This is a genomic window from Mycolicibacterium frederiksbergense, assembly GCF_012223425.1.
Classification (GTDB): domain Bacteria; phylum Actinomycetota; class Actinomycetes; order Mycobacteriales; family Mycobacteriaceae; genus Mycobacterium; species Mycobacterium frederiksbergense.
Map to the genome: position 1 here is coordinate 1941539 of NZ_CP038799.1, position 55642 is coordinate 1997180.

Sequence of the window (55642 nt, forward strand, 5' to 3'; positions counted from 1 at the left end):
CATCGACATCCACGGTGGCGGCTTCGTGCTGCGCAACACCCATGAGGATGCCCATATCTGCCGCTTCCTGGCCTCCGATATCGGCTGTGTGGTGCTGGCTATCGACTATCACGCCGCACCGCAGGTGACTTTCCCTGTGGCAGAGGAGGAATGCATCGATGTGCTGCAGTGGGCACTCGACCATGCCGACCAACAGGGCTGGGACGCCGAACGGGTCAGCGTCGGCGGGGCCAGCGCCGGCGCCAAGCTCAGCATGAACCTCGTGCAGTACGCACACGACACCGCGATCGCGCTGCGGGCGGCGGTGCTGTCCTACGCAGTCGCCGACTGCACGCGCACCGACCGCACCTCGCCCAAGGCCAACGCGGCGATTTCGCCGACGCTGCAGAAGCTTTCGGCCCGCCTCTATTTCGTGGATCCGGCCAGCCACGACAGCCCGGTCGCATCGCCGTATCACGACACCGAGCTGCCGAAGAAGATGCCGCCCACCCTGATCCAGACGGGTGATCTCGACACGCTGGGGCCCGAGATGGTGGAGATCGCCGGCCGCCTGCGGGACGCCGGCGTCGATGTCACCCACACCGCCTACCCGGTCGATCACGCCTTCAACACCCAGGGAAATCGCGAGATCATGGACACCTCGATCCGGGAGATCGGCACCTTCCTGCTGGAGCGGCTCACGTGAAGCCGCCCGAGGTGCGGGACGGCCCGGCCGTCGAACATGTGGTCGCCGCGTTGCGGGAGCGGATGTACGGCGCCATCTCATGTCTGGCCACACTCGCCGCGCTGGCCCGCTATACGAGCGTGGACACGAACGCGTGGTTCCGGGTGGTCGACGTGGCAGTCGCCGCGGGCGGCCTGTGGGCGGCGGCGCTGCTGGCCGAGTTCATCGCCCGGCTCAGTGTGGAGGGAAAGGCCCCACGCGGCCGTGCGGCCTGGGCGATGCTCGCGTCCTCCGGCCAGATCCTGCAGGCCGCGGCGGCGCCCGTGTTGATCCTGGCACTGGCCGGTTTCGGCGTGCTCGAGACTCCCACCGCGGTGTGGATCGCCATGTGGTTCCTGGTCGCGGAGATGGGACTCATCGCCTTCGCCGCGGTGCACCGGGCCGGGCTGGTGTGGTGGCAGCAGGTGTTGGCGGTGCTGCTACTGGCCGGCGCCGGTGCCGCGGTCGTGGCGGTCAAGATGATTGCCCATCACTGATCACCGGTCTGAACCGGCCGCTCCTGCGCACTCCACTGCGACCACGACCCGGGGAACAGCGCCGCGTCGACGCCGGCGGCCGACAACGCGGCCACCAGCACCGCGGCGGTGACACCCGACCCGCAGTACACCCCGACCTGCTCGGAGCCACCGAACGACCAGGCCAGGGCCGACAGCTCATCCTCGGACAGCAGGGTCCCGTCGGCGGTCAGCACCGAGGTGCTGGGCAGGTTCTTAGCGCCGGGGATGTGGCCGGCCACCGGATCGACGGGTTCAACCTCGCCGCGAAACCGTTCGGGGGCGCGGGCGTCGAGCAGGTTCGGGTGTTCGGCGGCCTCCTCAGCGGTCAGTGTCGGCAGAGCGCCGGCGTAGAGATCGTGCCGTTCGACGACGATGTCCCCGGGAGGTGCCGTCACCGCTCCGGTCTGCATCGCGCCCCCGGCGGCCCGCCACGCGGACAGCCCGCCGTCGAGGATGCGCACATCGGTGATGCCCGCGGCGCGCAGCACCCACCAGGCGCGGGCGGACCCGGCTCGGTTCCAGTCGTCATAGACCACCACCGGCACGCCGCGGCGCAGACCCCAGCCCCGGGCGGCCTCCTGCAGATGCGTCCCGGATGGCAGCGGATGCCTGCCGCGATCGGGCACACCGTGGTCGCTGAGTTCATCCTCCAGCCCGACGTACACCGCCCCGGGCAGGTGCCCGGCTTCGTACGCGTCACGCCCGTCGGGAGCACCCAGCTGCCACCGGACATCGAGGATGGTCGTCGGGTCGCCGGCATCGAGGCGCTGGGCGAGCTCGGTCACCGATATGAAGACATCACCGCGTGCAGTCACCCGGCGAGGGTCTCAGATCCGGCCAAGATGCGGAATAGCCGGCGCCGGCCGTGCTGTTATTGGCGCTATGACTGACAACCCCGAGCTGAGCCCCACCGACTGGGTACGCGAGCAGACCAAACGCATCATCGAGAACGGCACCACCGACGGGGTCGAGGTGCTGGACCGTCCGATCGTGCTGTTCACCACGACCGGCGCCAAGTCCGGGAAGAAGCGTTATGTGCCGCTGATGCGCGTCGAGGAGAACGGCAAGTACGCCATGGTCGCCTCCAAGGGCGGCGATCCGCAGCATCCGTCCTGGTACCACAACGTCAAGGCCCATCCCCAGGTCACCGCGCAGGACGGCGACAAGGTCGTCGAGTTGACCGCCCGCGAGATCGAGGGCGCCGAGCGCGAACACTGGTGGAAGCTCGCTGTTGAGGCCTACCCGCCGTACGCGGAGTACCAGACCAAGACCGACCGGCTGATCCCGGTTTTCGTGCTGGAGTAGCCGGCGCCTAGTTGGTCGTCGGCGGTGGTGGTGCGAACGGCGTGTACCACCACCATTGGGCGCGTTCGCCTTTTGGCCCAGGGCAGGGTGGCACATCTGGTGGTGGTGTGGTGGGTGGTCTGGCCAGCGAGCTGTCGGTCATTGGCTCGCCGTCGCTGTCGGTGACTTTGAGGTTCTCGGCGGGCCCGGTCAGGGTGATGACACCTTTGTGGTGCAGGCGGTGGTGAAATGGGCACAGCAGCACCAGGTTGGACAGCTCGGTGGGTCCGCCGTCCTCCCAGTGCACCAAATGATGGGCATGCAGCCCGCGGGTGGCCCCGCAACCCGGGACGACACAGGTCTGGTCGCGGTGCTCCAGGGCGCGGCGGAGCCGCCGGTTGATGGTGCGGGTGGCCCGCCCGACACCGATGGGGCGGCCGTGGCGTTCGAGCCACACCTCGCACGTCGCATCACACGTGAGGTAGCGGCGATCGTCTGCGGACAGGGCGGGGCCCAGATGCAGGGCCGCGACCCGTTTCTCGAGGTCGAGGTGCAGGACCACGGTGGTGTGCTGGCCGTGCGGACGGGCCGCCACGTCGGCGTCCCAGCCGGCCTCGATCAGACTCATGAACGCATCCACCGCGTCGGGGAACGGCGGGGCCTGCCCGGACACCGTGGTCTCGGCGTCGCCGTCGCGGGCCCAGCCGTCCTCGGGGTCGATGCTGTCTGCCGTGTCGTGGTCGCGTTTCCAGTCCGCGACCAGCTTGTCGCGGTGGGATTGCAGGCCGGCCTCGAATTTCGCGGCCTCCACCTTGGGCAGGGTGATCCGCCACGTCGTGGAATCGTCGTTCTCGATCTTGGTGATCTTGCGCTTGGGTTCGGGCTCGGGGTCGGGGCGGGGTTCCTGTTTGACCGCGGTGCGCAACTGGGACACGGTGGCGACTTTGACGAGCTCGGCGTAGTGCTCATCGCAGCCCTGCCCGCCACCTTCGGCGATGACTCCGAGCTGATCGAGTGACACCCGGCCGTCCCGCAAGCCCTGGGTGCAGCGGGGAAGGTCGTCGATGCGGTGGGCGACGGCGACCATGGTCTCGGCGCGGCGCGGGCTGACCCCCGTCTTCCACGCCACCAATGCCTCGATGGACCGGCAGCCGGTCGCCCCCCACAACGAGTTCCCGTCATCGGTGCCCCTGCCATCGATCTCGGCGACGATCTCCACCAACCGCCCATCGATCGCATTGCGCTGCCCGGTCAACTCCGCCATCTCCTCGAACAACACCTCCAACCGCGACACCCGAGGTGCGTGTGCGGCGAAAGGTGTTGTCGGCGGCGGCATACCACGATTATCGCAGAGGGGTCCGACAAAAAATCCGCTCACATACGGCTGACGTCGACCACCGCCGCGGTGAAGTCAGCTGGCGCCTCCTGGGGCACGTTGTGCCCGATACCGTCGAGGATCCGGTGCTCGTACGGTCCGGTGTACTGCCCGCGATAGCCGTGGCCGTCCTTGGCCGGGCCATCGAAGTCACTGCTGAAGGTAATGGTGGGCACTTCGATCGTGGGTCGGCCCGCGAGCCGCTGTTCGTCGGCGTCGTAACGGTTTTCACCGGGCGCCAGGCTCTGGCGCCACCGGTAGTTGTGCACGACGATCTCGGCGTGATCGGGGTTGTCGAAGGCGGCGGCGCTCAGCTCGTAGGTGGAGTTGGTGAACTGCCACAGCGGTGAGGCGTTCTGCCAGATGAGCCGGTTGAAGTCCCTGGTGTTGCGCCGGTACCCGAGTTCGCCTCGCGGAGTGGCGAAATAGTACTGGTACCACCAACCGTATTCGGCCTGCGGTGACAACGGTTCGAGGTTCGCCGCGAGGTTGACGACGATGTAGCCACTGACCGCCACCAGCCCGCTCACGCGTTGCGGCCACAGTGCGGCAACCACATTGGCTGTCCGGCCGCCCCAATCGTACCCACCGAGGATGGCGCTGGGAATGTTCAGCGCGTCCATCAGATCGATCACGTCGTGACCGATCGCTGCCTGCTGCCCGTTGCGGACGGTCTCGCTGGACAGGAACCGGGTGGACCCGAATCCGCGGGTGAACGGGACGATCACCCGAAAGCCCTGGGCCGCAAGGTCAGCGGTGACGTCGGCGTAGCTGTGAATATCGTAGGGCCAGCCGTGCAGCAGGATGACCGGCCGCCCACCGGCCGGTCCCGCCTCGACATAACCGACGTCGAGCAGGCCGGCCTTGATCTGTCGGACCGGGCCGAGGGTGTGGGTGGGCGCGGGCGGCGCCACCGGAGGCGCTCCGGTGGCGTGCGGCGCGGTTGTGCACCCGGCGAGGGTCAGCGCACCCGCCGCCGCGGTGGTGATGCGGGCGAAGTTCCGTCTACTGATGTCCACCCGATCATCACACCCCCGGCAGCCCATCAAGTCCAACGATTGCTTTCGATACCTGTCATCACTGCTATCGATACGCTGGTCGGATGGAGCTACGACAACTCGAGTACTTCGTCGCGGTGGCGGCCGAGATGAGCTTCTCCCGCGCCGCGACGCGCGCCCATGTCGTGCAGTCCGCACTGTCGACCTCCGTGGCCAAGCTCGAGCGCGAGCTCGAGGTGCAGTTGTTCGACCGGTCCCGGCAGCAGATCAGCCTGACCGCCGCCGGTGAACGGTTCCGCAGCCACGCCCTGGACGTGCTGCACACCGCCAGGGCCGCCGCAGAATCGGTCCAGGAGTTCCGCGGAACCCTCTCGGGTACTGTCGAATTCGGCTCGCTCATTGCCTTCGGTCCGCTGGATGTCGCGGCCGCTCTCGGACAGTTCCATCGCGAGAACCCGCATGTCCGGCTCCGCCTGCACCTGAGTCAGAGCGGTGCGTCGGCCTACCTGTCCGCGCTCACCGAAGGCTCACTGGATCTGGCGCTGGTGTCGGTGCCGGAGCGCCTTCCACCGAGTCTGGACATGCGATTGCTGTTCGAGGAGCCGATGGTCTACGTGTGCCGGGCACAGGATATGCCGACTGCCGCCACTCCGGTCGATCTCACAGATCTCGCGACCGCCGAGCTGGTCGGCTTCCCACCGAATTTCGGCCTGCGCCGGCTGATGGACGATGCGTTCCACGCCGTCGGTGTGCAATCGCGCACCCCGTACGAGGTGCCCGCCGGATTCGCGGCGATCGCCGAACTGGTGCGCAACGGCCTGGGCACCACGTTCATGCCGGCCTCGGAGGCCGACCGATTCCCCGACCTGCGCTCCTACCCATTGGCACAACAGGTGACGTGGCAGGTCTATCTGGCCTCACCGCCGGCGGTGCGAATGACGCCGGCCGGCACCCGGCTGGCGGACACGCTACTGGCGGCCGCCGCGGCTACCCCAGCGCAACGCCGAGTTCCTGGGCGAAGACCTTGATCATGTGTTGCACCGCAATCTCGTTGCGGCCGATGACCATGTGATCGTGCTGGCCGTGCCGGACGCCCTGGCCACACTGCGGCAGCATCGCGAAATCCTCATCACGGACCGCGGCGTGCACCCCCTCGTAGACGGTGTCGTAGAGCGCGCGCATATCGTCATCGGTCGCAGGGATGCGTCCCATCCAGCTGTGCCGGACGGTGCAGCGGGTGGGGTCCCCCTCGGGCAGTATGTCGATGATCTCCACGCCGACCGGGCTGTTGCCAAGGATGAGGTTGGGATACACCCAGTAGATGACGCCCATGTTGGCCGACGGATCGAGCGATGCAGCCGGATCGACCCCTGTTTTCCCCGTCGCTCCGCTCGCCCCGGTGTCCGCCTCCCCCGTCGCTCCGCTCGCCCCGGTGTCCGCCTTCCCCGTCGCTCCGGTGGCGAGGTTCTTGATCCAGCTGAACGGAAATCCGATGCGGTGGTGCTTGCCGAACTCGTCGTAGACACCCGTATTGGGCAGGGTGTTCTGGCCGATGAGACTCTCACCGTGCACGAAGGGGAAGTGGTACCCCTCGGCGAACGCCTCCAAGGCTCCCTTCCAGGACACCTCCGAGGAGAACTCCCGTTCGGTGTGATAGCCGTAGGAGCGGTAATCCCACAGTGCGAGTTCATCTTTCAGTGGCCCCAGGTGCGCATCCAGATCGATGGTGGCGTCGGCGGTGAGCACGGCCCAGATGAATCCGTAGCGTTCCTCGGACGGCAGTTCGACCAGGCCATAGTCCTTGACGTCCATCGAGTCGAAGCCGGACTTGCCCGGCACCATGAACAGTTCGCCGGTGTTCTTGTACGTCCACGCGTGGTACGGACAGACGAATCTGGCGGCATTACCGGCGCCACAGGCAGGCATGGCACCCCGGTGGCGGCAGTAGTTCAGCAGGACGTGACTCTTGCCGGCCCGGTCCCGGGTGACCAGGAGCGAATCGCCGAGGACCGTGCGGACCACATAATCGTTGCGCTCCGGGATCTGCGCGGACGGCACGATCGCCAGCGGCACCCTGCGCAGGATCTGTGATTCCTCGATCTCGGTGATCTTCGGATCACGGTAGTAGTGCAGCGGCACCTTGAGTTCGCGGTCGGCCATATCCGTGGTGCCGTCCAGGGCGTGGCGCAGCGCACGGCGGGTCAACTCTTCGTCGGTGCTCTTCACTGGGCTGGTGATCACATTCAGACCATACATTCATCATTGATTGTGTTGTCAAGACTTCGACGGAGATCGTGCGACGATCGACCCATGCGCAGGCACGGCTGGTCGGGCGATATCCCGATCGACGACGACGAAGCGGTGAACCGCATCATCGCCGCGAGTCGCGCCGCCATCGACACCCGCGGAACGGTGAGCGTGTCGGAGGTGGCCCAGACGCTGGGTGTCACCCGGCAGACCATCTACCGCTACTTCCCGACCCAGGAGACCCTGCTCGCCGCCACCGCAGTCTCCTCGGTGGCGTCCTTCCTCGACCGGCTGGCCGACCGGCTGGGCTCGATCACCGACCCGACCGAGGCCGTTGTCGAAGGACTGGCCTACACGTTCGAGCAGCTTCCGCACGACAGGTACCTGAGCCTGGTGCTGCAGCCCGGGAAGGCGAGCGCGTTCACCGCGGGGGTCACTTCGGATCTGGCGATCGGCTTCGGCCGGTCGATCCTGGAGCGCTTCGACATTGATTGGGCCGCAGCGGGTTTCGTCGACGACACACTCGAAGAACTGGTCGAGTTCATGCTGCGAACCCTGCAGTCCTTCATCCTCGATCCGGGCCGCCCGGCGCGCACCGGCCGCGATCTGCGGGCCTTCCTGAACTCCTGGATCGCCCCCGCGGTCCGCGCCCACGCGAGCGAGCGCACATGGTGAGCATCCGAGAGGTCGCCGCGGCGGCGGCCGTGTCGGTCGGCACGGTGTCCAATGTGCTCAATTCACCCGACAAGGTGTCCCCGGCCACCGTCGCGCGGGTACAGGCCGCCATCGACGAACTCGGGTTCGTCCGCAACGACGCCGCCCGCCAACTCAAGGCCGGCCGGTCCCGCTGCGTCGGTCTGGTCGTCCTGGACGTCGGCAACCCGTTCTTCACCGATATCGCCCGCGGCGCCGGGGCCCGGGCCACCGAACACAATCTGACCCTGCTGTTGGGCACCTCCGATGACGACCCGCAGCGGGAGCGCTCCTACATCGACGCATTCGACGAGCAGCGGGTGTTCGGATTGCTGGTGTCCCCCGTCGGCGACGACTTCGACCGCCTCGACGCGCTGCGCCGGCGCGGCACTCCCGTCGTCCTCGTCGACCGTGACGGGTCGGGCACCGATTTCGACTCGGTCGCGGTCGACGATATTGCCGGAGGCACGCTGGCCGCGGAGCATCTGGCCGGGATAGGGCGGCGGCGGATCGCCTTCGTCGGTGGGCCCCCCGAACTGCGCCAGGTCCGCGACCGCCTGCAGGGTGCCCGAAACGCCTTGCAGCAGGTCCCGGATGCCGAACTGGAGGTCATCTCGACACCGGCACTGACGGTGCTGGCCGGCCGCGCGGTGGGTGAGCAGATCCGCGACCGACCGGCATCGAGCCGGCCCGACGGGATCTTCTGCGCCAACGATCTGGTGGCCATCGGCGTGCTCCAGGCACTTGCCCTGATGGGCGATGTGACGGTGCCCGGACACATCGCGCTGGTGGGCTACGACGATATCGAGTTCGCCCGCTCCGCCGTGGTGCCGTTGACCTCGGTGCGCCAGCCCAGTATCGAAATCGGCAGCACTGCAATCGATCTGCTGATCAAGGCGACCGACAATGCCGGACGCCATCCTCGTCATGTCCTGTTCCAGCCCGAGCTGGTGACCCGGCTCTCGACACGGGCGTGAACCGGGCACAACGGGGCGCTTGACGCGTCGGCGGTCACGTCCTATTGCTGCCCCCATCACAAATTGAAACGTTTCAATCAGGGAGTGGCGAATGGACGACATCCAACGCGTGTGCTTTGTGATGCACCTGAAGCCCGACCGCGTCGACGACTACCTCGAGGCGCACACCGAGGTCTGGCCCGAGATGCTCGACGCACTGCGTGCCGCCGGCTGGCGCAACTACTCGTTGTTCCTGCGCCCGGACGAGGGCATGGTGGTGGGCTATCTGGAGACCGACGATTTCGCCCGCGCCACCGCCGAGATGAGCCGGACCGCGATCAACGACACGTGGCAGGAGCAGATGGCTCAGTACTTCCGCACCGAGGCCCACCCCGACAGCAGCCTCGAGCTGCTCACCGAGTACTTCCATCTGGCTTGATCATCCCCTTCTGCACAGGACTAGGACACCCATGAAAATCGGAGCGCGCTCCACCACCGGCTGGCGGGCGACCATCTCGGTCGCCATGTCGAACTACATCGAGGCCGGATCGATCATCGCGATCGCCACCAGCCTCGGGTTCTGGCAGGCCGAGTTCGGCATCAGCAACTTCGCCGTCGGACTGCTGGCGGCCCTGAGCGCCAACGCTTTCGGTGCCGCCATCGGTGCCGCGATCGGCGGGCCGCTCTGCGACCGCTTCGGCCGCAAGGCCATCTACACCTACGACCTGGTGGTGTACATGGCGGGCGTGCTGCTGGCCGCGTTCGCGATGAACTTCACCATGCTGCTGGCGGCGTTCATCATCACCGGTATCGCCGTCGGCGCCGGAGTGCCCGCCTCCTGGACCTATATCGCCGAGCAGGCGCCGTCGGGCGAGCGCGCCAAGCACGTGGGCACCGCCCAGCTGGCCTGGTCGGTCGGGCCGTTCATCGGCTTCGCGCTCGCCGCCGCGCTGGCCCCGCTGGAACTGCTCGGGTCGCGCATCATCTTCGTGCACCTGTTCGTCGTCGCCGCGATCGTCTGGTGGATCCGGCAGGGCCTGGCCGAATCGCAGATCTGGAAAGAGGAAGCCGTCGACGAGAGCCGCGAGCTGCAGTCCTCGGTGGGCGCACGGGGTGTGCGCGGCCTGTTCTCCCGCAAGGTCAACATCACCGCCCTGTTGTTCCTCGGCGGCATCTACCTGTTCTGGAACACCGTGGCGGGCCAGGCCGGTATCTTCATGCCGCGCGTCTATGACACCGCCGGCCTGCACAGCCCCGTGCAGCAGAACCTGCTGCAGGTGCTGGTGTGGGGTTGCACCGTGGCCGCCACCTACTTCGGATTCATGCGCTATGCCGACCGGGTCTCTCAGCGCGCCCTCTACATCTTCGGTGCCGCACTCGGGATCGTCGGCTGGATCGTGCTGGTTGCCTTCACCGACAGCGGCATCTCCACCATGCTGATCTTCGCTGTGCTGTGGGGTATTTCGGCGGGCATCGGCTGCCAGGCCTTCTACAGCCTGTGGGCCAGCGAGCTGTTCGCCACCCCGTACCGGGCCAGCGCCCAGGGCATCATGTTCTTCGTGGTGCGCACCGCCACCGGCCTGCTCAGCTACTTCTTCCCCACCATGCTCGCCGCGACCGGCCTGACCACCGTCGGCATCCTGTTGGTCGGACTGCTGACCGTCGCCCTGATCATCGGCGCCGTCTGGGCGCCCAAGACACAGGGTAAGTCGTTGCAGCAGATCGAGTCCGAGCGCTACGGGGCACCTGTCAGCGCGCCGGCACAAGCTCCCTACACCGCAGTCTGAGGAACCCGCAGATGACTACCGCACTGGATAATCTCGCCATCGAACTGCCTTCCTGGGCATTCGGGAACTCCGGCACCCGTTTCAAGGTGTTCGGCACCCCGGGCACCCCGCGCACCATCGAGGAGAAGCTCGCCGACGCTGCCACCGTGCACCGGCTGACTGGGTTGGCACCGTCCGTGGCCCTGCACATTCCATGGGACACCGTCGACGACTACGCCGCACTCGGACGCTACGCCGGCGACCTCGGGGTCCGGTTGGGCACCATCAACTCCAACACCTTCCAGGACGACGACTACAAGTTCGGCAGCCTCACCCACACCGACAAGGCTGTGCGGCAGAAGGCCATCGACCACCACCTGGGCTGCATCGAGGTGATGAACGAAACCGGTTCCCGCGACCTGAAGATCTGGCTGGCCGATGGCACCAACTACCCCGGCCAGGGCGACATCCGCGGCCGCCAGGACCGGCTGGCCGAATCGCTGGCCGCCATCTACCAGCACATCGGCGCCGACCAGCGGCTGGTGCTGGAGTACAAGTTCTTCGAACCCGCCATGTACGCCACCGATGTGCCGGATTGGGGCACCTCCTATGCCCATGTCACGGCGCTCGGCGAACGGGCCAAGGTCTGCCTGGACACCGGACACCACGCGCCGGGCACCAATATCGAGTTCATCGTCGCCCAACTGTTGCGGTTGGGAAAGCTCGGCTCCTTCGACTTCAACTCGCGGTTCTACGCCGACGATGACCTGATCGTGGGCGCGGCCGATCCGTTCCAGCTGTTCCGGATCATGTTCGAGGTGATCCGCGGCGGCGGGTTGGAATCCGGATCGGATCTCGCCCTCATGCTCGACCAGTGTCACAACGTCGAAGAGAAGATCCCCGGCCAGATCCGCTCGGTGCTCAACGTCCAGGAGATGACGGCGCGGGCCGGGCTGGTGGACACCGAGGCACTGACCGCTGCCCAGGAAACCGGAGATGTACTGGGCGCCAACGAGATCTTCATGAACGCGTTCTACACCGACGTCCGTCCCATGCTCGCCGAGCGCCGCGCCGCCCAGGGCCTCCCCGCGGACCCGATGGCCGCTTTTCGCGACAGCGGCTACCAGGACACCATCAACGCCGAGCGGGTCGGCGGAACTCAATCCTCGTGGGGAGCATAGGTATGGCCAACAACACCACCGTCGCCGATCTGATCGCACGCTCCAATGCGCTCGGTTCGGACCCGAAGAACACCAACTACGCGGGCGGCAACACCTCGGCCAAGGGCACCGATACCGACCCGGTGACCGGTGAGAACGTCGACCTGTTGTGGGTCAAGGGATCCGGTGGCGACCTGGGTACCCTCACCGAGAACGGACTGGCCGTGCTGCGGCTGGACCGCATGCGCGCCCTCGTCGACGTCTACCCCGGCGTGGACCGTGAGGACGAGATGGTCGCGGCGTTCGACTACTGCCTGCACGGTAAGGGCGGCGCCGCACCGTCGATCGACACCGCGATGCACGGGCTGGTCGATGCCGCACACGTCGACCACCTGCACCCCGACTCCGGTATCGCCATCGCCACCGCGGCCGACGGAGAAGCGCTGACGAGCAAGATCTTCGGTGACCGGGTGGCGTGGGTGCCGTGGCGCCGTCCGGGATTCCAGCTGGGCCTGGACATCGCCGAGATCAAGAAGGCCAACCCGCAGGCAATCGGCTGCATCCTCGGCGGGCACGGCATCACCGCCTGGGGCGAAACCTCGGACGAGGCCAAGGCCAACTCGCTGGAGATCATCCGCGCCGCCGAGGAGTACATCCGCGCCAACGGTGCGGAGCAGCCCTTCGGCGCGCCGCTGGACGGGTACGCCGCACTGGCGGAGCCGCAGCGACGCGCCAAGGCCGCCGCGCTGGCCCCGTTCATCCGTGGCCTGGCCTCCGCGGACCGCCCCCAGGTCGGACATTTCACCGATGTCGCCCCGGTACTCGAATTCCTCGGCGCCACCGAGCATCCCCGACTGGCCGGGCTCGGTACCAGCTGCCCCGACCACTTCCTGCGCACCAAGGTCAAGCCGCTGGTGCTCGACCTGCCCGCCGGCGCCGGCATCGAGGAAAGCAAGGCACGCCTGACCGAACTGCATGAGCAGTACCGCGCCGACTACCAGTCCTACTACGAGCGCTACGCCACCGCCGACAGTCCCGCGATGCGGGGCGCCGACCCGGCGATCGTGCTGATCCCCGGCGTCGGAATGTTCAGCTACGGCAAGGACAAGCAGACCGCGCGGGTCGCCGGCGAGTTCTACCTCAACGCCATCAATGTGATGCGCGGCGCCGAGGCAATCTCCAGCTACGCGCCCATCGACGAGTCGGAGAAGTTCCGCATCGAGTACTGGGCACTGGAAGAGGCAAAGCTGGCCCGCATGCCCAAGCCGAGGCCCCTGGCCACCCGCATCGCGCTGGTGACCGGCGCCGCGTCGGGGATCGGCAAGGCCATCGCCACCCGACTCGCGGCCGAGGGCGCCTGCGTGGTCATCGCCGATCTGGACGCCGGCAAAGCCGCCGAGACCGCGGCCGAGATCGGCAATGCCGATGTCGCCATCGGTATCGCTGCGGACGTCACCGACGAGGACGCGGTACAGGCCGCCATCGACGCCAGCTCATTGGCCTTCGGCGGTATCGACATCGTGGTCAACAACGCCGGGCTGTCACTGTCGAAGTCGTTGTTGGACACCACCGCAGCGGACTGGGATCTGCAGCACAACGTGATGGCCCGCGGCTCCTTCCTGGTCTCCAAGGCCGCCGCGCGCGCCCTGATCGACCAGAAGCTGGGCGGTGACATCATCTACATCTCCTCGAAGAACTCGGTGTTCGCCGGACCGAACAACATCGCCTACTCGGCCACCAAGGCCGACCAGGCCCATCAGGTTCGGCTGCTCGCCGCCGAACTCGGCGAGCACGGGGTGAAGGTCAACGGCATCAACCCCGACGGCGTGGTGCGCGGTTCGGGAATCTTCGCCGGCGGCTGGGGCGCCAAGCGCGCCGCGGTGTACGGAGTGCCCGAGGAGGAGCTCGGCGCCTACTACGCCCAGCGCACCCTGCTCAAACGCGAAGTGCTGCCAGAGAATATCGCCAACGCCGCGTTCGCGCTGTGCACCAGCGACTTCTCGCACACCACGGGGCTGCACGTACCGGTCGACGCCGGCGTCGCCGCAGCCTTCCTCAGGTGATGCGGTCCGGTCAGGTCGCCGCCATCGACCTGGGCGCGACCAGCGGCCGGGTGATGCTCGCGGACATCGGGCCGGGCCGGCTGAAATTGGAACAGGTCGCCCGCTTCGCCAATGATCCGGTGCACCTGTGGAACGGCCGTCGCACCGCCCTGCACTGGGATGTCCCGGGGCTGTTCCGGGAAGCTTGTGCCGGACTGGCCGAAGCGGGAAGGCGGTCGGACAACCTGGTCGCCGTCGGCATCGATTCGTGGGCCGTCGACTACGGCCTGCTACGGGGCGGTGCGCTGGCCTCGCTGCCCTACCACTACCGCGATTCCCGCACCGACGGCGGCGTGTGTGCGGTGCACCGCACGATCGACCCCGCCGAGTTGTACGCCCGCAACGGCCTGCAGTTCCTCCCCTTCACCACGATCTATCAGCTGGCCGCCGAAAAGGCCGGTGGTCAGCTCGATCTCGCGGATCGTGCACTTCTGATACCCGATCTGATCGGGTATTGGCTCACCGGCCGCCAGGTCACCGAACGCACGAACGCCTCGACGACCGGTCTGCTACGCACCACCGGTGAGTGGGACGATGATCTCGCCGTCCGGTTGGGGCTGCGCCCGGACCTGTTCCCCGCCCTGGTCGAACCCGGTCACGAGTTGGGCCCGCTGCTCGGCGAGGTGGCCGATTCCCTCGGCCTCACACCGGCCACCACGGTCACCACCGTCGCCTCGCACGACACCGCCTCCGCTGTCGTCGCGGTCCCGATGGATTCCGGCAGCGCCGCCTATATCTCCTGCGGCACCTGGGGATTGGTCGGGGTGGAGGTCGGCTCTCCGGTGGTCACCGAGGCCGGCCGGGAAGCGAACTTCACCAACGAGGTCGGCGCCGACGGCCGGATCCGCTACCTGCACAACGTGATGGGGCTCTGGCTGCTCAGCGAGACCGTCCGGCAGTACCAGCGCGAGGGCTACCGCGCCGACCTGTCCGAGCTGCTGGCCCAAGCCGGTGAGGTACGCGCCACCTTCGACGACTTCGATACCGCAGACCCACGGTTCCTGGCCCCCGGCGACATGCCCGCCCGGATCCGCGACTGGTACGACGAGCGGGGTCTGCAGGTCCCGGTGACCCGACCCGGAGTTGTCCGGGCGATCGTGGAAAGCCTGGCCGCGGCATTCGCCGACGGGGTGCGCCGGGCCGCCGAGCTATCCGGTACACCGGTGCGCACGGTGCACATCGTGGGCGGCGGATCCCAGAACAGACTGTTGTGCCAGCTGACCGCCGATCGGGCCGGGCTGCCCGTGCTGGCCGGCCCGGTAGAGGCCACCGCACTGGGCAATGTGCTGATCAGCGCGCGCGCCCACCACCTGGTCGATGGCGATCTCGAGGCGCTGCGCCATATCGTTGCCACCAGGTTCCCGCCCCAGCAGTACACACCCCGCACCCGGCGCACCCGCATCGCGCGTACGGTCGGGCCAGGAAAGCGCATCGGCGTGAAAGAGGTCCTGTCATGAAACGTCGCATCCCCAAGGTCGCCGATCTGGCTCCACTGATGCAGTTCAAGAAGCCCGAGCTCAATGCCCGCACCCGCCGGCTTGCCGCGGCGCTGACCGTGGAGGATCTGCGCGCGATCGCCAAGCGCCGCACCCCCAGGGCCGCGTTCGACTACACCGACGGCTCCGCGGAGGCCGAGCTGTCGCTGGCGCGGGCCCGGCAGGCATTCCAGGACATCGAGTTCCATCCGGCGATCCTGCGGGACGTGTCCAAGGTCGACACCAGTTGCACCATTCTGGGCGGCCGTTCGGAGCTGCCGTTCGGGATCGCGCCCACCGGGTTCACCCGGATGATGCAGACCGAGGGCGAATACGCGGGCGCGCGCGCCGCCGCCCGCGCCGGTATCCCGTTCTCGCTGTCCACCATGGGCACGGCATCCATCGAAGATGTGAAGGCCGCCAACCCGCACGGGCGCAACTGGTTCCAGCTCTACATGTGGAAGGACCGGGACCGCTCGATGGCCCTGGTCGAGCGCGCCGCCGCGGCCGGATACGACACGCTACTGGTCACCGTCGACGTCCCGGTCGCCGGGGCGCGGCTGCGCGACAAACGCAACGGCATGTCGATCCCGCCCGCGCTCACCGCGAACACGGTGCTCAACGCGATTCCCCGGCCGCAGTGGTGGATCGACTTCCTGACCACCGAGCCGCTGGCGTTCGCCTCACTCGACCGCTGGTCGGGCACCGTCGCCGAGCTGCTCGACACCATGTTCGATCCGACCGTGACCTTCGAGGATCTGGCCTGGATCAAGTCGCAGTGGCCGGGCAAGCTGGTGGTCAAGGGCATCCAGACCGTGGCCGATGCACAGGCCGTCGCCGATCTCGGTGTGGACGGCATCGTGCTGTCCAATCATGGTGGACGCCAGCTCGATCGGGCCCCGATCCCGTTCCACCTGCTTCCCCAGGTCGCACCGGTGGTGGGTGATCGCACCGAGGTCATCCTCGACACCGGCATCATGTCCGGCGCCGATATCGTCGCCTCCATCGCCCTGGGCGCGCGCTTCACCCTCGTCGGACGCGCCTATCTGTACGGCCTGATGGCCGGCGGTGAAGCCGGTGTCGACCGGATGATCGAGATCCTCTCCGACCAGATCTCACGCACCATGCGACTGCTCGGCGTCGCGTCCCTCGATGAGCTGGTGCCCGAGCACGTGACGCAGTTGCAGCGCCTGGTGCCGCGCCACATCACCTAGCTCGGCCGGCCTGCGGTCACCACGACCGAGTCGGCCGACACCGATGCCCTCAACACGATCGGCGACCTGCCCGAAGGGCGTGAGGCGAGGACGCATTCGGCAACCGGTGCGATCAAGTGCCGCCGAATGGTGCGTCGAAGTCCGCGCGCACCGTAGACGGGATCGAAACCGCCGTCTTGTAGCAGGTCCAGGACGGCGGGATCCACCCTGAGCTCCACAGACTCCCGCGCGAGTCTGCCTACGACGATGTCCACTTCAAGGGCGGTCACCTGGCGGGCTGTTGCAGGTTGGAAAGCATCCATGACGACGGTTTCGTCGATGCGGTTGAAGAACTCAGGATCGAAAAAGCTCTCGACCGCATCGATGACGGTCTTCCGCGACCGCCCGGTGTGCATGCGGCGGGCCCTGCGGTACCACCGCCGTTCGTGACGCAGTTCCTCAGCCGCATCTCTTGAGCCGAGGTTCGACGTGATGAAGACGTAGCTGTTGCGGAAAGAGATCGTCTCGCGGCCGTTGGCGAGTCGCAGCCAACCACTGTCCAACACGTGCAGCAGTGCGCGGATGACTGTGGGATCGGCCTTCTCGATCTCATCGAGCAGGACAATACCCGGCATGAACGGGTCGCCCTCGATCTTGTTCTTGTCGAACAGCGTGAACGATTCCTTACTGCCCGCGTATCCCGGTGGAGCGCCGGAGAACGATGCTGCATAGTGTTCCTGCGCCAGCGCCGCCATATCTATACGACAGAGATCGTCTGGGCCAGAACGTAGTTCCGCGGCAATCCGGCGAACAAGCTCGGTCTTACCGACCCCGGTAGGTCCGACGAGCAGGACGCTCGCCAACGGCCGACCGGGATCGGTGACCCCGGCCCGCGCGATCGCCACCGTACGGGCCACTGCCTCAAGCGCATCGGGCTGACCGAGTATCCGACCGCCCAACCTATCGAGGAAAGCCTGCTGATCGAAGCCCGCGGGGCCGGCAGTCATCACATCCTCGTCCGTGCACTCCCGCACCGCGTTCTGCTCGTGGTACATGTCGGTGAGGAACGGCATACGGATCCTTATGCCTCGGCGGTGTGCTCGACCGGCAGGGTGCCCACCCGACAGTCGGCAACACCCACGGTGTCGCGAGTGATGGATTCGACGACCTCCTGCGCCTTCTGCGCGTCGGTGACCCAGAGCTTGTAGAACTCAAAGGGGCAGTCGGCCACGCCTTTGTCACCGTCGCCGGCCGCATGCACGCCCGTGTAGCCGCGATGCAGGAGTTTGAAGAGGTGATTCTGCGACTGATCGTTCTGCCGTGCGTCACGGATCGCCGACAACGACAGCTGCGCGAACTGAATGCCGTACTCTTCCTCGCCGGTCTCGCCCAGCGTGCGACCGTCGAAACCGATGACCGCCGAGTGCCCGAAATACGAGTAGACGCCGTCGAACCCGGCCGCATTGGCCACCGCCACATAGCAATTGTTCGCCCACGCCATGGCCTTGGCCATCAGGACCTGCTGGTCCTTGGCCGGGTACATGTAGCCCTGGCATCGGACGATCAGTTCGGCGCCCTTCATCGCGCAATCGCGCCAGATTTCCGGATAGTTGCCGTCATCGCAGATGATCAGTGAGATCTTCATGCCCTTGGGGCCCTGGGTGACATACGTCGTGTCGCCGGGGTACCAACCCTCGATGGGGCACCACGGCAGGATCTTCCGGTACTTCTGCACGATCTCGCCGGTGTCGTCGATGAGCACCAAGGTGTTATACGGCGGCTTGTTCGGATGATCCTCGTGTCGTTCGCCGGTGATGGAGAAGACACCCCAGGTCTTCGCCTTGCGGCACGCGGCGGCGAAGATATCGGTCTCATCACCCGGAATGCTCGCGGCGGTGGCGTACATCTCGTCGGGGTCATACATGATGCCCTGAGTCGAATACTCGGGAAAGACAACCAGATCCATTCCGGGCAAGCCGGACTTCATGCCGATGACCATGTCAGCGATCTTGCGGGCGTTGTCGAGGACTTCGTCCTTGTTGTGGAGTCTGGGCATTTTGTAGTTCACGACCGCCACTCCAACGGTGTCGGGACTGGATGAGATGTCGCCGTGACGCATGGTTTTCTCCTTTTAGACGGTGCGGAACAGATTGGGGAACAGGGGGTTCTGTGAGATCAGCCGTAGGCCGGCCGGGCCACCGACGATGTCTCCCGGGAGGTGGAACTGAGGAACTTGGCCAGGACGAGGAGCGCCGCGAGGCCGACAGCCCATCCCGCGGCGATTGTGCCCGACGTCCGGTAACTCCCGGTGAGCGCGAGAAACGCCGGCAGCGCACACGTAGGGAGGCTCAGAAGGGTGACCGCCCAGCCCGTGAAACGGGTCAGTTCGTCCCGACGTAGGCCGAGCACCAGGAAAAACAGGAACCACAGGACTGCCCATGACAGCCAGATGACGCCGAACACGGGATCGGCGGAAAGCGTGAAGGACAGCACCGAATACACCACCGCCGCGCCGGACACGAACAGCGAGAACCAACCCAGCCCTTCGGGTTCCAGACCGGTGAGGTTGACGATGCCGACGTAGAGATAGGTGAATCCGAAGAGGTACAGCCCGGAGGCTGCGAGCAGCGTACCCGTGTCGCCCGGGTTCTGGATGAGCATCACCGTGGGCACGACGCATTGAAGCCCGCCGACGAACAGGTTGAGTACCGCCGCCGACCGTGCAGGCACCCGGCCGAGGAGCATGAGTCCGTTGACGAAGAGCACCGCGCCGACGTAGAGCAATCCGACGTTGTTCACCGGGCGCCTCCCATTTGATTTCATTTGGGTTATCTCCAAATGAAACTAAGTGAGGGACGCCACACTGTCAAGGGCGAAAACGCCTACCTCACAGCGTCAGTGCCGAGCAAGTGTGGTGAGCACGTCGAAATCGAATCCATCGGCGACGGCCAGATGCACCGGCTGCACCGTGAAATCCGGGTGAAACTCCACCGTGCCCCGAGGGCTCTCGTAAGCCATGCCCTCCGCCGGCGCCAAATCCGTCAACCGGCCGGCTCGATGGATCAGATTGGCGAGCAACTGCGGTCCCTCATAACACGATTCGGCTATTCCACTGAGTGGCGGTGCTCCTGGACCATGCAGGTCTATGTAGCGGTCGAGAAGTTCCATCGAGCCGGCTCCGACCATCGATCGAAAGTACGAGGCCGCGACGAACAATCGGCGGGTGGCCTCGTCGCCACTGGCCAGCAACATACTTTCGTCCATCAGCGGACTGAATCGCACAAACGACTCGTCTGCGCCTTGCGCCGCGCAGGCACGGTTGAACTCCACCGCATCATGGCCGACCAGCAGCATCAGCACGGCGTCGCAACCCGAGCGGAGCGCAGCCCGAACCACCTCTGCCATGTCGGCGCTGCCCAGGTCGACGAACCGTCCACCGACGATGTCCAGGTTCAGCTCACCGGCGTATCGCCGCACAGATGCCATCGAGGATCGCGGCCACACATAGTCGTCGCCGACGATGAACCACCGCCGGATGCCGAGGTTGTCCCGCAGCCAGCGCAGCGCCGGCGCGATCTGACCATCCGGGGTCTCGCCGCAGCAGTAGATGTCGCGACGATCCTCGCCACCCTCGTACAACGCCGGGTACGCGTAAGGGACGCGGGCAGCAATCACGGGCGCCAGGGCGTTTCGAACCGAGGAGATGTGCCAGCCGCTGACCGCGTCGATGTGCCCCTTGGAGACGAGTTCACTTATCCGACCCGCGACGATGTCGGGCTCCGCGCCACCGTCCACGACCTCGATGGCGACCTCGCGACCGAGAACCCCTCCGGCTGCGTTCAGATCGTGGGCAACGAGCTGGCTTACCGCCTCACACGAGGGCCCGAAAACTCCTCCCGGCCCCTGCAGGGGAACGACCATGGCCAATCGCCACCGCTCGGCGTCGGTACCTGCCGGGTACGAGCCCGCCATCCGCCTGTCCTCACCTGTGCCATCGAGCCGATCAACTGCTATCGTTTCCAATTGGAAGTATTGCGCGCCGTGGGCGCGGTCGGCAAGGCGCAAGGAGATGTTTGTCATGTCGGGTCCGGCGCTCGGCGGCCGAACGGGTAGTTCGGTGGCGGTCGCGATGCTCCGCGCGGCACGCCGGCTCGGTAGCGACCTCGAAGCCGAACTTCAACGCGCCGATCTGGGAATCGATCACTGGCTTGTCATCGATGTCCTCGCCGGCTCCGACGGCCTCACCATGGCCGACTTGCAGTCGGCGACGATGATTGCAGGCCCGACGCAGACGCGGGTGGTCGACAAACTGGTGTCACGGTCACTGGCGTATCGCGAGGTCGACAAGTTCGACCGCCGCAAGGTACGGGTGTACGTCAGCACGCGGGGAGTTGCGCTTCACGCCGAGTTGCAGCCTGCCGTCGAGGCCGTGGAGCAGTCCTGGCTGGATGACCATGCCGACGAAATACGTGGCGGCATCGCCGCACACCACGCTGACAAACCCTGACGTCGACTTTCTCTGCTCAACAACCGTTTTCACCACAAGTGTGGCGGCAACGGCGGGTTGCGACAAGGATGACGTGATGGACCACGTCACCTTCGTCCCGTCGCCCGAGCAGTTCGCGTTCACCTTCGGGGGCGCCGACCCGGTCATGCGGATCACGGCGCCGACGGTACTCACCCTGTGGACCGAGGACGCCTACGGTGGACGTATCACCAGTGCGGACGATGTGGCCAGCAGTGCGCTGGACACGGAGGACCTCAATCCTCAGACCGGGCCGTTCTGGATCGAAGGCGCCGAACCCGGCGACACCCTGGCCGTGCACCTGGTGGATCTGACGCCGGCGCGCAGCTGGGGCGCATCGACCCTGATCCCGTTCTTCGGCGGGCTCACCAGCGTGCCGGTGAGCCCGACACTGCAGGAACCACTGCCCGAGCGCACCTGGATCTACGAATACGACTCGACGACAAAGACTGTCGGCTTCTCGGCAAAGGGTAGCAATTTCGAGGTGGCGCTACCCGCCAACCCGATGCTCGGCACCGTCGGCGTTGCCCCGGCTCGCCGCGAGGTGCGCACCTCGCTGGTACCCGATGTGTTCGGCGGCAACATGGACACCCCCGAGATGACCGTGGGCGCCACCTGTTATCTGCGGGTGAATGTGCCCGGCGCCCTGTTCTCCCTCGGCGACGGGCACTACCGCCAGGGTGAGGGTGAGTCGTGCGGCACCGCCGTGGAGGGTGCGATGAACGTGACCGCGATCGTCGAACTCGTCAAGGGCGGTGGACCAGCCTGGCCACGGCTGGAGACCGACACCCACCTGATGTGCATCGGGTCCGGCCGTCCGCTGGAGGAGGCCTGGCGGGCCGGACAGGTCGAGATGATCACTTGGCTGGGCGAGTTGTACGGACTAGACCGGCTCGACGCCTACCAGTTGCTCACCCAGATCTCGTTGGCGCCGATCGCCAACGTGGTGGACACCAATTACAGCGCGGTGACCAAGATCGACAAGCGCCTGCTGCCCAGCGCGGCCGCCTACGGCGGCGTACACGACGAACTACGTTCCGCGGCAAGATCATTTGGAACCATCACGTACTAGGGAAGGCTCAACATGGATCTCGGACTCACCGGTAAACGCTTCGCGGTCACCGGCGGTACCCGCGGCATCGGACGGGCGGTGGTGGAAGGGTTGATCGCCGAGGGCGCCAAGGTCGCCTTCTGCGCGCGAACCTCCGAGGATGTGGCGCAGGCGCAGAAGGAACTGGGCGACGCCGCGCTGGGGTCGGCGGTCGACGTGGGCGCCACCGCGACGCTGGCGGCGTGGGTGAATGCCACCGCCGAGACGTTCGGCGGCCTGGACGGCGTGGTGGCCAACGTCAGCGCGCTCGCCATCCCGGAGTCGGCGGAGAACTGGCGCACCACCTTCGAGGTGGACCTGATGGGCACCGTCGGCCTCGTAGACGCCGCACTGCCGTATCTGGAGGCCTCCGGCGCCGGGTCGATCGTGACGATCTCCAGCGTCTCCGGCCGGGAGGTGGACTTCGCGGCGGGCCCGTACGGGACGATGAAGGCCGCCATCATCCACTACACGCAGGGGCTGGCCTATCAGCTCGCCGGAAAGGGTGTGCGCGCCAACACTGTCAGCCCGGGGAACACCTACTTTCCCGGTGGGGTGTGGCCGTCCATCGAACAGAACAACCCGGAACTGTTCGCCACCGCCCTGGCGCTCAACCCCACCGGCCGAATGGCCACCCCACAGGAGGTCGCCAACGCGGTGGTGTTCCTGTCCAGTGGGGCGGCGAGCTTCATCACCGGGACGAACCTGCTCGTCGACGGCGCCCTGACCCGCGGCGTTCAGTTCTGAGCAGGCCCCAGCAACAACGGCAGCCGCGGCAGGCTGCAGGTCGGGGACGGCCAGGTGATTTCCGGGATGTAGCCGGGCGGCAGACGAAAGTCCGGAATGCGGGCCAGCCACTCGGTGACGACCAGCTTGAGTTCCATCCGAGCCAGGTGCGACCCGAGGCAACGGTGCGGTCCGCCGCCGAAACCCCAGTGCTTGTGCAGCTTTCCGTCCAGCACGAAGTCATCGACCGAACAGCCGTCGCTGCCATCGCGGTTGATCGCCGCTATACACAACCGGACGTCGGCGCCGGCCGGAAGCGTCACACCCGCGACGGTCACCGGCCGGGTTGTCACACGCCCCAGCACGGGTGCCGCCGGTTCCAGCCGGATCATCTCCTCCACGAACACCGCCACCTCGTCGGGGTTTTGCCGGAGCGAGCGTCGAAGCTCAGGCCGGCGCGCCAGTTCGACCATGGCCGCGCCGATGGTAGCGGTGACCGTGTCCAGACCGGCGAGCACAAACACCATGGACAGCCCGACCGCCTCGTTGTCAGTGAGCGGTTCGTCCGCATGTAGCAGGTCCGACAGAATGCCCGCGCATGGTTGATCCCGTTGCTGGGCCACGGATTCGGTCAGGTACGTGTACAGCTCGACCGCCGGGGTGAGATCGACGCTGGACGGGTCGGCGGTGAGGCTGAGCGCGATGATCGCGTCCTTCCACCCGACCAGCCTCGCCCGGTCCTGTAGCGGGAGTCCGAACAGGGTGAGGAATACCTGTGACGGGTACGGGGTCGCCAGATCGGCCATCACCTCGCATTCATCCCGCTCGGCGATCTGTTCGATGATCTTCCTGGCCTGGGCCTGCAGGGACGGCAGGAGTGGGCCGAGGGTCTGTGGGCTGAAGTACTGGTGCAGGATGCGCCGGTACCGGGTGTGCTCCGGGGGATCGAAACCGAGCGGCACCAGCGGGACCGGGCTGATCATGTCGTCATAGGCGATGCCGGACGAGAAGACCTCCGGACTGCGCAAGGCGCCGAGCACATCCTCGCGCCGGGTCAGGTAATACCAACCATCACCGCGCACGACGGGGCCGAGGCTGCGCAGCGCCGACCACCCCACCCCGCGATCGCGCGTCATCGGGAGATCTTCGTACCGGATGTGTGGAAGCTCCAGATACTCCTGCGTATCGGTCACGGCCGGACCAGTCCACGCGGCCGGACCAGTCCCAGGTCCAGATGGGTGACCCAGCCGGGTGTGGCGTCACAGACGGCGGGAATGGTGTTGATGGCCCCCATCGCGGTCCAGTCATAGCCCGGATGGGTCATTGCCCCGTCGGTCCTGGTGACCCCCTTGAGGGTCAGTTCGGTCGGCGGATCCCCGTCGATGACGATCTCGTAGCGGGTCTCGCCCCAGTCCCACGGCGGATCGAGTTTGTCCGGACCCGCGGTGACATAGATGGCGTGGAAGACGATGAGTGGCCGGCCGTTCACCCACGCCGTCCATTCGTGTCGCTGCGCGGCGACCGTGCCGACCGCGATCGCACCCTCGTCGTGCGCGATGGTGTCGCACGCCGTCGCGACCTCGATCTCGGCGGCCGTCACCTCGTCGATGGTGACACCGAGGCCGTCGGCGATCATGTACATCGACTGCGCGAAGAACGGCAGTCCGAGCCCGAGAATCGTCGGCTCGGCGAGGAACGTGTCCTTGTCCTTGCCGAACCCCATCCAGTCGATATGGTCCAGTGGCGCATCCTTGATGACGTCGACGACCTCGTAGACCTGGATGCTGTCGATCCTGCTCATCACCCGGGCCAAGGTGAGCGGAAGGACATCTCCGGCAAATCCGGGGTGGATGCCGCCGCCATGAAACGAGGTGCCACCGTCGGTGCACGCGGCGCTTATCTGTTCGCCGGGAACCGCGAAATCCGGTGACGGATAGAAGAACCCACTGGTGGTGACGACGTTCTTGCCGGAGCGCAGTATTCGGCAGACGGTGGCGACGTCCATGATGATCGGGGTGTAGAACACGCAGTCGGCATCGAGGGCAAGGATGGCGTCGACATCGTCGGTGGCCATGACTCCGGTGGGCCCGATGCCGACGATCTCGCCGGCGTCCATACCCACCTTCTCCGCGGAATGCACCAGCACCCCGACCAGGTCGAACACCGGGTTGTCGGCGAAATGCCGCACACCGACCTGTCCGACATCGCCGGTCATCCACTGGATCACCCGATAGCTCATCGCCCCAGCCCTTTCGACAGCACACCGCGGCCCACAATGGTGGGCAGATCAAGGAACGTGCGGATCCCCGGCGCGGCGGCACACACCGGAGCGATCGCGTGGACGGCATGCATCGCGGTGCCCAGACAACCCTGATCGGTGTCATCCTCGTCGTGGATGGCTATCCGCGATTCCAGCACCATCGACGGCAACCCCTCGACGGTCACCTTCCAGCCCCGCCCGTTCGGCCAGTCCGGTGCCTGGTCGGCGCCGAGTCGAGTGATGTGTTCGACGGTCAGTGCCCGCCTGCCTTCGATCACAGCGGTATAGGAGAAGCGCTGCGCGGAAACGGTTCCCGCCTCGATGCGACCTGCCTTGATATCGATCGGCGTGTCGGTGACCGCCACCTCGCGCTCCCAGATGTAGTCGTCGATCGTGGCGCCCAGGCCCTCCGCCAGCAGCATGAGCGGCGCTTTGAAGGACAGGCCGCCGATCGCCGCCTCGTCCATCGGCACCCGCTCATCGGGTGGTTTACCGAAGCCCATCACATCGAACAATACGAACGGCACGTTGTAGGTGGAGTAGTCCATCAGCTCCTGCACCAACAGCGAGTCGATGTGCCGGAACAGTCCGGACATCGTCAGCGGGAGCACCTCTGCCGCCCAGCCCGGCTCAATTCCGGTGGCATGGAACGAACTCTGGCCCTCCTGGCAGGCTGTCTCCAGGCGCTGCACCACATCGTCGCCGGCGCTCTGCGGGTAAATCCACGCGGTGACCGCGGTGGACACCACGTTCTTGCCGGAGGCCAGCAGCCGGCAGATATCGCCCAGCGCGGCGGGAGGATTCCACTCACCCTCGGCCATATAGAGCACGCAGTCGGCGTCGAGCGCGAGGATCTCGTCGACATCGGTGGTGGCCAGGACGCCGGTCTCACCGATTCCGGCGACATCGCCGATATCGCGGCCTGCCTTCGCCTCGTTGTACACCCGGGCACCGACGAGTTCGAGATCGGGATGCTCGTGCACTGCGGCCAACGCGTGGGTGCCGACATTGCCGGTGGCCCACTGGATCACCCGCAGTTTCGCGCCCATCTCAGCCGCCCTGTTCGGCGATCCGGGCCTGGCGTGCCTCGTAGCGGTCGACCAATTCCCGGAATCCGAGCCGGTCGTACTGCGGGATGGGCTGTATTCCCCAGACATCCCGGGCGGTGTCCTTGCCCTCGGCGCCTTCCGGCGGCCCCAGCGGCGGGTAGGGGAACTTGCACTCCAGGGCGTCATCGGAGTAGCGCACCTTGAGAAGTTCGCTGCAGATCTGGGTGAGGCTCAGCGTCGGGTAGCCGTAGTAGACCGCCATGAACGGCAGCGTGAAGGCTCCCTCTAGAACCAGCGCGATCAGGCAGACCAGCACGGCACGCTTGATGTACCTGTGCATCCGCGCGTAATAGGGCGTGGTGCCCGGCGGCAGATCCTCGGCGGTAGTTTCGGCTTGCGGTGTTGTCACGGTGTCGCTCCTTCAGTCCGTGAAGATCTCGCGATTCACCGTGTGCAGGTACGGGATCGCGAGGAACGGGGTGATGTAGAAGATGTCGTAGAGCCACCAACCGATGACCGGGAAGATGACGCCCGCGAACCGGACATCGGCGAACATCGTCATGTTGAAGACGTAGACGGTCCAGATCACCACGCCCATCCAGCAGGTGACGATCATCCACTGGTGGCCCCAGCGCTTCATCTGCAGGAATCCGATGGCGGCGGCGCACCGCATGGCGAAGACCGTGATGATCATGCCTGCCACCATGGCCTTCTCACCGGGTCCCGCGGCGCCGCCGATCCAGAGTTCGTTGTAGTGCCAGAAGTATCCGGCGTCGAACATGTGGCCCCAGCCGACCATCAGGACCCGGTTGATCAGGGTGTGATTGGCGACCAGGTCCAGCGCCCAGCCCAGGCTGTTGAGCATTCCGTCGATCAGCACCAGGTAGCCGATCAAGGTGACGATCATCGGGCGCACCGACAGTCCGGCGCGCGCCGCCTGTCGTTGCAGCCACACGCCACGCATGAAGATCGGGAAGCCGATCAATCCCGGCACCCACATGCCCATGAGGGCGGCACCGACGATCATCCATTTGTCGGCTCGTCGCTGAGCGAGCCGGGACTCCTCGCCGTGGTCCTCCAGGCTGACGGAACCTCCTACAGCCAGGCTCACAGATACCACCAACCGCGTTCGAATGACATGTAGAGCTGGATGAGGAACATCGTGAGCAGGTAGCCGTAGATGGCGATCTGGAACACGATGAGCGCCCGCTTGCGCTTCTTCTCTTTCTGATCGACCATGGTGAAATCCCTTCTCAGAGTGTGTCGGTGGCCAGTAGCCCGGCCGCCGCGATCTCCCGGAGCCCCTCATTGATGGCTCCGTCGGTGCTCAGTGGTGCGAGGATGCACGCTTCGGCGGCCTCCAACTCGCCGGCACCGGCGGCGATCAATTGGGCGGCGGTGACGAGCACCCGCGTCGACGGCGGCTCGAAGTGGAAGGCCTCATCGGCGGTGCGGATGGCGTTGGCGCAGTTGACGAGCCGCCGGGCGGCCGCCACGTCGATACCGGTCTCGGAAACGACGGCTTCGGCCTCCCGCTCCGGTGGTAGATAGTTCATCGGCAGGGTGGCGAACCGCTGCCGGAAGGACGGCTTGAGCTCCTTCAGTGAGCTGCGGTAGGCGGGGTTGTAGGAGCACACCAGCATGAATTCCTCCGGTGCCGTGACGACTTCGTCCGCGCGATCCAGATACAGGGTGCGGCGGTGGTCGGTCAGCGAGTGCAGGATGGCCAGCGAGTCGTGGCGCGCCTCGACGACCTCGTCGAGGTAGCAGATGGCCCCGGTCTTGACGGCTCTGGTGAGTGGCCCGTCGGTCCAGATCACGTCGCCGCCGGTGACCATGAAGCGGCCGACGAGATCGGAGCTGGTCAGGTCGTCGTGACAGCTGATGGTGACGACTGGTCGGCCGAGCAGTGATCCCATGTGTTCGACGAGGCGGGTCTTACCGCACCCGGTCGGCCCGGTGAGCATGACCGGGATCTTGCGGGTGAATGCCTGTTCGAAGAGCTGCACCTCGTTGCCGCTGGAATAGTATGTCTCGCTACTCATCTGACTCCTGATGTCATGCGCTGACCAGCTCCCGGTGTACGTGTGCGAGTACCCGGGGCAGCTCTTCGATCCGCCGGATACGTTGTGAGCGTTTCGGTCCGAATACCTCGGGCAGCGGGTCGACCCGGGCCGGCCCGACACCGACGTAATAGACGCTCACGCCCGCCTCGTTGGCCTCCTCGACCGCATGCGCGGCATCCGACCATGCGTAGCGGCCCTCGTAACCCTCATCGGAGATCATCCCGTCCCCGACGATGATGAGCAGCCGCCGTTCCGAGGGTTGCGCGAGCAGTCGGGCGGTCAGGTGACGGATGGGTGCACCGAGGCGGGTGTAGCCGCCGGTGGACAGTCCCAGGCCGCTGGGCGGGACGAACCGTGCCTCCGGGAAGTCCTTGAGGCAGCGCACTTCCACGCGATGGCGGGTGTTGCCGGTGAACACGAAGATGCCGTGGCGTTCCCGGGCCTGGGTCATCGCCCGCGACAACGCATCGGCGCAGGCCAGTTCCAGCCGGAACACCCTGCCACCGTGCACCCCCAGCGATGAGCTGCCGTCCAGCAGCAGCGCGGTGCTGACATCACGGTGCGTGGGCAGCAGTTCCCGGAACAGGCGCGGCTCGGCCGCTTCACCGGTGCGCAGATCGACGAAATGGCGCACGTACTGGTCGATATCGAGGTCCGAGCCGTCCTCCAGGCGACCGATCATGGCGCGGTGGGTGTTCTCCTGGAACCACTTGCGTAGATCGACCGAGTCCGTTTTCGCGGGGTCGACACGGCGGTCGCGGGCCAGTTCCAGGACCGCCACATGATCGGGCAGGAAGCGTTTCGTCCAGGCGTTCCACTCCGAGTACGGGATACCGGGCCGGTGCTCGGGGGTGACATCCATATCGTTGTCCTGTGGCCGGCTCGGTGGCGGCAGATTGGGATTGCGCACGCCGCCGTCACCGCCCACCGGCACCGAGTAGGGCCGGGGCATCCGTTGCTGCGTGGTGGTCCACGGCATCCTGCCGAACTGCCGCCGCAGCTTGTCGACCGGGCCTGTCGGCGTCGTGTAGATCGCGGGCAACCGTCCCAGCAGTGGGTGGATGCTCAGCCCGTCGGCGCTGCGGGCCAGTTCGATCGCGCGGCTGATCATCGTGTGGGCATCCAGCTGGGGGTCGCCCGGCTCCAGTTCGGGCAGCAGCCGGCGACATTCGGGCATCAGCCCGGGCCAGCGAGAGGCGATCCAGCCCAGCGCGACACCCGCCTCGATGAGGGCCAGCGCACGTAGCTCGCGGGCGGACAGTTCGTCGATCCGGTATTCGCCGACCCGGTCCTTCGATGACGAACATTGCAGCGCGATACCGCATGTCAGGGAGCGCCGGGTCCAGTCGGCTCCGAGCTGTGGGTAGGGGACGTGGATGAAGGTGCGCGACGAGTTCAGGCCGAAACCGCGGTGAGCTCCGGTGACAAGGCGAACGCCCGCGCGCTGCTCACCGCTCAGTGCGACAGCGGTGAGCGAGCAGCTGCGTTCCAGCGCCATCGCCGACGTGTCGTCGAGATCAGCCATGGAAGGTTCCCCCCGCACCCACGTGCGCTCGGTTCAGAAGGTGCCGATATTGGAGAACATCCAGTACCAGAACCAGATGACCAGGCCGGTGCCGCCCCAGGCCGCGACGTAGCGCAGGACCTCCCACAGATAGTCCACGGTCGAACCTCCTCGTTGACGGTTTCATCGGATCCCCACATCGCGTGCGGCGGAGGAAACCCGCCTGTGGAGCACGGTGTTTCGAGATCCGTCATCGCCGGTGGTGGTGAGCCCCGGCACCCGAAGCCGGTGCACGTGACGCAGCGGCGGCTGCACCTTTGGCGACATGATGGTCCTTTTCTACTTCACTGACTGACTTGGGTCAATAGAAAATCCGTGCCTGCCGCCGAATGAGCTGCTTGATGCCCAGCCAGTCGGACAGCCGGGTGATATCAGTCAGTGAATATTTCGCGATTCACGGTATGCAGATACGGGATCGCGAGAAACGGGGTGATGTAGAAGATGTCGTAGAGCCACCACCCCACGACCGGGAAGATGGTTCCCGCAAACCGCACGTCGGCGAACATCGTCATGTTGAACACATAGAGCACCCAGATGACCACGCCCATCCAGCACGTGACGATCATCCACTGCTGACCCCAGCGCTTCATCTGCAGGAACCCGATCGCGGCCGCGATCCGCATGGTGAACACCGTGAGGATCATCCCGACTTCCATCGCCTTCTCGCCCGGCCCGGACGCCCCACCGACCCAGAGTTCGTTGAAATGCCAGAAGTATCCGGCATCGAACATGTGGCCCCAGCCGTTCAACAGCACCCTCGCCAGCAGCGTGTGGTTACCGATCAGGTCGAGCGCCCACCCGACGGTGTTGATTGCCGCGTCGATGATGACCAGGTACCCGAGCAGGGTGACCATCATCGGCCGCACCGACAATCCGTTCTGCTGCGCCCGGCGCAGCAGCCACACCCCCCGGAGAAACAGCGGCAGACCGAAGATGCCCAACGCGGCAGTGCCGATCAGGATGCTGCCGCTGATCAACCACCGGTCCGCCTGGCGCTGAGCCAGCCGCGACTCCTCCATCTGCTCGTCCAGAGACAGGGTCGCCGAAGCGGCTGACGATCGCATGTTGACTGACTCTAGTCATGCAAATGGCCGCCGAACAAGGATCGGCCTCTCGGGATGCCGCCGGCTCATCCCGCGGCGGCGACACTCCGCATGGTGCGTTTGACCAGATCGTCGAGCAGGTCGCGACGCATGGGGTCATTGGTGGTGATCGCCAGCGCGTAGAGGCACAGCAGGAAGAACACCGCACTGTTGATCGACTGGACCTCGGGATCCACCTGCCCTTCGGACCGGGCCCGCTCGATGCGCTGGGCCAGCAGCAGAACCAGCGAGTGGTCACCGCCGTCCTCGGAATCCGGGCGCGTCTGCGAGAAGTGCAACGCCAGGAAGTCCTTGAACAGGACATCGCCCAACCGGCGCTCCAGCCCCAGCACCAGCCGCACCGCCTCGGACAGCGCGGACTCCAGGTCGTGGCCCTTTTCGAGGTATCGGCCGAACTGCTTGGCCATCCGGTCTTCTTCGCGCTTCTCCAGTTCCAGGAGAACGTGCTCCTTGGTGGGGAAATGGAAGAAGAAGGTGCCATGGGCCACCCCTGCGGCCGCCACGATGGCGGCGACATCGGCCTCGGCCATCCCGGACCGCTTGAACTCGGCGACCGCGGCCCCCATCAGTCGCTCGCGGGTCTGCAGACGCTTCGCCTCGCGCGCCGAGGGGCCGTTCACCACCGCCATGTTCGCTCCGTCCCTGTCCGCGCTCCGGGGCGCCGAGTGGTCCGAAGCCGCCGACACCGACAATATCGCCTGGGCCGCCCGCCGCGGCCGACTCGACGAGGCGGGTATTCGAAATGACTTGAGTCAGCTGAAACCACGTCGTGCGAGTTGCGCCATGTTTGGCTGCGCACATCGCCGGGCAGCCCTTTTCCATGACTGATACCCCCACAGCCCTGCAGGGCATGAAGTTCGCGATTCTGGCCACCGACGGTGTTGAGCGCCGTGAGCTCACCGAACCGCGCGATGCCATCGTCGACGCCGGTGGCGCGATCGAGTTGCTCTCCCTAAAGGACGGCGAAATCGAGGCGCGTGACCACGATTTGGAGCTCGCCGGCACGTTCCGGGTGGATCGCCGGGTCGAAGGTGCCTCCGCCGACGAATTCGATGCGCTGGTGATTCCGGGCGGCACGGTCAACGCCGACAAGCTGCGGTCCGACGAGTCCGCGGTGGCGTTCGTGCGCCGTTTCGTCGAATCCGGCCGACCGGTGGCGGTCATCTGCCACGGTCCGTGGGTGCTGATCGACGCCGGCGTGGTCGAGGGGCGCACCGTCACCTCGTATCCCAGCCTTCGTATCGACCTGCGCAATGCCGGAGCGAAGACCGTCGACGAGGAGGTCGTGGTCGACGGGAATCTGATCACCAGTCGGACCCCCGACGATCTGCCGGCATTCTGCGACGCGCTGTTGAACGCCGTCGCGAAAGCCCCTGCCCCGCAGCGCTAGAACGGTCCGGCGTAGATTTTTACAGGATTTCAGTCTCGTGCGTGCCGGTCTCGCGAGACTGCACCCACGTAGCTGAGAACACACCGATCTGTACAAGGTTTCAGTCTCGTGGGCTCGGCCGTCACCCGGCTGAACCGGGCGCTTCCGTGCGAGTCCACCCGGACTCACGGTCAGGCTCGGCCCGGGCTGCCGTCACGCCCCGTACGCGGCGCTGAAAAACTCCAGTTCCAGCCGCATCGCGCGCCGGTACGCCCGCCGAATGGCCGGGCTGTCGTTGCCGAGCCGGTCGAGGAGGCGTTCCAGCAGCGCGGCGACCTCCTCGAAACCGGGGTCGGCGTAGGTCTGCACCCATTGCGCGTACGGCCCCGCGGTACCGACGTCCAGCTGGGACCCGATGTGGGCATACAGCCGCATACACGGCGTCATCGCCGCGCACACCTCCCCCAGACCTCCGGTCGCCGCGGTCGCCAGCAGGAACTCGGTATAGGCCAGTGTTGCGGCGCCCGGCGTGACCCCGGCCATGTCGATTCCCCAGGACGCCGCGTAACCGGCATGCAGGCCCAGTTCCTCGCGCACACCGGCCAATAGATCGGCGAACGTGAGTAGCGTCTCGGTGTCGGTGCTGCGAGCCAGTGCCAAAGCGTATGCACGGGCGAAGGATTCGAGAAAGAACGCATCCTGGGCGATGTAGCCGGCGAAGAGCTCGCGCGCCAGGGTTCCGTCCCCGATCCCGCGGACGAACGGGTTGGCCAACACCTCTGCGGTGATATCGGCGTTCTCCGACCACAACTGAGCAGACAGCGTCATGCCAGCGCCATGTCCCAGAAGGCCACCTCGAGCTTGAGCACCGCGTTGACCTGTTCCTCATGCTCACCCGGCGACGCGAGGGCGCCCAGTTCCTCGACATACCCGGCGAAATCGGGCGTCGTCCAGTGTTCGACGAACCCATCGAGTGGCGCTGCGGCGGGCGCGGCGGAGGTCCAACCGAGCAGGTAGACCCGCTCGATGACCCACAGTGCGGTGATCGCGGCGGCATACGGCTCGTCATCGAGACGCTGCAGCAGCTCCCGATAGGCCAGCGTGGCGGGCAGCGGCTCGGCATCCAGATCGATGCCGCGTCGCACCGCCTGCTCTTCGAACCAGTCGAGCTCGGCCACCAGTGCGGCGCATCCGCCGACCAGCACCTGCTGGTCGGGGCGGGGCGCCCGGGCAAGAAGCCGAGCTTGGAAGATCAGCAGGTCGGCGACGAACAGCGCATCCTGGCACAGCCACTTGTCGAAGGCCGCGTCGGTGATGGTGCCGTCACGCACCGCGTCGAGGAACGGGTGCCGGGTGGCAGCCGTCCAGAGGTCATCGGGCACGGCACAACCCTATCCGTGCCGGGTGGGCCTGATACCCGCCACCCCGTCAGACGTTCTGCGGTTCGTACCCACAGATGGCGGCGACCTTCTCCGCCGAGGCGGAGGCCGGATCGAACTGGTAGCCCAGCCATTCGGCCGCCAGCCGGCGGGCCAACTCGACACCGACGACCCGCTGACCGAAGCACAGCACCTGAGCGTTGTTGCTGAGCACCGCGCGTTCCACCGAGAAGCTGTCGTGGGCGGTGACCGCCCGCACGCCGGGCACCTTGTTGGCGGCGATGGCCACCCCGAGGCCGGTCCCGCAGATCAGCAGTGCCCGGTCGGCCCGTCCCTCGGCCACCATGCGGGCCGCGGTGACCGCCACGTGCGGGTAGGCGGTGTGTTCATCGGGGCCGACACCCACATCGACCACGGAGTCCACCCGCGGGTCCGACTCCAGGTCGCCACGCAGAACGTCCTTGTACTGCAGTCCGGCGTCATCGCAGCCGATGACCACGCGCAGGGTCATGTCGTCTCCTCGATCAGTTCGGCCACGGTGTGGACACACATGGCCAGTGAGATGGCGCCTGCGTCGGGGGTGCCGACGCTGCGTTCTGCCAGTGGTCGGGCCCGGCCGACCTTGGGTCGAAGGTCGGCCGTCTCGGCGGCCGCCTTCTGGGCGGTTTCCACGGATTCGAGCCACGCTGTGCGCCAGCCGGTTCCGGCGTCGACGGCAGCTTCGAACGAATCGAGAAAGGGGCCCAAAGCATCGAGCATGGTCTTGTCACCGCGCTCGGCGCGGCCCAGCGCCACCAGCGCGTCATGCCCGGCCCGCAGCGCCGAGGCGATCTCCCGTCCACCGGGTGCACCCCGGTTTCCCAACGCCGTGCCGGCCGCACAGAGCGCCGCACCCCACAGCACGCCGGACGTGCCGCCGGCCTTGGCCGCCCACGCCTCACCGGCGGCGGTCAGCACCGAGGCGGTCCCGCCGCCCGAGTTCACGGCGTCGGCGGCGGCATCGGCTGCCGCCGCGGTGCCCTTGACCATGCCGCGTCCGTGGTCACCGTCCCCGGCGACCGCGTCGATACGCCCGAGTTCATGCTCCGCATTCACCATCTGCGCGGCGATACACGAAAGCCCCTGGGCAACAAGGGCAGCCACCTTCTGTGACTCCGCGTCTCCCGCGATGGTCTGCCGCGCAACAGCACCGGCGACATCATCGGCACGCCGGGTCCCGGCGCCGGCAGCCACCGCGCCCTTGCGATAGGCGGGCGTGTCGGCCGGAGCGGTCCACAACCGCTCCAGTTCGTCATCGAGCCACATCACGGTCAGCGAGCAGCCCGCCATGTCCAGGCTGGTGACCAGTTCGCCCACCTCGGGTGACACCACGGTATGGCCCGATTCGGCGAGCCTGGCCGCCACCGTCTTCCACACCACGAACAACTCTTCGTACTTGGTGCGACCCAAACCGTTGAGGATCACCGCGATTCGCCCGGATGACCCGGCCGGCTTCTCGGCCAGCACCCCGGCGACCAGCAGGTCGGCGAGTTCGGCGGCCGTCGGCATCTCATGGCTGGCCACTCCGGGCTCGCCGTGGATGCCCAGGCCCAGATCCATCTGGCCCTCGGCAACGACGAACAGCGGCCGGTCCGCACCGGGCAGGGTGCACCCCTCGAACGCCACGCCCAGGGTGCGGGTAGCCGCGTTGGCCTTGACGGCCACCCGTTCCACCCCGTCGAGATCGGTGCCCTCTTGCGCTGCCGCGCCGGCACAACGGAACACCGTGAAATCTCCGGCGATCCCGCGTCGCTTTCCGATGTCTTCGGCTGTGGCGCTGGCAATATCGTCGGTGACGCCCAGGTAGCGGGCGTCGATGCCCTCGGCCCGCAGCGCGGTGACCGCGAGGCCGAAGTTCATCACATCGCCGGCGTAGTTGCCGGTGAGCAGCAGCACGCCCGCGTCGCCGTGCGCGGCACGGGCCACCGAGGCGGCCTCCTGCGCCGACGGGGAGGTGAAGATGTTGCCGACGACCGCACCGTCGGCGAAGCCGTGCCCGACCACCCCGCAGAACGCAGGGTAGTGGCCCGAGCCACCGCCGACGACGACCGCCACCTTGCCCGCCGGTGTCTCGGTGGCGCGCACCACGCCGCCCGGCACACCCACCACATAGTGCGAGTTGGCGTCCAGGAAGCCGGCGAGCATGTCCTCGGCGAAGGTGGCCGGGTCGTTGAACAGACGTGTCATGGCACGGACCTCATCTAGGTGAAGAGCGACTAATGAATGTGGCTGCCGCCGTTGATGTCAACGGTGGTACCGGTCAGGTAGCCGGCGTCCTCGCTGGACAGGAAGGTGATCACCGCGGCGATCTCCTCGGTGGTGGCGGTGCGTCCGACCGGGATGGCGGCGGCCAGTGCGGCCTCCTGCTCATCGGTGGATCCGACGCGGATGTTGGTGTCGACCGCGCCTGGGGTGACGGCATTGACGGTGACGCCCTTGTCGGCGACCTCGCGGGCCAGCGCCTTGGTGAAACCGAGGATGGCGGCCTTGGCCGAGGAGTAGGGCACCTTGCCGAACACGCCACCACCGCGCTGCGCGGATACCGACGACATGTTGACGATGCGGCCCCAACCCTGCTCGATCATCGCCGGCAGAAATGCGCGAGTGACGAGGTAGGTACCGGTGGAGTTGACGGCGAAGACCTTGTTCCACAGCTCCAGGGTGGTCTCCAGGAACGGCACCGGGGACGTGATCCCCGCGATGTTGGCCAGAGCGCCGATCGGGGGCAGGTTGCCCGCGGTGACCTCGGCGGTGACCGCGTCATACGCGGCGGTGACCGATTCCTCGGAGGTGACGTCGATGCCGTGACCGAATGCCGGTATCGCGTACTGGTTGCCGATCTCGGCGGCGACCTTGGCGCTCAACTCGGCATCGAGGTCGAGGATGACGATGGCCCAGCCCTCCCGCGCGTAGCGGGCGGCGACGGTCACGCCGATGCCCTTGTCGGAGGTGGCGCCGGTGATGACGGCGGTCTTCTCGATGCTCATGAGTGCTCCTTCTAGATCAGTTCGGAAATCAGTTGGCCGGCAGCGACAGTCGCCGCGGGCCGTTCGTCGTGGGTGATGTCTCGGGTCTCCAGCTCCAGCGAGAAGTGGCCGGTGTAGCCGGCGTCGGCCAGTGCCTTGAGTCCGCGGCCGAAGTCGACGGCTCCGTTGCCCACCGAGAGGTTGATGTTCCCGGGCACGGCATCGCGGATATGGACGTGCGCGATGCGCGGGCCGATCCGGCCGATGTAGTCCACCGGGTCGCCGCCGGAGGCCACGATGTGGCTGAAATCCATCACGATGCCCACCCGGGCGTCGAGTCGTTCGTGCAAGGCCTGAGCCCGGTCGATGTCGCAGCACAGCCGGTGAAAATGCAGTGATTCGGTCCAGAGTTCGACCCGTGCACCGGCGGCGATATGCGCGGCGGCAGTGAGTTCGTCGGCGACCAGGTCCAGGTCTTCGTCCAACGTGGACACCGGTGCATGGGCCGGCGCCCCGCAGGGCAGCACCAGGGCACGGGCACCGGTGGTCGACGCGAGGGCGACCAGCATGCTCAGGTGGCGCAGACGCGCGCGCTGCTGCTCGGCGTCCAGTGTCGCGTTCAGGTCGCCGATATCGCCGTTGATGGATCGCACCGCGAGGCCGGACGCGGCGACCGTCGCGGACACCGCGTCGACGGCAGCCTCGTCGAGCACGTACGGGACGTGATCGCAGACGCCGGGCAGCGCTCCCAGGTCGATCTCGATGAAGCCGAGGCCGGCGATCGTCGCCAGCGCCCGATCCAGATCCTGGTGCCGAAAACTGATGGTCGAGCACCCGAGCCTGGTGCTGAAACGGCTTGTCATGTCACCTCCCGCGTTGTGATGACTGACACAGTAACCCAGTCGACTGTTAACAGTCAACGGACGACATTTCTTTTATGTTGACTGTTGACAATCACTGTGGGCGTGCTCACACTGGGTGACGCACCGCACTGTTGACCGTCGACAGTGATCGGAACAGCCAGTCGGAACACCAGGTAGAACTGGATTTGAAAGGATGTCCACCATGAGCGACGACGCTCTGAAGATGCGGGGTCCGGTGCATGGCACCAAGGACGCCAAGCGGGTGGCGATCGGCTCCGGTGTCGGAGCCATCATCGAAACCTATGACTTCATCGGCTTCGGGACGGCAGCCGCGCTGTACTTCGGTACCGCCTTCTTCCCGAACTCCAGCCCGGTGACGGGCACTCTGCTGGCGTTCGCGACGCTCGGCGTCGGGTTCGTCGCCCGGCCGCTCGGGGGCATCATCGGCGGCCACCTCGGTGACAAGATCGGACGCAAGCCGGTTCTGGTCGCCTCGCTGATCCTCATGGGTCTGGCCACCTTCGCCATCGGATTGCTGCCGACCTACGAGACCGTCGGCGTGCTGGCCCCGATCCTGCTGGTGACCGTGCGCATCATCCAAGGTCTCGCGTTCGGTGCCGAGTGGGGTGGCGCCATCCTGATGAGCTACGAGCACGCTCCGTGGAAGAAGAAGGGCCGCTATACCGGCATCGTGCAGGCCGGATTCCCCGTCGGACTGCTCATGGCCAACCTCGTGTTCTTCTTCAGCATCCACCTCGGTGGCGACTGGGCGTGGCGGGTGCCGTTCCTCGCAAGCGCCGTCCTGGTCATCGTCGGCCTGATCATCCGCGCCAAGGTGCCCGAGTCCCCGGTGTTCGAGGACGTCAAGAACGAAGGCAACATCATCAAGTCGCCGATCGTCGAGGTGGTCAAGACCGACTGGCGGAACATCTTGCGCGGCATCGGGCTTCGCATTGCCGAAACGGCCGGCTACGCGGTGTCCGTCACCTACATGCTGTCCTACCTGAAGAACGCCGAACTCGCGACCAGGTCCCAGACCATCGGCGCGCTGTGCATCGCATCGGCGGTCGGCATCTTCGCCACCTTCGCCTGGGCGAAACTCACCGACAAGATCGGCCGCCGTCCGCTCTACCTCTGGGTGTGCGCATTGGGCATCCCGTTCGGCGTGCTGATGTTCATGCTGGTCAACACCGGTGTCTTCATTCTCATCGTCGCGACGTTCGTCATCGCCTACGGCGTGTTCCAGAACGCGCTCGCCGGCTCGCAAGGCGGATGGTTCCCCGAACTGTTCAACGCGAACACCCGCTCCTCGGGTGCATCCCTGGCCTACCAGATCTCGGCGATCGCCTCGGGCTTCACGCCTTTCATCACCACCCTGCTGTATGAGGCCTACGGCTGGACCGGCCCGGCCCTGCTATTCAGCGGATACATGGCCATCGGGCTGATCGCGGCGATTCTGACCCGCGAGACCTGGGGACCTCGGGAGCGCATGCTGGCCGACAAGGCCTCGATGGACACTCCCGTGCCGCACGGGGCGAGCGTCTGATGGCAGGGGCGAGTGCGGCAACGGCCGACGTGCGCAGTGAGAAGGTGGCACAAGCCGCCTTCCGGATACGACACCATGCCCTGAACATGGGCGAGGCGCAGGGGCAGGGTTATGTCGGCCAGGCGCTGGGGGCCGCCGACATGCTGGCCGCGGTGTACGCCGACCAGCTGCGCTACCGCGCCGACGATCCGCACTGGGCGGGCCGGGACCGGTTCCTGCTCTCGACGGGTCACTACGCCATCGGGCTGTACGCCGCGCTGGCCGAGGCCGGCATCATCGACGTCGACGAACTCGACACCTACGGATCCGATGACTCCCGGCTGCCGATGTCCGGAATGGCCAGCTACACACCGGGAATGGAGATCTCCGGTGGTTCGCTGGGCCACGGTCTGACGGTGGCGGTCGGGATGGCGCTGGGATTGCGGCACCAAGGCTCGGATGCCCGCGTCATCAACTTCCTGTCCGACGGTGAGCTCGACGAGGGCTCGACCTGGGAAGCCGCGATGGGCGCCGCGCACCACGGACTGGGCAACCTCATCGCGATGGTGGATATCAACGCGCTGCAGGCCGATGGGCCGACGGCCGGTGTGCTGCGCACCGAGCCGATCGCCGACAAATGGTCCGCTTGCGGCTGGCAGGTGGCACGGGTGGATGGCAATGACGTCGACGCGCTGCTGGGCGCCTTCGACGCCGTCAGCACCGGTGCGCCGTCGGTCATCTTGTGCGACACCAAGGTCGGCCGCGGTGTGCCGCTGCTGGAGAACAGGGAGAAGGCGCACTTCATGCGCATCGACGCCGACGAGTGGCAGATCTGCCGCGACCAACTGACCGAGGGAGTCCACGCATGAGCGCGCCCACCAAGCTCAAGACATCGGCGATGATCGCCTCGTTCGCCGATCCGGGCCAGAAGACCACCCCGGCCCCGTTCGGGCACGCACTGGTCAAGGCCGCCCAGGCCGATGACCGGATCGTGGGCCTGACCGCCGATCTGGGCAAGTACACCGATATGCACATCTTCGCCAACCAGTTCCCGGACCGGTTCTTCCAGATGGGCATGGCCGAGCAGTTGCTCTTCGGCGCCGCCGCGGGGATGGCCGAAACCGGCCTGATCCCCTTCGCGTCCACCTATTCGGTGTTCGCGGCGCGGCGCGCGTATGACTTCATCTGTCTGGACATCGCGGAGCCGAACCTCAACGTGAACATCATCGGGGGCCTGCCCGGACTGACCACCGGCTACGGCCCGTCGCACCAGGCCACCGAGGACATTGCCATCTTCCGGGGGGTGCCGAACCTGACCATCGTCGATCCCTGCGACTCGGTGGATATCGAGCAGGCCGTCCCGCAGCTCGCCGAACACGCCGGACCCACCTATCTGCGGCTGCTACGCGGCAACGTGCCCACCGTGCTGGACGAGTACGACTACCGATTCGAACTCGGCAAGGCCACGGTGCTGCGCGGCGGGGCCGACGTGGTGCTGATCTCGTCGGGCCTGATGACGATGCGGGCCCTGCAGGCCGCCGAACAACTGGCTGCCCACCATGTCGACGTGGCCGTGGTGCACACCCCGACCATCAAGCCGTTCGACACCGAAACCGTGCTGGCACAGGTGGATACGGACCGCCTCGTGGTGACCTGTGAGAATCACACGGTGATCGGCGGCCTGTTCGAGACGGTCGCCTCGGCGGCCGTGCAGCGTGGGCTGGGCAAGCAGATCACCCCCGTCGCACTGCCGGATGAGTTCCTGGCCGCCGGCGCGCTGCCGACCCTGCACGACCGCTACGGGCTCGCGACCGCGCGTCTCGTCGCCACGGTGCTGGAACGGCTGTAAAGTGTTGACATCTGAATGTTGACAGTCAAGGAGCGCAGGATGTCCGTGGATTCCACATCTCTGCTGCGCCTGGAGAAAACCAGCCTGCGCCAACAGGCGCTGACCGCGCTGCGCCGCGCCATCACCACCGGCCAGCTCACCCCGGGCACCCACCTGGTGGAAACGGATCTGTCCGACGCGCTGCAGATCAGCCGGGGCACCCTGCGCGAGGCGATGCGCCAACTCCAGCAGGAGGGCCTGATCTCGGCGGGGGCCCGCGGTCGGCTCTCGGTACGACACCTGGACGCCAAGGAGATTCGCGATATCTTCAACGTCCGCGCCGCGCTGGAGTCGATGGCCGCCCGCGAGCTCGCCACCCGGCCCGACCGCACCGAAGCCGTCGCGACCCTGCGTCGCGCCGTCGACGACATGGACCGCTGGGCCGAGGCGAACCTGGAGGACCGGATCGAGGCCGACCTGCGCTTCCACCGCACCATGTGCCAACTCACCGGCAACGAGACGTTGCTGCACCAGTGGACATCGCTGGAGGGCAGCATCCGGATGTCGATCATGTTCGCCGGCGTCGACCGCGCCATCAAGAACATGAACGCCAAGCGGCATTACGACATCGTCGACGCCATCGAATCCGGGGACGAAACCCTGGCAGCGGCCACCGTCGCCGAACACATGGCGGGCGCGGCGAGCACGCTGGTCGGCTGAACACGTCCACCGTAGGTGGACAATGGGGTCGTGGCGACACCTGAAGTCGAGAAGAGCCTGCGGGAGCGCAAGAAAATCAGTACCCGCATCGCCATCCGCCGGGCGGCCTTCGAACTGTTCGCCGCGCGGGGGTACGCCGACACGACCGTCGAGCAGATCGCCGATGCCGCCGACATCTCGCCGCGCACGTTCTATCGCTACTTCGGGGTCAAGGAAGCAGTGCTGCTGTCCGACGATCAGACCGCGCCGATCCTGGCGGCCTTCGCGCAAGCGCCCCCGGAACTGTCCATCATCGCGGCCTACCGGCACGCGGTCGCCCAGGTGTTCGGTGCGATGACACCCGAGGAGCGCGAGGATGCCGCGACCGGGCAGCGGTTGATGTACCAGGTGCCCGAAGCGCGCGGCCTGCTCTACACCGAATACATCCGGGTGATCGACCTGATCACCGAGGCGCTCTGCGAACGACCCGATGCGCCCACCGACGCACTCGCACGCCGGGTGATCGCCGGGGCGATCGTGGGGGTGCTGATGGCGGCGTCGGACAACACCCCGATGCCCGAGGGTTCACTGCTGGCGGCGCTCTCGGTGCTCGACGATAGGCTTTCCGGCCGCTGAGCTATTCTGCTGCAACACTTTTCGACAGTTCGTAACCCGTGGTGACCCAGTAGACCGTGCGGTCCAGAGCGGGCAGAATCTCGGTGGTCTCGATCTCACCGGCCACGAACCTGCCCAGCAGTCCGTAGACCACGCTGGAGAGGACCGTGTTCAGGTCGGCGACGAAGTCGTCGTCGACATCGGCCATCAGCTCAAGACCTGCCGGCCCGACGATATCGAAACCCCGCCGAAAGAGGCGTTGCCCACCGGCTGATGACCGCGCCCGGAAGTAGGCCGTCAGCATTCCCGGATTGCGCTCCCACGGTTCGAAGATGGTGCGAAACAGCGACATCATCGCCTCGTGCAGAGTCTCCCCCTCAGCCCGCCGATGCGGCGTGACCTCGGAGTATCGGTTCTCGTCCAGCCATACCTCGAGCGCCGCGAGGATCAGGTCCTCACGGGTGGTGTACCGCTTGTAGATGGTGGCCAACGACGAGCGCGCGCGGCGCGCCACCTCGCGTAACTGCACCGCGTCATAGCCCTCGGTCTCGAGAATCTCGACGACGACGGCGAGGAGCCGGTCATCGATCTCCGCCATCGCGCACCCCCTTGCCCATCGTCAGTAACTTGGTTACCGTACCCCCAGTAACCCGGTTACTCCGGAGCGCCGCACGCAGAGGCGGCACCCGCAACGAAGCGAGGATTCATGGGCTCATTGGACGGCAGGGTCGCCTTCATCACCGGCGTGGCACGCGGGCAGGGCCGCAGCCACGCGATCAGGCTCGCAAGCGAGGGCGCCGACATCATCGGGATCGATATCTGCGCCGACATCCCGGCCAACGGCTATCCGATGGCCAGCCGTGCCGAACTGGACGAGACGATCGCACTGGTGGAGAACGCCGGGGCGAAGATGTTGGGTACGGTAGCCGATGTCCGCGACTTCTATGCCGTCCAGGCAGCGGTCGACGCCGGGGTAGCGCACTTCGGCCGACTCGACATCGTCTGCGCCAATGCAGGAATCGCGCCGACGGCTTTCCGCGAGGTCAGTATCGAAGAGGACCTGGACATGTGGTCCGCAGCCATCGACGTGAATCTCATCGGCTCCTTCCACACCGCGAAAGCCACCATTCCGCACCTGATCGCCGGTGAGCGCGGCGGCGCAATCGTGTTCACCAGTTCGACGGCCGGGCTCAAGGGTTTCGGCGGCTCGCAGGGCGGTGGCCTCGGTTACGCGGCATCCAAGCACGGTGTCGTCGGCCTGATGCGGACACTGGCCAACGCCCTTGCCCCCCACAGTATCCGGGTCAACACCGTGCACCCGACCGGTGTCAACACCATGATGGCGAACAATCCGGCGATGACCGCCTTCCTGGAGCAGTATCCCGGCGCGGGGCCGCATCTGCAGAACCCGATGCCGGTGTCCATGCTCGAACCCGAAGACATCAGCGCGGCGATCGGCTATCTGGTCTCCGACGCCGCCAAATACGTCACCGGGGTCACGTTCCCGGTCGACGCCGGCTTCTGCAACAAGCTATGAACGGCCGGGTCGAGGGCAAGCGCGTCCTGATCACCGGTGCAGCCCGGGGGATGGGCCGCAGCCATGCGGTACGGCTGGCGCAGGAGGGCGCCGACCTGATCCTGATCGACATCTGCACCTCGCTTCCCGAGGTGGAGTACCCGCTGTCCACCCAGGACGATCTGGCCGAAACGGCCCGACTGGTAGGAGAACTGGGCCAGCGGGCCGTCACCCACGTCGTCGATGTACGGGATGCGGAGGCGCTCGCGGCCGCCGTCGCTGCCGGGGTCACCGAACTCGGCGGCCTGGACGCATCGGTGGCCAACGCCGGAGTCCTGACCGCCGGGACCTGGGACACCACCACATCGGCACAGTGGCGCACCGTCGTGGACGTCAATCTGATCGGCACCTGGAACACCTGCGCCGCGGCACTGCCGCACCTGGTCGAGCGCGGCGGCAGCCTGATCAACATCAGCTCGGCGGCAGGCGTCAAGGGCAGCCCGCTGCACACGCCCTACACGGCGTCCAAGCACGGCGTCGTCGGGATGAGCAAGGCCCTGGCCAATGAGCTTGCGGCGGTGAATGTCCGGGTCAACACCGTGCATCCCACCGGTGTCGAGACCGGCATGCAGCCCGCATCGCTGCACTCACTGTTGAGAGAGAAGCGGCCCGACCTCGGGCCGATCTTCCAGAATGCCCTGCCCATCGTGATGGCCGAGGCCATCGACATCAGCAATGCGGTGCTGTTCCTGGTCTCCGACGAAGCGCGGTACGTGACCGGGCTGGAGTTCAAGGTCGACGCCGGAGTCACCATCAGATGACCGGCCGCTGAGAAGGAAATGATTGTGACGCTGACCGATACAGACCGTCTGGAACGGGGCCGGCAGGCCTTCGCCGAGGTGATGACCGTCCCGGCTCCCGAGGACACCGCACCGGCCACCACGAGCATGCTCGACTTCGTCTTCGCTGAGGTATGGCAACGGCCGGGCCTGAGCCGCCGCGACCGCCGGTTCGTCACGCTGGCCTGCGTGGCGGATGCCGATGCCGAAACTCCGCTGCGCGATCACGTGTACGCCGCACTGAACAGTGGTGACGTGAGCATCGTCGAAATGCAGGAGACTGTACTGCATTTCGCGGTGTATGCCGGATGGCCGAAAGCATCGCGCTTCAACATGATCGTCGACGAACAGTGGGCCCGGATCCACCGGGAACGTGGCGAGCAGGTCCCACCTCCGCTGCCGCTGCTGCCCTTGCCCACGCCCAGTGACCCCGAGGCCCGTCTTGCCGTCGGTGCTCAGTCCTTCAAGGACATCAACTGCCTGGAGTTCGCGCCGAATCAGGACAACCCGTTCCAGGGCGCCGGAATTCTGAACTTCGTGTTCGGCGAGATGTGGTTGCGGCCGGGGCTCGGCATGAAGGAACGCCGCCTGATCACGGTCGCGTGTGTGGCTTTTCAGGACGCGCCCTACCCCATCCTCAGCCACGTCTACGCCGCGCTGAAGAGCCGTGAGGTGTCCTTTGACGAGATGGATGAGCTTGCTTTGCAGTTCGCGGCCTACTACGGCTGGCCGAAGGGCTCCCACCTGAATCAGGTGATCGGTGAACAAAAGCAACGGGTGACCGAGGAGTGGGGCGCACAATGACCGGTGCACCAGTCGGATTGTTGATCGGCGGTGACCGGATCACCTCGACGGCGGACACGCACGAACACATCTTTCCCGCGACCGGACTGCCGAATGCGAGGGTCGCGTTGGCCGGCGCGGCCGACGTCGACCGCGCTGTCGGTGCCGCACGCGAGGCCCAGCGGGAGTGGGCGGCGCAAACCGTCGATGTCCGTCGCGACCGACTGATCGGCCTCGCCGATGTCGTTCACGACCATCTCGACGAGTTGGCCGTACTGAATGTGCACGATTACGCGGTGCCGGTAGCGTACGCCGGCACGGCGCACATGCTGGAGGCCTTTCTGCGCCACTTCGCCGGATACGCCGACAAGGTGGGTGGGTCGAGCACACCGGTGAGTGGATCCTTCGACGTGAACCTCGTCGAGCGGGAACCGTACGGCGTGGTCGGGGTGATCGCGCCGTGGAACGGGTCACTGGCGGTGGCGGGTTCCTGTGTCGCGCCGGCCCTTGCCGCCGGGAACGCCGTCGTCTTCAAACCCTCCGAACTGGCGCCCTTGGCCGCGTTGCGCTTCGGTGAGTTGTGTCTGGATGCCGGCCTTCCCCCAGGTCTGGTGAACATCCTGCCCGCCGGCGCCGAAGGCGGCGACGCCCTCGTACGGCATCCGGGGGTGCGCAAGGTCCACTTCACCGGTGGCGGAACCACCGCGCGCGCGGTGATCCGCGCGGCGGCCGACAACCTGACACCCGTGGTCGCCGAGCTGGGTGGGAAGTCGGCCAACATCGTCTTCGACGATGCCGATCTGGATCAGGCGGCGATGCTGTCCGCACATCAGGGACCGTTGATGCAGTCCGGTCAGAGCTGCGCGTGCGCGAGTCGGCTGCTGGTGCACGCTTCGGTGTATGACACCTTTGTCGAGAAGTTCCTCGCGGTGGTCAGCTCCGCCACCGTCGGAGACCCGTTTGACCCGACGGTCAGGTTCGGTCCGGTGATCTCCGAGGGCTCCCTCACCCGCATCCTCGACACCGTCGATACCGCAGTGCGCACCGGCGCCGGCGAACTCCTCACCGGCGGCAAGCGGGTGGGCGGTGAACTGGCGCAGGGCTTTTACGTCGAGCCCACCGTATTCGCCGACGTCGACAACTCGTCACCGCTGGCGCAGACCGAGACCTTCGGCCCGGTCGTGTCGATCATCAGGTTCACCGATGACGACGAGGCCGTGCGAACCGCCAACGACACCGCTTACGGACTGAACGCATTCATCCACACCCGCAACCTGCAGCGCGCGCACCGGGTGGCGCGGGCGCTGGAATCCGGCTCGGTGTGGATCAATTCGACGAGCAGGATCTCGCCGCAAGGCCCCTACGGCGGGTACAAGCAGAGCGGCTTCGGGCGTACCGGCGGTTGGGAAGGTTTACAGGAGTTCTTGCAGACCAAGAACATCCGTATCGGCCTGGGCTGAGCCCGCCGAGCAGGACTGATCGATCGATCGACCACACTGCTACAATTCGCCATGCCCTACACGCGTCGCAGCGGGTGCCGGCGCGGCCATTTGTCGCGGGGCGGCTGAGTGGCAAGCGCTCGCACACCCAAATCACCCGATACGGGAGCCCGATTCAGGCTCATCGAGGCCACCGCGAAACTCATGCGGGACGAGGGCTACGCGGCCGCCACGTCTCGTCGGGTCGCTGCGGAAGCCGGCGTCAAGCAGGCGCTGGTCTACTACTACTTCCCCACCATGGACGACCTGTTCGTCGAGGTCCTGCGCGCCGGCGCCGACGCCTCGCTCGAGCGCATGCGTGCCGCTCTGATGGACGCGGATCCGTTGCGGATGTTGTGGGAGATGAACAACGACTCCCGGCTGACCGGCCTCAACACCGAGTTCATGGCACTTGCCAACCATCGCAAGACAATCCGTGCCGAGCTGCGCTCCTATGCCGAACGCGTCCGCGATATCGAGACCGCCGCCGTCACCGTCGCGTTGCGCGCCAGGGGCGTCGATCTCGACAGGTTTCCCCCGGTCGCCGTGTCGATGCTCATCGCCCAGACCGCGCGCAGCCTGTGCAACGAAGAAGCGGTCGGCGTGACACTGGGGCATGACGAGATGCGTGCCTTCGTCGACGCCCAACTCGCCGTGTTCGCCGCTGCATCGAGGACACCGCCGGCCGAGGATGCGCAACACCCCGGCGCCGACGGATAGCTACTCTGTGGTCGTTGTCGCGCTGAGCAAGCGCGCCGCGACCACGGGAATGTCGGCGTAGGTGGCGATTCCCGGTGCGGCCGCACAGACCGCGGGAATCGCGTTGATCAGCGGGGCGGCGGTGATCCGCAGGCCGATGCCTCGCATCCGGGAGGGCGTCAGCTCAGCGAGATCGTCGGCTGTCGGCATCAGGTCGACCTTGACGTGCACACTGGGGTCGCCGACGATGTCGATGCGGTATCCGTGTTCGACGGTCCACGCCGGTTCCAGCAACGGGGTGGCTATCCAGCGTTGATTGACCGCCAAAACCTCACGGCCACCCGAGGTTCCGTACCACTTGACGTCCATTCCGCCCACGTGGCCGGCCGGTATCGACACCCCGTCGGCGACGACGTCTCCGGTGGTGTGGGCAAAGGCGACATCGCAGCAGATCTCGTCGAGATCGATACGCATCAGCTTGGCGAACATGTCGACGGCTTCGGCGAACACCGCGGTGCCCCGGCGCACGTCATCGGTGTGGGACGGATCATCTTTGGGTCGACCCCAGCCGACGGATTGGAAGTTCGCGTCGCCGATGAATTGCGAGACATCGACGGACTCGGTCATCGATGCGTGGCGCACATTGGTGGAAATGCCGCTCGATACCGCGGCGATCATCTGGGCATATCCGGGGTTCATCCCGCTGCCGAAGATGGTGGCCCCGCCCTCGCGGGCCGAGGTCTCGATCAGCCTTTGGTCGGCGGGGGCGAGATTGATGCCCGTCAGGAACTCGGCACTGGTGACGATGTTGACTCCGGCACGCAGGATCTGCGCCACCTCTGCGACCTCGAAGTGCAGGGGTGTGTAGACGATGCAATCGGGCGCCAGCGCCAGGAGGGCGCTCACCTCTGTGGTTGCGAACACCCCGAGCTCACGACCGATCCCGCACAACGTCCCCACATCCACACCGGCCTTCTCCGGTGAGTACGCGTACGCGCCGACCAGGGTCAGATCCGGGCGCGCCAACGTGGCCTTCACCGCTTCGCCGGCGACGTTGCCGGTGGTCCACTGAGCGACCCGCAACGTGTTGGTCATCGTTGCCCTTTCGACACACGCCTGGGTGACCGATTCCGCACGTAGATAAAAATAACAGATGTAATCTTTTGTGATGTCGGATCCGATCGCTTCGGTATCGGCGCATCACGCGCTGCCGCCCGTCTTCCGTACGCAGAGATGAGTACTCACATGGCTGAACTGGACGGAAAAGTCGCGATTGTCACCGGGACGAGCCGTGGCGTCGGAGTGGGCATCGCCCACGAACTCCTGCGAGCCGGGGCGACGGTGATCGGCTGCTCACGGGCACCGATGAACGCGCTACCCGGTACCGAGAACGATCCGGCCTGGACCGAGCGATCAGCGCAGATGGTCTGCGACCAAGCCGATTATCGGGCCATCGACGCCTTCGTCACCCAGGTCGTCGACACCTACGGCCGCATCGACATCTTGGTCAACAATGCCGGAGGCACGGTCCCGTCACCGTCGGTGGATGCCGTGCCCAGCCTGGTGTCACGCATCCAAGGTGCCCCGGCCAGCGATGACGACTTTGAGCGCAGCGTGCTGTTCCATGCCTTCGCCGTGCAGATGAACCTGATCAGTCCGCTCTGGTTCGCCATCCGCGCCTACCGGCAGATGAAGACACAGGACGGGACCGGCTGCATCATCAACATCTCCAGCGGGGCCGGTCACGCCGCCGGCTCGCCCACCCTGGTGTCCTATGGCGCCGCCAAGGCAGGCCTCAACCAGATGACCCGATCACTCGCCCAGGAGTGGGGCCCGGCGACGCGGGTGAACTGCGTCGCGCTCGGGCCCACCGTCACCGAGAACTTCCAGTCCTTCGTACTGCCCAAGGATGATCCGGACGGCGAGCAGTACTTCGACCCCATTCCGCTCAAGCGCGGCGGTCAACCCGCCGAAGTGGGCCGTACCTGCGTGTTCCTCGCCTCCGGGGCAGCGGACTACATCAACGGCACCACCATCGAGATGGACGGCGGCATGCTCCCCGGCGTTCTCTACGATGCCGGCCTCAAGACCATCACCGACCTACTCTGAAGGAAAGACATTGACCCGCCGCGTCATTCAATTCTCCACCGGTAACGTCGGAATCCACGCGCTCCGGACGATCATCGGGCGCCCGGATCTCGAACTCGTCGGGGTGCACGCCGCATCGCCGGACAAAGTCGGGCGCGATGCCGCAGATCTCTGCGGCATCACCACGCCCACCGGAGTGATCGCGACATCCGACATCGACGAACTCGTTGCGCTGCAGGCTGACTGCGTCGTGTACACCTCTCAAGCGGAGACGCGCCCGCACGCGGCCATGGCCGACTTGATCCGCTTCCTGAGTGCCGGGACGAACGTCGTAGGAACGTCTTTCGTCTGGTTGGTCGCACCTGAATTCACCGACACATGGCTGCGTGAACCACTGCAGCAGGCGTGCCGGGAGGGCAACTCGACGCTCTACGTCAACGGTATCGACCCGGGCTTCTCCGGTGACACCCTGGTGTATGCGGCATTGAGCCTCGCCGGCCGGGCCACCTCGGTCACCGTGCAGGAGATCTGCGAGTACGGCAGCTACGACGACGCCGAATTCACCGGTGTGAGCTTTGGTTTCGGCACCGAGCCCGAACACGAACCGATCCTCTTTGCGCCCGGCGTACTGGCGTCGATGTGGGGGATCCAGGTGCGTAGCCTGGCCCGCGACCTCGGCGTGACACTCGACGAAGTACGCGAACGGCACGAGAAATGGGTCACTCCCGAACCGATCTCCACCACCATGATGGACGTCGCGCCCGGCCGGGTGGCCGCGGTCCGCTTCGGTGTCGAAGGGCTGCGCGACGGCGAGGTGATCATCACGATGGAGCACGTCAATCGACTGACAGCGGCCGACGCACCGGACTGGGCCTATCCCCCCGACGGCAGACCGGGCGTACACCGCGTCACCGTCGAGGGCGATCCCGGCATCCGGATCGACACCCATGTCGGCGGTTCCGGAGTCGACCACAACATCGGCGGAGTCGTCGCCACCGCTGCCCGCGCGGTCAACGTCATCGATGCGGTGTGCCGGGCACCCGCCGGTATCCTCGCCGCCCACGAGCTGCGCCCCCTCGACCATCTAGCCGGGACAATGTGGTGACATAGGGCCCATGGCACGGTCCCCAGCACCCCGGCGGCCGCCCGGCGGAAACCAGGAACGCGCCGAACGCACCCGCCGAGCCGTCATCGACGAAACGGTGCGCTACATCCTCGACGAAGGCTTCGCCGCACCCAGCGTGCGGCGGATCACCGAACGCGCCGGACTCACCTGGGGAGTGGTGCAGTACCACTTCGGCGACCTCGGTGGACTGCTCATGGCTGTGGTCGACCAGGGCATCACCGAGCTCACCGAGGCACTCGAAAGACTGCGCCGCGACACGGGGAACCTGCCCACCGAGCGCCGCACCGAGGTCGTCGTCGACGCGCTGTGGCAGGCGTTCTCCAGCCCGACATCCATGGCCGCGCTCGAAATCCTCATCTCCACCCGCGCAGCGCGCGACAGTGCGGTCAACGCTCAACTGTCGGACACCATGCGCCAATTCACCGAACTCGGCCGGCATCTCGGCGAAGACCTGGACGCGCCGCAGGCCACCGAGATCGGAAACCTCATCTGGGCGACGCTACGGGGAATAGTGCTCGCCCAGATGGTTTCCCCACAGCCACTCGACACCAGCAGGGATCGCAGAACGTTGGTCGACGTGCTCAACACCTATATACGCGCGCAGGGCAGCTGATCCTGCGCGACGCATGCGCAGCGCTTCGGCGCGACTACACCGCCAACCGCTCACGCAACCAGATGCTCTGAGCGTGAACGAACTTGCGCGCGACACGGGCCTTCGGTGCGACAGCGTCGAACCCGTGGAAGGCCCCCGGCACGGTGCACACCTGGGCGCATACACCCGAGGCTCTCAGCCGCTCGCCGTAGCGCACCGCCTCGTCGTGGAGCACATCGAGGGTGCCCACGCCGATCCAGGCCGGTGGCAGCCCGCTCAGATCACCGCGGCGGGCCGGCGCCACCGTGTCTGCGGCGACGCCGCCGAGGTAGGCAGACCATGCCAGCCGGTTACTCGTCGCATTCCAGAGCCGGCGCGCCGCGCGATGCGGATCTGCGTGCAGGCCGGTCCGGTCATCCAGCATCGGGTGCACGAGAAGTTGTGCGGCCAAGCTGATCTCGCCACGATCCCGGGCCAGTAGCGCCAGTGCGGCGGCAAGCCCTCCGCCCGCGCTGGCACCGCCCACCGCCAGTCTCACCGGGTCCACATCGGGGTGATCCGACAGCCAGACCAACGCCTCGTAACAGTCGTCGAGAGCGGCCGGATAGGGGTGGGCCGGAGCCAACCGATAATCGACCGCCGCCACCGTCGCCTCGGTCTCGGCGGCCAGGCGGGCGCACAAGGCGTCGTCCATCCTCGCGTCACCGAGCATGAAACCGCCACCGTGAATCCACAGCAGCGCGCTGCCGTTGTCGCCGTATGGCGGCCGGAACACCCGCACTGTCACACCGGAACCCATCACCGCGGTGCTCACGCCGGGCGGAGGTCGGTGCATCCGGATGGGGGGAAGCCGCTGGAACACCGGCAACGTCAACGGCGTCACCAGTGTCCGGGGCAGCATCCTGGCGTACCGCCTGAGTTCGGGGTGAAATTCCTCATCGGCGCCGCGCAGCATCAACACAGCGCACTACAACTGGGTGTAGACGGCTTTGGTGTGCAGATAGCTCTCGATCCCTTCCCGGCCCCATTCATAACCCCACCCGGACTGCTTGTACCCGCCGAAGGGCATGGCAGGATCGAAGACCATCTGGCAATTGAGTGACACCGTTCCGGACTGCAACCTCTTTGCCAGCCGATGGGCACGGCCGATCTCCCGTGTCCACACGGTCGCGGCCAGCCCGTAGTCGGAGTTGTTGGCCAGCGCCACTGCCTCGTCGTCATCGTCGAACGGCAGGACGGTGACGACGGGCCCGAAGATCTCTTCCTGATATAGCCGCATCTGCGGATCAACGCCGGCCAGGACGGTGGGGTGCACGAAGTATCCCCGTCGGTCCAACCGGTGACCGCCCGTGACGATCTCGACACCGTCCCGCTTGCCCTCGTCGATATATCCCATGACCCGATTGAGCTGCTTGCCACTGATCAGGGGGCCGATGAGCGCATTCTCGTCCTTGGGTCCGCCGAGCTGCAGCGAATTCGCTATGCCGGCAATCCCTTCCACCACCTGTTCGTACACACCCCGTTGCACGAAGACGCGGGAGCCCGAGATACACCCCTGCCCGGAGTGAATGAAAATTCCCATCGCCGCCATGGTGATCGCCATGTTCAAATCGGCGTCGTCATAGATGAGTACCGGCGATTTGCCGCCCAGTTCCAAGGTGACGCGCTTGAGGTTGCCCGTCGACGCGGCGACGATGCACTTGCCGATCTCGGTCGATCCGGTGAAGGCGATCTTCTCGACGTCGGGGTGCTCGGTCAGTGCCGCACCGGCGGTGTGCCCGTAACCCGTCACCAGGTTCACCACACCGTCGGGCACTCCCGCCGCACCGAGGATTCGCATCAGCAGCAGTGCCGACAGCGGCGTCTCCTCGGCCGGTTTGACCACGCTGCTGCACCCGGCCGCCAGGGCGGGAGCCAGTTTGGTGCATGCGTTGAAAACCGGTCCGTTCCAGGGAAATATGAGCCCGACGACGCCGTAGGGTTCCTTGAGGGTGTAGCCGTGCATCGTCGAGTGGGCGCCGGTGATACCACCGGTCATCTGGATATCGTGCGCTATCCCGTTGATCTTGGTGCACCATCCGGCGTAATACCGGAAGATGTCGGCACTCGTGGCCATGATCATGTGAGCCTGGTTGTAGGGCATGCCGGTGTTGAGCGAGTCGATCTGCGCGAGGTCCTCGGCGTGCTCGTCGATCAGGTCCGCGATCCGCCACATCACCTTGGCACGCTCGTTTCCCGGCTTGCCCCGCCACACTTCCGCTTCGAATGACGCCCGGGCCCGTGCGACGGCGTCGTCCACGGCCGCGGCGCCTCCATCGGTGAACTCGGCGATCTGCTCCTCGGTGGCCGGGTCGATCACAGGGATCAGATCCCCCGAGCCCGGTCGCTCGCGTAGCTCGTCGAGCACTGCCTGCAACGTCATCCGTGGCCCTCTCCTGGTATGCGGCGTGCTCGTCAGGCCGACGCCGTGTATTCGATGCGCAACTGCGTCAGTCCGCGTAGCAGGAAGGTGGGTTCGTAGGTGTAGTCGCGCCGGTCCGCCGGTCCGTGCACCGACTCGTCGATGCGGATGTCGCTCATGCGGTCCAACATTCGGCGCACGGTGATCTGGCCCTCCACCCGAGCCAGCGGGGCGCCGGCGCAGGTGTGGATTCCCCGGCCGAACGCGATGTGCTCACGCACGTTCTTGCGGTCGGGCCGGAACTCGTGCGGGTCTTCGAACTTCCGGGGGTCCCGGTTGGCCGCGCCCAGGCAGAGCATGACGATGGTGCCGGCAGGCAGGTGCACACCACCGAGCGTGGTGGTTCGGCGGACGAGCCGGAAGTCGATCTTGGTCGGGGAATGCATCCGCAGCGCTTCCTCGATGAACGTCGGGATTCCCCCCGGGTTCTCACGAAGCATCTTCTGGTACTCCGGCCGGTCGCCGAGGGTCTGCACCGCGGCGCTGAGCAGCTTGGTCACGGTCTCCTGGCCGGCGGCGAACAGGAACGTCGCCGGTTTGGCCACCTCGATCAGTTCCGGTGTCGACCCGTCCGGGTAGACCGCGGTGGCCATTCCCGACAGCACGTCATCCTGCGGCGCCCGGCGGCGTTCGGCGAGGTACCCGACGAACTTGTCGTCGAGGTATTGCAGCGGGTCCAGACCGACCGGCTCGCCGTCGAGCGCGCCCACCCGATTACCTTCGGGGCGTTCGGCGCCGAGCGCGGCCAGGAACTCGGGACGGTCCTCGGCGGGCACCCCGAGCAGGTCGATGATCGCCGACGTGGCGAACGGCTTGGCGTACTCGGTGAGGAACTCGCACCGACCCTTGTCGATGATGGCGTCGATGGAGCTGTCCACCAACTTCCACATGTACTCTTCGTTCTCTTTGAGCCGCCGGGGCGTGAGCAGCTTGCTCAGCAGCGAGCGCGCCTTCTCGTGAGCCGGCGGGTCCATGACCACCATGTGCTCATAGATCGGAAACAGGTGCCGGTGCGCCTCGATCTGTTCACTGATGTCGTCACCCTCGGGTGTGAACGGTAGCGGCGGGAACGGCCCGCCGATGGCATTGACCGCCGAGAACGATTCGTGGTCCTTGAACGCCGCCATCACTTCCTGATAGCCCGTCACCGCGTAGACACCGAAGTGCGGCTCGCGGGTCACCGGGCCTTGCTCACGCAGATAATCCCAATATTCGTAGGGGTTCTGGCTGACGTCCGGGTCGGCGAAGAAGTTGACGGTTGCGAGATCGGTCATGGGACGGGTTGTCCTTTCGGGTCGTCGATGAGGCTGATCGCCCCGCGTGGGCAGGCGTCGATGGCCGCGGTGGCCTGCTCCCACAGTTCGTCGGTGGGCTGTCGGACGCATTCGGCGACATCGTCGTCGGACAGATCGAAGACCTCGGGAGCCGATTCGAGGCAGAGCGCATGCCCCTCACACAGCCGCGGGTCGACCCACAGTTGTTTCCGCACGGTCACGTCCTGACACCTCGCAACACCGGGATCCACCGTCCTTGATCGATCGATCAGTCAACTCAGTGCGCCATGCTTATCACGGCGCACAACGGTCGGTCAACGCTTGAATCGATGCCCATCGGGCGCCGGTTGACACCCTTCCAGATCGATGCCAGTCTTCCTGATCGATCGACAAAATTGATCGATCGGCCGAACAGAATCGAGGTGGCCACATGGGTACAGGTCGAGTCGAGGGCAAAGTCGCCTTCATCACCGGCGCCGCACGCGGGCAGGGACGCAGTCACGCGGTGCGACTGGCCGAGGAAGGCGCCGACATCATCGCGGTGGATGTCTGCGGCCCGATCAGCGCCGACAGCCAGATCGCACCATCGACCCCCGACGATCTGGCTCAGACCGCCGACCTGGTGAAGGGCCTGAATCGCCGGATCGTCA

At 66.4% G+C, this 55642-nt stretch carries 60 protein-coding genes (2 of these 60 cut by a window edge); 30 read left to right on the forward strand and 30 right to left on the reverse strand.

Going from position 1 to position 55642, the window contains the following annotated elements:
- Positions 1-685, forward strand: partial view of an alpha/beta hydrolase fold domain-containing protein gene (locus EXE63_RS12365; protein ID WP_168142209.1) — the 3' portion only. Its footprint begins 227 nt before the window's first position; only the last 685 of its 912 coding nucleotides appear in the window; its start codon lies off the left edge, out of view; it ends in the stop codon at positions 683-685.
- Entirely contained in the window at positions 682-1200 is a 519-nt protein-coding gene (locus EXE63_RS12370) for a hypothetical protein (protein ID WP_168142210.1), read from the forward strand. The genes EXE63_RS12365 and EXE63_RS12370 overlap by 4 nt, the downstream gene beginning before the upstream one ends.
- Here EXE63_RS12370 and EXE63_RS12375 read toward each other — a convergent pair.
- Entirely contained in the window at positions 1194-2036 is an 843-nt protein-coding gene (locus EXE63_RS12375; protein WP_210000477.1) for a sulfurtransferase, read from the reverse strand. The two genes, EXE63_RS12370 and EXE63_RS12375, sit on opposite strands and share 7 nt — an antisense overlap.
- Positions 2037-2103: 67 nt before the next feature.
- On the opposite strand from EXE63_RS12375, the gene EXE63_RS12380 reads away from it, so the two are divergent.
- A complete protein-coding gene (locus tag EXE63_RS12380) occupies positions 2104-2526 on the forward strand; it encodes a nitroreductase family deazaflavin-dependent oxidoreductase (protein ID WP_105363042.1) in 423 nt (140 codons plus the stop codon).
- A 7-nt stretch (positions 2527-2533) separates the two neighbouring features.
- Here EXE63_RS12380 and EXE63_RS12385 read toward each other — a convergent pair whose 3' ends face one another.
- Together EXE63_RS12385 and EXE63_RS12390 are read right to left on the reverse strand one after the other, a co-directional pair.
- Positions 2534-3841, reverse strand: a complete 1308-nt coding sequence (locus EXE63_RS12385; RefSeq protein ID WP_168142211.1) for an HNH endonuclease signature motif containing protein — start codon at positions 3839-3841, stop codon at positions 2534-2536.
- 38 nt (positions 3842-3879) lie between these two features.
- Entirely contained in the window at positions 3880-4899 is a 1020-nt protein-coding gene (locus tag EXE63_RS12390; protein ID WP_436277747.1) for an alpha/beta fold hydrolase, read from the reverse strand.
- Between the two features lie 83 nt (positions 4900-4982).
- On the opposite strand from EXE63_RS12390, the gene EXE63_RS12395 reads away from it, so the two are divergent.
- Positions 4983-5906 (forward strand): LysR family transcriptional regulator, encoded by a 924-nt coding sequence (locus EXE63_RS12395; protein WP_168142213.1) that lies wholly within the window; start codon positions 4983-4985, stop codon positions 5904-5906.
- On the opposite strand, the gene EXE63_RS12400 is transcribed toward EXE63_RS12395, so the two are convergent.
- A complete protein-coding gene (locus EXE63_RS12400; protein ID WP_168145547.1) occupies positions 5866-7125 on the reverse strand; it encodes an aromatic ring-hydroxylating oxygenase subunit alpha in 1260 nt (419 codons plus the stop codon). The two genes, EXE63_RS12395 and EXE63_RS12400, sit on opposite strands and share 41 nt — an antisense overlap.
- A gap of 63 nt (positions 7126-7188) precedes the next feature.
- On the opposite strand from EXE63_RS12400, the gene EXE63_RS12405 reads away from it, so the two are divergent.
- The 8 genes from EXE63_RS12405 to EXE63_RS12440 all read left to right on the forward strand — a co-directional run bounded on the left by EXE63_RS12405 (position 7189) and on the right by EXE63_RS12440 (position 16491).
- Positions 7189-7800 (forward strand): TetR/AcrR family transcriptional regulator, encoded by a 612-nt coding sequence (locus EXE63_RS12405; protein WP_168142214.1) that lies wholly within the window; start codon positions 7189-7191, stop codon positions 7798-7800.
- Positions 7794-8795, forward strand: coding sequence for a LacI family DNA-binding transcriptional regulator (locus EXE63_RS12410; protein WP_105363039.1), 1002 nt, complete (start codon positions 7794-7796; stop codon positions 8793-8795). Before EXE63_RS12405 ends, EXE63_RS12410 begins: the two co-directional genes overlap by 7 nt.
- A gap of 91 nt (positions 8796-8886) precedes the next feature.
- A complete protein-coding gene (locus EXE63_RS12415) occupies positions 8887-9213 on the forward strand; it encodes an L-rhamnose mutarotase (protein ID WP_168142215.1) in 327 nt (108 codons plus the stop codon).
- Between the two features lie 31 nt (positions 9214-9244).
- On the forward strand, positions 9245-10561 hold the full coding sequence (locus EXE63_RS12420) for an MFS transporter (protein WP_168142216.1): 1317 nt from the start codon (positions 9245-9247) through the stop codon (positions 10559-10561).
- Positions 10562-10572: 11 nt separating this feature from the next.
- Entirely contained in the window at positions 10573-11721 is a 1149-nt protein-coding gene (gene rhaI, locus EXE63_RS12425; RefSeq protein WP_168142217.1) for an L-rhamnose isomerase, read from the forward strand.
- A 2-nt stretch (positions 11722-11723) separates the two neighbouring features.
- On the forward strand, positions 11724-13763 hold the full coding sequence (locus EXE63_RS12430) for a bifunctional aldolase/short-chain dehydrogenase (RefSeq protein ID WP_168142218.1): 2040 nt from the start codon (positions 11724-11726) through the stop codon (positions 13761-13763).
- Positions 13763-15259 carry a rhamnulokinase gene (locus EXE63_RS12435; protein ID WP_168145548.1) on the forward strand — a complete coding sequence of 499 codons (1497 nt, stop codon included), beginning with the start codon at positions 13763-13765 and terminating at the stop codon, positions 15257-15259. Before EXE63_RS12430 ends, EXE63_RS12435 begins: the two co-directional genes overlap by 1 nt.
- On the forward strand, positions 15256-16491 hold the full coding sequence (locus tag EXE63_RS12440; protein ID WP_168142219.1) for an alpha-hydroxy acid oxidase: 1236 nt from the start codon (positions 15256-15258) through the stop codon (positions 16489-16491). Before EXE63_RS12435 ends, EXE63_RS12440 begins: the two co-directional genes overlap by 4 nt.
- On the opposite strand, the gene EXE63_RS12445 is transcribed toward EXE63_RS12440, so the two are convergent.
- The 4 genes from EXE63_RS12445 to EXE63_RS12460 form a co-directional block, all read right to left on the reverse strand.
- Positions 16488-17543 carry an AAA family ATPase gene (locus EXE63_RS12445; RefSeq protein WP_168142220.1) on the reverse strand — a complete coding sequence of 352 codons (1056 nt, stop codon included), beginning with the start codon at positions 17541-17543 and terminating at the stop codon, positions 16488-16490. The two genes, EXE63_RS12440 and EXE63_RS12445, sit on opposite strands and share 4 nt — an antisense overlap.
- 8 nt (positions 17544-17551) lie before the next feature.
- Positions 17552-18589 carry an aliphatic amidase gene (locus tag EXE63_RS12450; RefSeq protein WP_168142221.1) on the reverse strand — a complete coding sequence of 346 codons (1038 nt, stop codon included), beginning with the start codon at positions 18587-18589 and terminating at the stop codon, positions 17552-17554.
- A gap of 56 nt (positions 18590-18645) precedes the next feature.
- Positions 18646-19269, reverse strand: coding sequence for an AmiS/UreI family transporter (locus EXE63_RS12455; RefSeq protein ID WP_168142222.1), 624 nt, complete (start codon positions 19267-19269; stop codon positions 18646-18648).
- 96 nt (positions 19270-19365) lie between these two features.
- Positions 19366-20442, reverse strand: a complete 1077-nt coding sequence (locus EXE63_RS12460) for a substrate-binding domain-containing protein (RefSeq protein WP_168142223.1) — start codon at positions 20440-20442, stop codon at positions 19366-19368.
- Between the two features lie 106 nt (positions 20443-20548).
- Between EXE63_RS12460 and EXE63_RS12465 the strand changes: the two genes are divergently transcribed.
- The 3 genes from EXE63_RS12465 to EXE63_RS12475 all read left to right on the forward strand — a co-directional run bounded on the left by EXE63_RS12465 (position 20549) and on the right by EXE63_RS12475 (position 22832).
- On the forward strand, positions 20549-20977 hold the full coding sequence (locus tag EXE63_RS12465; RefSeq protein WP_168142224.1) for a MarR family winged helix-turn-helix transcriptional regulator: 429 nt from the start codon (positions 20549-20551) through the stop codon (positions 20975-20977).
- Positions 20978-21053: 76 nt separating this feature from the next.
- Positions 21054-22067 (forward strand): acetamidase/formamidase family protein, encoded by a 1014-nt coding sequence (locus EXE63_RS12470; protein WP_168142225.1) that lies wholly within the window; start codon positions 21054-21056, stop codon positions 22065-22067.
- Between the two features lie 12 nt (positions 22068-22079).
- Positions 22080-22832: an SDR family NAD(P)-dependent oxidoreductase gene (locus EXE63_RS12475; RefSeq protein ID WP_168142226.1), complete on the forward strand. Its 753-nt coding sequence runs from the start codon at positions 22080-22082 to the stop codon at positions 22830-22832.
- Here the strand turns inward: EXE63_RS12475 and EXE63_RS12480 are convergent.
- The 10 genes from EXE63_RS12480 to EXE63_RS12520 form a co-directional block, all read right to left on the reverse strand.
- A complete protein-coding gene (locus EXE63_RS12480; RefSeq protein ID WP_168145549.1) occupies positions 22823-23947 on the reverse strand; it encodes a cytochrome P450 in 1125 nt (374 codons plus the stop codon). The two genes, EXE63_RS12475 and EXE63_RS12480, sit on opposite strands and share 10 nt — an antisense overlap.
- Before the next feature lie 53 nt (positions 23948-24000).
- Positions 24001-25050, reverse strand: a complete 1050-nt coding sequence (locus EXE63_RS12485) for an NAD(P)H-dependent amine dehydrogenase family protein (protein WP_168142227.1) — start codon at positions 25048-25050, stop codon at positions 24001-24003.
- Positions 25047-26120, reverse strand: a complete 1074-nt coding sequence (locus EXE63_RS12490) for an NAD(P)H-dependent amine dehydrogenase family protein (RefSeq protein ID WP_168142228.1) — start codon at positions 26118-26120, stop codon at positions 25047-25049. Before EXE63_RS12490 ends, EXE63_RS12485 begins: the two co-directional genes overlap by 4 nt.
- A gap of 1 nt (position 26121) precedes the next feature.
- Positions 26122-26460, reverse strand: coding sequence for a hypothetical protein (locus tag EXE63_RS12495; protein ID WP_168145550.1), 339 nt, complete (start codon positions 26458-26460; stop codon positions 26122-26124).
- Between the two features lie 81 nt (positions 26461-26541).
- Positions 26542-27231 (reverse strand): hypothetical protein, encoded by a 690-nt coding sequence (locus EXE63_RS12500; RefSeq protein WP_372513111.1) that lies wholly within the window; start codon positions 27229-27231, stop codon positions 26542-26544.
- A complete protein-coding gene (locus EXE63_RS33270; RefSeq protein WP_255419436.1) occupies positions 27228-27359 on the reverse strand; it encodes a hypothetical protein in 132 nt (43 codons plus the stop codon). The genes EXE63_RS12500 and EXE63_RS33270 overlap by 4 nt, the downstream gene beginning before the upstream one ends.
- A 14-nt stretch (positions 27360-27373) precedes the next feature.
- Positions 27374-28165, reverse strand: coding sequence for a CbbQ/NirQ/NorQ/GpvN family protein (locus EXE63_RS12505; RefSeq protein ID WP_168142229.1), 792 nt, complete (start codon positions 28163-28165; stop codon positions 27374-27376).
- A 13-nt stretch (positions 28166-28178) separates the two neighbouring features.
- The gene (locus EXE63_RS12510) at positions 28179-29711 is read right to left on the reverse strand and encodes a nitric oxide reductase activation protein NorD (protein WP_168142230.1); all 1533 of its coding nucleotides are present in this window, start codon (positions 29709-29711) and stop codon (positions 28179-28181) included.
- Between the two features lie 410 nt (positions 29712-30121).
- Entirely contained in the window at positions 30122-30814 is a 693-nt protein-coding gene (locus EXE63_RS12515) for a hypothetical protein (protein WP_168142231.1), read from the reverse strand.
- A 65-nt stretch (positions 30815-30879) separates the two neighbouring features.
- Positions 30880-31482, reverse strand: a complete 603-nt coding sequence (locus EXE63_RS12520; RefSeq protein WP_168142232.1) for a TetR family transcriptional regulator — start codon at positions 31480-31482, stop codon at positions 30880-30882.
- 191 nt (positions 31483-31673) lie between these two features.
- Here EXE63_RS12520 and EXE63_RS12525 point away from each other — a divergent pair, with 191 nt between their 5' ends.
- On the forward strand, positions 31674-32243 hold the full coding sequence (locus EXE63_RS12525; RefSeq protein WP_168142233.1) for a type 1 glutamine amidotransferase domain-containing protein: 570 nt from the start codon (positions 31674-31676) through the stop codon (positions 32241-32243).
- Positions 32244-32435: 192 nt separating this feature from the next.
- Here EXE63_RS12525 and EXE63_RS12530 read toward each other — a convergent pair whose 3' ends face one another.
- Genes EXE63_RS12530 through EXE63_RS12555 form a run of 6 tightly spaced genes read right to left on the reverse strand, consistent with a single transcriptional unit; the run spans position 32436 to position 37469 of the window.
- Positions 32436-33050, reverse strand: coding sequence for a TenA family protein (locus EXE63_RS12530; RefSeq protein WP_168142234.1), 615 nt, complete (start codon positions 33048-33050; stop codon positions 32436-32438).
- Positions 33047-33604, reverse strand: coding sequence for a TenA family protein (locus EXE63_RS12535; RefSeq protein WP_168142235.1), 558 nt, complete (start codon positions 33602-33604; stop codon positions 33047-33049). Before EXE63_RS12535 ends, EXE63_RS12530 begins: the two co-directional genes overlap by 4 nt.
- Positions 33605-33650: 46 nt before the next feature.
- Complete coding sequence (locus EXE63_RS12540) at positions 33651-34112, reverse strand: ribose-5-phosphate isomerase (RefSeq protein WP_105362556.1); 462 nt, start codon at positions 34110-34112, stop codon at positions 33651-33653.
- On the reverse strand, positions 34109-35827 hold the full coding sequence (locus tag EXE63_RS12545) for a dihydroxyacetone kinase family protein (protein WP_168142236.1): 1719 nt from the start codon (positions 35825-35827) through the stop codon (positions 34109-34111). Before EXE63_RS12545 ends, EXE63_RS12540 begins: the two co-directional genes overlap by 4 nt.
- Positions 35828-35856: 29 nt before the next feature.
- On the reverse strand, positions 35857-36627 hold the full coding sequence (locus EXE63_RS12550) for an SDR family NAD(P)-dependent oxidoreductase (protein WP_168142237.1): 771 nt from the start codon (positions 36625-36627) through the stop codon (positions 35857-35859).
- A gap of 11 nt (positions 36628-36638) precedes the next feature.
- A complete protein-coding gene (locus tag EXE63_RS12555) occupies positions 36639-37469 on the reverse strand; it encodes a sugar phosphate isomerase/epimerase family protein (RefSeq protein WP_168142238.1) in 831 nt (276 codons plus the stop codon).
- Positions 37470-37671: 202 nt separating this feature from the next.
- Here EXE63_RS12555 and EXE63_RS12560 point away from each other — a divergent pair, with 202 nt between their 5' ends.
- Genes EXE63_RS12560 through EXE63_RS12580 form a run of 5 tightly spaced genes read left to right on the forward strand, consistent with a single transcriptional unit; the run spans position 37672 to position 42157 of the window.
- Positions 37672-39015: an MFS transporter gene (locus EXE63_RS12560; protein WP_168142239.1), complete on the forward strand. Its 1344-nt coding sequence runs from the start codon at positions 37672-37674 to the stop codon at positions 39013-39015.
- Positions 39015-39863 (forward strand): transketolase, encoded by an 849-nt coding sequence (locus EXE63_RS12565; RefSeq protein WP_168142240.1) that lies wholly within the window; start codon positions 39015-39017, stop codon positions 39861-39863. Before EXE63_RS12560 ends, EXE63_RS12565 begins: the two co-directional genes overlap by 1 nt.
- Positions 39860-40843, forward strand: coding sequence for a transketolase family protein (locus EXE63_RS12570; protein WP_168142241.1), 984 nt, complete (start codon positions 39860-39862; stop codon positions 40841-40843). The genes EXE63_RS12565 and EXE63_RS12570 overlap by 4 nt, the downstream gene beginning before the upstream one ends.
- Before the next feature lie 39 nt (positions 40844-40882).
- Positions 40883-41542, forward strand: a complete 660-nt coding sequence (locus EXE63_RS12575) for a GntR family transcriptional regulator (RefSeq protein ID WP_168142242.1) — start codon at positions 40883-40885, stop codon at positions 41540-41542.
- A gap of 30 nt (positions 41543-41572) precedes the next feature.
- Entirely contained in the window at positions 41573-42157 is a 585-nt protein-coding gene (locus EXE63_RS12580; protein ID WP_168142243.1) for a TetR family transcriptional regulator, read from the forward strand.
- Position 42158: 1 nt separating this feature from the next.
- Here the strand turns inward: EXE63_RS12580 and EXE63_RS12585 are convergent, their stop codons facing one another.
- Positions 42159-42734: a TetR/AcrR family transcriptional regulator gene (locus EXE63_RS12585; RefSeq protein WP_168142244.1), complete on the reverse strand. Its 576-nt coding sequence runs from the start codon at positions 42732-42734 to the stop codon at positions 42159-42161.
- Positions 42735-42842: 108 nt separating this feature from the next.
- Between EXE63_RS12585 and EXE63_RS12590 the strand changes: the two genes are divergently transcribed.
- From EXE63_RS12590 to EXE63_RS12610, 5 genes are all read left to right on the forward strand, one after another.
- Positions 42843-43673 carry a mycofactocin-coupled SDR family oxidoreductase gene (locus EXE63_RS12590; protein ID WP_105361434.1) on the forward strand — a complete coding sequence of 277 codons (831 nt, stop codon included), beginning with the start codon at positions 42843-42845 and terminating at the stop codon, positions 43671-43673.
- Entirely contained in the window at positions 43670-44473 is an 804-nt protein-coding gene (locus EXE63_RS12595; RefSeq protein ID WP_168142245.1) for a mycofactocin-coupled SDR family oxidoreductase, read from the forward strand. Before EXE63_RS12590 ends, EXE63_RS12595 begins: the two co-directional genes overlap by 4 nt.
- 24 nt (positions 44474-44497) lie before the next feature.
- The gene (locus tag EXE63_RS12600; RefSeq protein ID WP_168142246.1) at positions 44498-45295 is read left to right on the forward strand and encodes a carboxymuconolactone decarboxylase family protein; all 798 of its coding nucleotides are present in this window, start codon (positions 44498-44500) and stop codon (positions 45293-45295) included.
- The gene (locus EXE63_RS12605; protein WP_168142247.1) at positions 45292-46734 is read left to right on the forward strand and encodes an aldehyde dehydrogenase family protein; all 1443 of its coding nucleotides are present in this window, start codon (positions 45292-45294) and stop codon (positions 46732-46734) included. Before EXE63_RS12600 ends, EXE63_RS12605 begins: the two co-directional genes overlap by 4 nt.
- Positions 46735-46917: 183 nt before the next feature.
- Complete coding sequence (locus EXE63_RS12610) at positions 46918-47472, forward strand: TetR/AcrR family transcriptional regulator (RefSeq protein ID WP_168142248.1); 555 nt, start codon at positions 46918-46920, stop codon at positions 47470-47472.
- On the opposite strand, the gene EXE63_RS12615 is transcribed toward EXE63_RS12610, so the two are convergent.
- Positions 47473-48546: an NAD(P)H-dependent amine dehydrogenase family protein gene (locus tag EXE63_RS12615; RefSeq protein ID WP_168142249.1), complete on the reverse strand. Its 1074-nt coding sequence runs from the start codon at positions 48544-48546 to the stop codon at positions 47473-47475.
- Between the two features lie 150 nt (positions 48547-48696).
- Between EXE63_RS12615 and EXE63_RS12620 the strand changes: the two genes are divergently transcribed.
- The 3 genes from EXE63_RS12620 to EXE63_RS12630 are packed head-to-tail and all read left to right on the forward strand — an operon-like array spanning position 48697 to position 51278.
- A complete protein-coding gene (locus tag EXE63_RS12620; RefSeq protein WP_168142250.1) occupies positions 48697-49560 on the forward strand; it encodes an SDR family NAD(P)-dependent oxidoreductase in 864 nt (287 codons plus the stop codon).
- A complete protein-coding gene (locus EXE63_RS12625) occupies positions 49526-50644 on the forward strand; it encodes an NAD(P)H-dependent amine dehydrogenase family protein (protein WP_168142251.1) in 1119 nt (372 codons plus the stop codon). Before EXE63_RS12620 ends, EXE63_RS12625 begins: the two co-directional genes overlap by 35 nt.
- Before the next feature lie 10 nt (positions 50645-50654).
- On the forward strand, positions 50655-51278 hold the full coding sequence (locus tag EXE63_RS12630; RefSeq protein WP_168142252.1) for a TetR/AcrR family transcriptional regulator: 624 nt from the start codon (positions 50655-50657) through the stop codon (positions 51276-51278).
- 34 nt (positions 51279-51312) lie between these two features.
- Here EXE63_RS12630 and EXE63_RS12635 read toward each other — a convergent pair whose 3' ends face one another.
- From EXE63_RS12635 to EXE63_RS12650, 4 genes are read right to left on the reverse strand one after another with little or no spacing between them, the layout of a single operon-like run.
- Positions 51313-52212: an alpha/beta hydrolase gene (locus EXE63_RS12635; protein ID WP_168142253.1), complete on the reverse strand. Its 900-nt coding sequence runs from the start codon at positions 52210-52212 to the stop codon at positions 51313-51315.
- A 12-nt stretch (positions 52213-52224) separates the two neighbouring features.
- Entirely contained in the window at positions 52225-53679 is a 1455-nt protein-coding gene (locus EXE63_RS12640; RefSeq protein ID WP_168142254.1) for an aldehyde dehydrogenase family protein, read from the reverse strand.
- 32 nt (positions 53680-53711) lie between these two features.
- The gene (locus tag EXE63_RS12645) at positions 53712-54992 is read right to left on the reverse strand and encodes a cytochrome P450 (protein ID WP_168142255.1); all 1281 of its coding nucleotides are present in this window, start codon (positions 54990-54992) and stop codon (positions 53712-53714) included.
- On the reverse strand, positions 54989-55213 hold the full coding sequence (locus EXE63_RS12650; RefSeq protein WP_210000482.1) for a ferredoxin: 225 nt from the start codon (positions 55211-55213) through the stop codon (positions 54989-54991). The genes EXE63_RS12645 and EXE63_RS12650 overlap by 4 nt, the downstream gene beginning before the upstream one ends.
- Before the next feature lie 209 nt (positions 55214-55422).
- Here EXE63_RS12650 and EXE63_RS12655 point away from each other — a divergent pair, with 209 nt between their 5' ends.
- Positions 55423-55642: the start of a mycofactocin-coupled SDR family oxidoreductase gene (locus EXE63_RS12655; RefSeq protein WP_168142256.1), read on the forward strand. The gene runs 623 nt beyond the window's last position; the window shows 220 of its 843 coding nt (coding positions 1-220); its start codon is at positions 55423-55425; its stop codon lies beyond the right edge, outside the window.

Coding starts and splice junctions, on each gene's coding strand:
- EXE63_RS33270 (WP_255419436.1), bottom strand. CDS start 27,359: ATGGTCGATCAGAAAGAGAAGAAGCGCAAGCGGGCGCTCATCGTGTTC.
- EXE63_RS12435 (WP_168145548.1), top strand. CDS start 13,763: ATGCGGTCCGGTCAGGTCGCCGCCATCGACCTGGGCGCGACCAGCGGC.
- EXE63_RS12570 (WP_168142241.1), top strand. CDS start 39,860: ATGAGCGCGCCCACCAAGCTCAAGACATCGGCGATGATCGCCTCGTTC.
- EXE63_RS12480 (WP_168145549.1), bottom strand. CDS start 23,947: ATGACGCGCGATCGCGGGGTGGGGTGGTCGGCGCTGCGCAGCCTCGGC.
- EXE63_RS12485 (WP_168142227.1), bottom strand. CDS start 25,050: ATGAGCTATCGGGTGATCCAGTGGATGACCGGCGATGTCGGACAGGTC.
- EXE63_RS12615 (WP_168142249.1), bottom strand. CDS start 48,546: ATGACCAACACGTTGCGGGTCGCTCAGTGGACCACCGGCAACGTCGCC.
- EXE63_RS12430 (WP_168142218.1), top strand. CDS start 11,724: ATGGCCAACAACACCACCGTCGCCGATCTGATCGCACGCTCCAATGCG.
- EXE63_RS12590 (WP_105361434.1), top strand. CDS start 42,843: ATGGGCTCATTGGACGGCAGGGTCGCCTTCATCACCGGCGTGGCACGC.
- EXE63_RS12395 (WP_168142213.1), top strand. CDS start 4,983: ATGGAGCTACGACAACTCGAGTACTTCGTCGCGGTGGCGGCCGAGATG.
- EXE63_RS12530 (WP_168142234.1), bottom strand. CDS start 33,050: ATGACGCTGTCTGCTCAGTTGTGGTCGGAGAACGCCGATATCACCGCA.
- EXE63_RS12515 (WP_168142231.1), bottom strand. CDS start 30,814: ATGCGATCGTCAGCCGCTTCGGCGACCCTGTCTCTGGACGAGCAGATG.
- EXE63_RS12450 (WP_168142221.1), bottom strand. CDS start 18,589: ATGCGTCACGGCGACATCTCATCCAGTCCCGACACCGTTGGAGTGGCG.
- EXE63_RS12445 (WP_168142220.1), bottom strand. CDS start 17,543: ATGCCGTTCCTCACCGACATGTACCACGAGCAGAACGCGGTGCGGGAG.
- EXE63_RS12630 (WP_168142252.1), top strand. CDS start 50,655: ATGGCACGGTCCCCAGCACCCCGGCGGCCGCCCGGCGGAAACCAGGAA.
- rhaI (WP_168142217.1), top strand. CDS start 10,573: ATGACTACCGCACTGGATAATCTCGCCATCGAACTGCCTTCCTGGGCA.
- EXE63_RS12525 (WP_168142233.1), top strand. CDS start 31,674: ATGACTGATACCCCCACAGCCCTGCAGGGCATGAAGTTCGCGATTCTG.
- EXE63_RS12410 (WP_105363039.1), top strand. CDS start 7,794: ATGGTGAGCATCCGAGAGGTCGCCGCGGCGGCGGCCGTGTCGGTCGGC.
- EXE63_RS12440 (WP_168142219.1), top strand. CDS start 15,256: ATGAAACGTCGCATCCCCAAGGTCGCCGATCTGGCTCCACTGATGCAG.
- EXE63_RS12565 (WP_168142240.1), top strand. CDS start 39,015: ATGGCAGGGGCGAGTGCGGCAACGGCCGACGTGCGCAGTGAGAAGGTG.
- EXE63_RS12415 (WP_168142215.1), top strand. CDS start 8,887: ATGGACGACATCCAACGCGTGTGCTTTGTGATGCACCTGAAGCCCGAC.
- EXE63_RS12575 (WP_168142242.1), top strand. CDS start 40,883: ATGTCCGTGGATTCCACATCTCTGCTGCGCCTGGAGAAAACCAGCCTG.
- EXE63_RS12470 (WP_168142225.1), top strand. CDS start 21,054: ATGGACCACGTCACCTTCGTCCCGTCGCCCGAGCAGTTCGCGTTCACC.
- EXE63_RS12540 (WP_105362556.1), bottom strand. CDS start 34,112: ATGACCCTGCGCGTGGTCATCGGCTGCGATGACGCCGGACTGCAGTAC.
- EXE63_RS12475 (WP_168142226.1), top strand. CDS start 22,080: ATGGATCTCGGACTCACCGGTAAACGCTTCGCGGTCACCGGCGGTACC.
- EXE63_RS12555 (WP_168142238.1), bottom strand. CDS start 37,469: ATGACAAGCCGTTTCAGCACCAGGCTCGGGTGCTCGACCATCAGTTTT.
- EXE63_RS12640 (WP_168142254.1), bottom strand. CDS start 53,679: ATGACGTTGCAGGCAGTGCTCGACGAGCTACGCGAGCGACCGGGCTCG.
- EXE63_RS12645 (WP_168142255.1), bottom strand. CDS start 54,992: ATGACCGATCTCGCAACCGTCAACTTCTTCGCCGACCCGGACGTCAGC.
- EXE63_RS12585 (WP_168142244.1), bottom strand. CDS start 42,734: ATGGCGGAGATCGATGACCGGCTCCTCGCCGTCGTCGTCGAGATTCTC.
- EXE63_RS12495 (WP_168145550.1), bottom strand. CDS start 26,460: ATGCACAGGTACATCAAGCGTGCCGTGCTGGTCTGCCTGATCGCGCTG.
- EXE63_RS12610 (WP_168142248.1), top strand. CDS start 46,918: ATGCGGGACGAGGGCTACGCGGCCGCCACGTCTCGTCGGGTCGCTGCG.
- EXE63_RS12560 (WP_168142239.1), top strand. CDS start 37,672: ATGAGCGACGACGCTCTGAAGATGCGGGGTCCGGTGCATGGCACCAAG.
- EXE63_RS12380 (WP_105363042.1), top strand. CDS start 2,104: ATGACTGACAACCCCGAGCTGAGCCCCACCGACTGGGTACGCGAGCAG.
- EXE63_RS12465 (WP_168142224.1), top strand. CDS start 20,549: ATGTCGGGTCCGGCGCTCGGCGGCCGAACGGGTAGTTCGGTGGCGGTC.
- EXE63_RS12605 (WP_168142247.1), top strand. CDS start 45,292: ATGACCGGTGCACCAGTCGGATTGTTGATCGGCGGTGACCGGATCACC.
- EXE63_RS12550 (WP_168142237.1), bottom strand. CDS start 36,627: ATGAGCATCGAGAAGACCGCCGTCATCACCGGCGCCACCTCCGACAAG.
- EXE63_RS12510 (WP_168142230.1), bottom strand. CDS start 29,711: ATGGCTGATCTCGACGACACGTCGGCGATGGCGCTGGAACGCAGCTGC.
- EXE63_RS12405 (WP_168142214.1), top strand. CDS start 7,189: ATGCGCAGGCACGGCTGGTCGGGCGATATCCCGATCGACGACGACGAA.
- EXE63_RS12545 (WP_168142236.1), bottom strand. CDS start 35,827: ATGACACGTCTGTTCAACGACCCGGCCACCTTCGCCGAGGACATGCTC.
- EXE63_RS12385 (WP_168142211.1), bottom strand. CDS start 3,841: ATGCCGCCGCCGACAACACCTTTCGCCGCACACGCACCTCGGGTGTCG.
- EXE63_RS12625 (WP_168142251.1), top strand. CDS start 49,526: ATGCCGGCCTCAAGACCATCACCGACCTACTCTGAAGGAAAGACATTG.
- EXE63_RS12595 (WP_168142245.1), top strand. CDS start 43,670: ATGAACGGCCGGGTCGAGGGCAAGCGCGTCCTGATCACCGGTGCAGCC.
- EXE63_RS12490 (WP_168142228.1), bottom strand. CDS start 26,120: ATGGGCGCGAAACTGCGGGTGATCCAGTGGGCCACCGGCAATGTCGGC.
- EXE63_RS12505 (WP_168142229.1), bottom strand. CDS start 28,165: ATGAGTAGCGAGACATACTATTCCAGCGGCAACGAGGTGCAGCTCTTC.
- EXE63_RS12420 (WP_168142216.1), top strand. CDS start 9,245: ATGAAAATCGGAGCGCGCTCCACCACCGGCTGGCGGGCGACCATCTCG.
- EXE63_RS12635 (WP_168142253.1), bottom strand. CDS start 52,212: ATGCTGCGCGGCGCCGATGAGGAATTTCACCCCGAACTCAGGCGGTAC.
- EXE63_RS12520 (WP_168142232.1), bottom strand. CDS start 31,482: ATGGCGGTGGTGAACGGCCCCTCGGCGCGCGAGGCGAAGCGTCTGCAG.
- EXE63_RS12620 (WP_168142250.1), top strand. CDS start 48,697: ATGGCTGAACTGGACGGAAAAGTCGCGATTGTCACCGGGACGAGCCGT.
- EXE63_RS12460 (WP_168142223.1), bottom strand. CDS start 20,442: ATGGCGGGCTCGTACCCGGCAGGTACCGACGCCGAGCGGTGGCGATTG.